The organism is Chryseobacterium balustinum (genome assembly GCF_900168205.1).
Lineage (GTDB): Bacteria > Bacteroidota > Bacteroidia > Flavobacteriales > Weeksellaceae > Chryseobacterium > Chryseobacterium balustinum.
This window is the reverse complement of the sequence record NZ_FUZE01000027.1, coordinates 1-45641: the sequence shown is the minus strand read 5'-3', so window position 1 is coordinate 45641 and position 45641 is coordinate 1. Positions and strand designations below refer to the sequence as shown.

The window sequence follows — 45641 nt, the reverse complement described above, 5'->3', positions numbered from 1 at the left end:
TTGCTTATGAGTTCCAGATTTTAGTTCTTTTTTTTTGCAACTCTAAATTGCTAATTTTCTGGAAACTCTTTTTCTAAATAAGTTTAAACAAGTTCGTTATAATAAAATAAAAGTAATCCTTCAATTTGTATAAAATGTCTTTTATTATCATTATTTAGATATGGCTTTATAATATTATAAAATTCATTTTGAGCCTCTAACAATGTAAGGTTTTTAGAAATTAGGTTTTTGTAGTATGAATTGTGAATAAACTTTATAAAAATTAAATAAATGTAAAAAACAGGCATTACGTAGCTATTTTGATAAAATGATCTTAATGTCATCCTTGTAGTTGCCATTATTTTTTCTAATTCTCTTAAATTACATTTTTGCAATAATAGTTTTGAGGTAGAAACAAAACTATCTTTATCATATTTAAATTCATATTGTTGTAATCTTTCATTAGAATTAAAAAAAGAATTATAATCAAAATAGTCAAATAAATAATTAAAAAACTCTCCACTTTTTGGTTCAGGAATAGAATATTCAATATCAATAAATCGTCTCAGATACTCTGAAGAATCTATTTTATCAGAATTGTAGACACCACAAATGGCATTTCCTAATTGTTCCTTATCAATTGATAGTACAAAAACAATATTTTTTACAGAAAAAAAATGTTTTACTTGCTCTAAAAGAGAAACTGAATAGTTTGGTCTACATCTGTCAAGCTCATCTATAATAAATATTAACGGTTTTCCAACAGAATTTTTAGAAACAAATTGTGACAATTCATTTCTAAAATCTGTAATTGATTTTTTTCTGTCAGCATATTCTTTTATCTCGTCCTCAAAAATTTCAGTTCCTGTTTTTACACTATCTGTTAGAGTATCTACTAAAATTTCTGAATCAAGATATTTATTTAAAATAGCTTTAACTAATGCTGGTGCAATATTTTTTGATAGCTTAGCAGCAGTACTAATAACTTTTTTAAAATTTTGATTATCTGTGGGTCTTAGCATTTTTAATTCTCCAATTAATGCCGTTAATGGACTGTTATCAAAATCATTTTCCCAAGCATTAAAGTAAATTGTTTCGTACCCAGAATTTTTTAAACTTTGTTCCCACATTTTGACAAAAGTAGTTTTTCCAGTTCCCCATTTATTATTTATAGCCATTACAAAACCTTCCGAGTAATTTTCTATAATACTTGTTAAAACAGCTGCATATTTACTTCTGTCTAATTTACAGTTTTCAAAAGGATTTTCTTCGTTTATTTCTAACTCTAAATGTTTCAAAGACATAGTTTTTATTTTAAATTTAATATTCAAATATAATTAACCTATATTCATAAACAATAAGGTTTTCCGTAGTCCTAAGAATAAACACTCATAAATTTAAAATATTCCGTATTTATACAAAATATCATCCAACCAGCATAAATTCCCCTTCTCTGAAGGGTTGGATTAATTTTCAAAGAAAATTAATCCAGGTAGTTAAATAAAGCAAAAATTAAAACGAGAACCTTTTACTGATTCTCGTTTTAATTTTTGCTTTAAAATAGTTTTCGATACAAATTCTTTCAGAATTTTACTCAAACTGACGTAGTTGATCATTAATCTTCCAGGTAAATATCATTATTTGCTTTTTTTGATTTCAGTAGCATAAAAGCTAATCCCAACCCAAGTCCTGCAACCAAAGCAATTTTGGTTTTCTTTCCGGGAACGGGAAGAATGGTTTCGCCATAAATCCGATGAGGTTCTGAAGATGGTTCAAGTACATTTCCGGAATCGGGTGGTGCGTTTTTTAGCTTCATCATTAATCGCATTCCTGCAGAAGCGGTATTGATAATCACTTTTGGAAACATTTCGTAAAGATTCACTAAGGCTCTTGATTTAAAGTCTGGGAAAAGATCTTTCTGTGGCTCTTTGGCTAACTGTACGATTTTATCAGCCGTATCTCTTGGGTCTGATGCAAACGGTGGAATTTTAAAATCAAGTCCTGAAAACTTTGCCGAATGCATATTTCCCGTTGATCTCTGGATTTGCGGATACAGATTGGCAATATGAATATCGGGATAATCTGAAATTTCACCATGGAGACATTCCATCATTCCACGGATTCCGAATTTTGTTGCCGAATAAACAGCACTGTAAGGAGCGGGCATAAATCCGCCAATTGAAACATTATTGATCAAAATACCTTCATTCTGTTCCTTGAAAAGCGGTAAAACAGAATATGCTCCATGCATATATCCGAAAAGATTGGTTTTAATAACCTGCTCGTGAAGCTCCATCGGTATTTCTTCGAATTTCCCGCTTGCCATTACGCCAGCATTATTGACCCAGATATCAATTCTTCCAAATTCCTGTAGAGCAGCTTTTAAAAGATTGTCTACCTCTTCAGCTTTCGATACATCGGTGGAAACGGCAATAGCATTTACTCCTAAATCTTTGCAGATATTTAATGTTTCGTCTAAAGCTTCCTGACCTCTTGCTGCGATAACGATATTACAACCTTCAAAAGCAAACGCTTCAACGGCAGCTCTTCCGACTCCGCTGGTTCCTCCCGTGACTACGACAGTTTTGCCTCGAAGGCTTCTTTTTTCTAAACTGTTTTGTGATTTCATATTGAGATATTTTTTATATTGAGATAAAGTGTTACCAGTTACCTATCTATTTTTACACCAAATAGGAATTTCTGAGATATTAATTTTGAATCAACTTATAAAAACAAAAAACACTGACTTAATTGTCCGTGTTATTTTTGAAATAATATTTAAATCGAATGTTTTATCTGTATAAATCGAGTTCAAGGAAATTATTTACTTTCTTAATTTGTTCTTTATAACTGATTTCTGATTTTCTTAAAATTTCTTCCGGTGTAATAGTCTCCCCGTTAAGCGACATTGATATGATGGCAGCACCGCTTGAAGAGCCATGCATCTGACGTAAATCTTTCACAGGATCTTCTTTATATTCTTTCCAGAGTTTTCTGAATTTTTCTTCGTTTATAGGGATATCTTTGGGTTTAAAAATAACTGTGCTTTCATTTTCTTTTTGCACTGCATTTACCTTTTTGGTTGCAATCAACTTAAATGAATGATCGCCTTTTGTATCTTCAATCTTAACAATAAGTCCCGGAAGCCCAGAAAATATATGAGGACCGTCCTGCAAAGGTATTTCCGGAGCAAACCAAACGATCCATTTTCTTCCTCTCCAATCTGCCGTAGCTTTTTGAACATCGTAACCTAAAACTTTATCTTTTTCATTTGTAATTTTCCAGATGATTTTCTGATCCGTTGTTATCAATAGTCCTGTAGAACCGATAGATTTCTTTAGGGTCGTTTTGTAATCAGGATACGTTTTATGAACTTCGAAGCCTACTTTTCCTCTTTTTAAATGTGTGAAATCAAAATGATCTTTGCCACTCATTACTGCACTTGCAACAGTTGCCGCAGTGGTAGAATCAAAAACTGCTCTTACCTGACTGTAAAATTTTGATCCTTTAGGTGAAGTCTGCAATATCATATTTTCAGTATCAGATTTATCTCGGTTTAAAGAATCCATTTTGAAAGTATATTCATAAATGAACTGATTAGATTGTGCAAAACAGAAGCCTGTAATCAGTAATAGCAGAATAGATAATTTTGTTTTCATATTTGTGAAGATTATTGAAAGGTGATGCTTTCTTCTTTGGTATTATACAGGATTATATTTTTATTGCTTCCTCCTGTTTTTGATAGCGTTTTAGCATACAGTATTTTAAAATCTTTTGGATTGTAAATGGTAACCATATTGTTTTTCTCGTCTATCGTTACTTTTTCGGCATTTGCCAAAGAAATGTTTTTTGTTTTTAGCATTACATTTCCGTTTAGAATAATTGTGCGTTCTTGAGTATTTTTTTTGATGTTATCTCCTTTATAGGTCATTGTAAGTTCAGATTGTACTTCCTGCGCAAAAGTATTTTGAGAAAATAAAAGGAGTGTAAAAATTCCTGAGATTGTAAAAAGTCTTTTCATATATATTCAATTTTATGAAAACGAAAATACACTTAATTCTCAATGCTGTGGAAAATTTAATATTTATTTATGATTTCTAAGAGATTTTTAACTAAAACATTGACAGTAAAAAGCTTCACTCGAAAACTGACAAGAAATATACAAGACCGGAATTAAAAATAAAAGCAAAAAAGGGACATTAATCATAGCAATAGAATATTGTTTCTTATAAATCCTAATAATAGAATCTGTAATAAAACCCACCAGCAGAATAATCAAAACAAATACAACCAGAAATGCAATCCCTAAACCTACATCAGTACGGTGTTCTCGTTGTCGATTGGCTTCGAAAGCCATTTCAGAATAGAAATATAATAAAAGTAGGGGAACGGCTACTGCCAAAATTCTGATGATAATGTGTTTGGTTATTTTCATAGATTGAAATTAATTATTTGTTTGTCACTTTCATATTCTTTTTTAAACTTTGTGAAGAAAGGTTATTTTCAAAACTGAACGGAACTGATTTTAAAGTCTTTCCTTTTTCAGGAATTAAAACATTAAAATGCAAATGCTCTCCGGAAGCAAAACCGGTCATTCCACTCAAACCAATCGGTTGATTTCTTTTTACAGCATCACCAACTTTCACAAAGCTTCCGTCTTTTTTTAGATGTACATATTGGGTGAATAATCCGCTTTGAGGATGATAAATAGTAATATAGTTGGCAAAATCCCTCCATTTTCTATCGTTCCCGCCATATTCATAATCTTTAATAACCCCTACAACAAAGCCATCATCTGCACTTGTAATGGTATCGCCAGTTTTCATTTCAAAATCTACAGCATATCTTGAATAATCATCATTATGACTGAAGCTTCCTTTATTAGATTGCATAATTTGATACGTTTTACCTTTAGGAAAGGGGAGTGCAAGATTATTTTGTTTTATTATTTTACGATCATCACCAAATGCCTGATTGATCTTAAGTTCTAATTTTTTGAGATCGATATCTTTAGCGAATATCTTAATCTCAGCAAAAGAATTTTCATAGGCTATTACTTTCAAGGTATCATCAATTAAATTTTTATTTTTTAAATAATCAGAAAAAATTTTAATTCTTAAAGGACAAGCTAATGGATTCTCGATTTTAAGGGAAAGTGTATCGTTTCGATAATCTTGTTTATAACTATTTCTAAACTGATTCAATTTCACTTTCGGAATTTCCTGTGCATCACAAAAGGAAAAACAAAAAAGCAAGCTAAAAAATATGGATTGGTAAAATTTCATGCGATTGTATTTTTATCAAAAATAAACATTTTTATCACAAATATTTGAAAACTAAACTTTTCGCATCTTAGTTTTGGCTACAACAATCTTTGATTCGGTCACATCAGTCTTTTCATCATTTTCCAACTTTGCAGTGTAGAAATTAATCAATTAAAACAATCAAAAAATGGACACAAAAAAAGTATGGTTTGTAACCGGAGCATCAAAAGGTTTAGGATTAACCTTAGTAAAAAGATTACTGAATGAAGGATATTCTGTAGCCGCAACTTCAAGAAATATTGCTGAACTTAAAACTGCAGTCAATTCTGAAAGTGAATCTTTCCTTCCTTTAGAAATGGATTTAATTAATGAAAACAATGTTGCTGAAGCCATTCAGAAAACCGTTGAGTATTTTGGAAAAATTAATGTAATTGTCAACAACGCAGGATACGGCCAGTTGGGAACTTTAGAAGAATTATCTGATGAAGAAAGCCGCAAAAATTTCGACACCAATGTTTTTGGCTCACTGAATGTTATCAGAAAAGCAATGCCTTATTTGAGAGCTCAGAAAAGCGGACGTATCATTAATATCGCTTCAATTGCCGGACTTACAGGAGATTTTGCAGGTTGGGGAATTTACTGTTCTACCAAATTTGCAGTAGTGGGTTTCACTGAAGCTTTGGCGGCAGAAATAAAAGAGTTTGGTCTTCATGCAACCGTTGTTTATCCCGGATACTTCCGAACTAATTTCCTTACAGGCGGTTCATTAAGAACTCCTGAAAATGAAATTGAAGAATACACTGCAGCAAGACAACTTCAAACGGTTCACGAAAAAGAAATCAACGGAAATCAGCCTGGAGATCCTGAAAAAGCAGCAACTGTTTTGATAGAACTTGCTTCAATGGAAAATCCGCCGGTACATTTAATGTTGGGTTCAGATGCATTTCAGTTTGCAGGAAATAAACTGACTGCACTTCAACAGGAAATTTCAGAATTTAAAAACCTGAGTATATCAACAGATTACTAAATTTGTAGAGGCAGTAGTTTTCTGCTGCCTCATTTTTCAATTATGAATAAAAGAAAATTATATACCATCGATACGATATCTGAACTGCATAAAATTTCAGGATTATCGCAACCGGAACATCCTCTAATCAGCTTGGTTGATTACAGTCTGGTGAATTATCAGATCGACGAACCAAAAATTAACTGGATTCAGGATTTATATTTTATCGGTTTGAAACGTGACCTTCATGGAAAAATGACTTACGGACAAGGAAAATATGATTACGATGGCGGATTGGTATCTTTTATTGCTCCGAGACAACTCGTCGGTTTAGACATCAGTCGTCAAGAGAAGAAACCTTCCGGTTATATTCTAGCTTTTCATCCCGATTTTTTGTGGAATACTGATTTGGCAAAAAAGATTCACAATTATGATTTTTTCGGATATAAAGTAAATGAAGCCTTATTTCTTTCGGAAAAAGAAGAACAGATCCTGATTGGAATTTTTCAAAGTATAAAACAAGAATATCAGTCTGGAATTGATCAGTTTACACAGAATATCATCATTTCCCAGATTGAAGTTTTGCTCAATTATTGTGAACCTTTTTATCAGCGGCAGTTTATCACCAGAAAGAAAACCAACCATCAGATTTTAGATAAGCTTGAAATCTTTCTTGAAGGATACTTTACAAGTGAAAATATCATCAATAACGGGCTTCCGAGTGCGCAATTGATCGCTGAACAGCTGAATATTTCGACCAATTATTTAAGCAGCTTACTCAAATCTCTTACCGGACAGACAACACAGCAGCACATCCACGGAAAACTGATTGAAAAAGCCAAAGAAAAACTGTCAACAACCGAGCTTTCTGTAAGTGAAATTGCTTACGAATTAGGGTTCGAACATTCACAGTCTTTCAGTAAACTATTTAAAGCTAAAACGGAGGTTTCACCTTTAGAATTCAGAAAATCATTTAATTAAAATTTTAAACTTAAAATTTATTCGGCTACAACAAACTACTTTTTGGATACATCGATTATCAGATGAAAACTGAACTTTGCATCATAAATAATAGTCAAAAAATGAAAGTATTTGTTACAGGCGCTACAGGTTTCGTAGGAACTGCTGTAGTACAAGAATTATTAGCAGCTGGTCATCAGGTTTTAGGGTTAGCGAGATCTGAAGAATCAGCAAAAAAATTAACTGAAGCGGGCGCAGAGGTGCATCGTGGAGATTTAACTGATTTTGAAAGTCTAAAATCGGGAGTTTCCGTTTCGGATGCAGTGATCCATTTAGGATTTGTCCATGATTTTACCCGTTTTGAAGAAATGTGCGCTTTAGATAAAGAAGTGATCGAAACTATTGGTGATACTTTAGTGGGAACCGATCGTCCTTTTATCATTACTTCAGGTACAGCTCTTTTTTCAAAAGATGGAATTACCACAGAAAATGATCTTTCAGCAGACAATCCGCATCCAAGAATTGCAACAGAAAATGCAGCAGATGCTGTAGCTGCAAAAGGTGTAAAAGTTGCCGTTGTAAGATTATCTCCGTCTGTTCATGGGAAAGGAGATGTAATCGGATTTGTTCCGTTATTGATTAAAATTGCGAAAGAAAAAGGAGTTTCGGCTGTTATTAATGATGGAAATAATCTTTGGCCGGCTGTTCACAGGTTAGACGCTGCAAAATTATACCGTTTGGCTTTGGAAAAACCATTTGAAAAAGGAACAAGATATCACGCTGTCGCAGAACAGGGAATTCCTTTGAAAACAATTGCCACACAAATTGCAGATCGATTGAATATTCCAATTGTTTCTCTTAATCCTGAAGAAGCAGCAGAACATTTTTCATGGTTTACGCATTTTGCTAAATTAGATAACAAAACATCAAGCGAAGAAACAAAAAGATCGTTAGGCTGGAATCCTGAACATCCAACGTTACTGGAAGATTTGCAGGGTTCTGTTTATTTTACTGAACATCAATAATTTGTATCTTTATTATTCTTGAAATTTGATTTAAATTCTAAAAAACTTACAATCATGTCTGATAATCAACCGATAAGATTAAAAACCATTTCCGAATTTCATACATTGCGAGGTTTACCAAAGCCAAAACATCCACTAATTAGTGTGATTAATTTTGAAGATATGGCAGAAACGTTAGTAATTGGTAGACAAAATTTAATGTTTGATTTTTATATGGTTTCTGTAAAAAGAGATATGACTCACAAATACAGATATGGGCAACAGGATTATGATTTTGATGAAGGCGTAATGTTTTGTATGGCGCCACATCAAATTTTAAGTGTAATAAGAGAAGAACAAGGTAAAAATCCTTCCGGATGGATGCTGATGATTCATCCGGATTTTCTTTGGAATACACCCATGGCTTCTGCGATCAAAAAATATGAGTTTTTTGATTATTCTGTAAATGAAGCTTTATTTTTATCTGAAGATGAAGAAATAAAAATTCAGCAGATTATCGAGAATATCAAGCAGGAATATCAGACAAATATTGATAAATTCAGCCAAAATATTATAATTTCCCAACTCGAAACACTTCTCAAGTATTCTGAGCGTTTTTATCAGCGTCAGTTTATTACACGCCACAAAGCGCATCATCAGTTTTTAGAAAAACTGGAAAATCTTCTTAATGATTATTTTGAAAGTGATGATATAAAAGAACAAGGATTGCCAAGTGTTCAGTTTCTCTCAGAAAAGCTGAATATGTCGCCTCAATATATGCGTAGTCTGCTGAAATCATTAACCGGACAAACGACCCAACAGATCATTCACGAAAAACTGATAGAAAAAGCCAAAGAAAAATTGTCAACAACCGATCTTACTGTAAGTGAAATTGCTTACGAATTAGGCTTTGAACATTCACAATCTTTTAATAAATTATTTAAATCCAAAACTGATATTTCGCCTTTAGAATTTAGGAAATCTTTTAATTAAATTTTAGCGGGAAGACTTTACGAGCTCACTCTCAAAAATAATATCTTTAATTAATTTTTCAGTATAATAAAACAAATCGCTGTTATCATTCATCTGATTTTCAAGAACAATAATATGTAAATCTGCTTTGGGAATATAAATATTCAGCGAAGAAAAACCGTCGCCTAATCCTGTGTGACCAAGATATTGTATTCCATTGGTTTCAGCAATTCTGATATTGTAACCATAACCCATTTTCTCTTTTCCAAAAACATCGTGCTGTGATTTTGCAGATTCTGAGACCATCAATCGATAAGATGCAGCACTTAAAATTTTACCTTTATGAAGTTGGTTATTCCAAATTACTAAATCATGTGCAGTAGAAATAACTCCGTCTGCGGGTAAATTTTCGTCATTGATCATCGAATTTTCTACTTTCGAAAATTTATTTTCTTTATTGATGTAGCCAAAAACCAGATGTCGTTTATCCGATGCTGAATAACAGAACGTATCATTCATTTTAAGTTGTTTAAACAATTTCGCAGCTAATTTTCGGTATGTTTTTTTGGATACATTTTCAACGATTTTTCCTAAAAGTATATTCGAAAGATTTCCATATTTAAAATCAGTTCCAGGCTTAAAAACCAATGGTTTTTCAACATCCACGATTCCATGAGTATGATTCAGAAGCTGATGAACCGTTACAGAATCTGCCCAAGTTTGTTTCAAAAAAGGTAAATATTTTTTGATAGGAGTGTGAAGATCAATTTTTCCTTTTTCCACTTCTTTTAAAACTAAAACAGATGTTATTTGTTTTGTATTTGACATGATTTCAAACTGGTCATTCATTTCCATCGGAGTTTTATTTTCAATTTCTGAAAATCCGAAAGCTTTAGAATAAACCGTTTTCCCATTTTTATTAATCAGAATGACTCCGTTAAAATGTACAGGTGTCTCAATCTGTATAATACTGTCAATTTTATTTTGCCAGTTTTTATGAGTTTGTGAAAAAATATTGACGGTGAAAGAAAAAATAAGAAATGCAGAAATTATCTTTTTTGAAATCATTATTCTGTGAATTTTTTAGAATTTCAAATATACATTTTTGAATGTTTTTATTGCTATTAAAATCTTTTACATTTACTATTTTTTTAATACGCACCTATTAGAAATAATCTGTTAATCACTATCTTTACTTAAGTTTTCTCATTAAAGGAGATTTTCAAACTTAAATTTTCATGCTCAATTCTACTCAATCAGGCATTTCCAAAACTGTAATTTGGTCAATGTCAATTATTTCAGGCCTTGTCGTTGCCAATAATTATTATAACCAACCGTTGTTGGGACTTATTGCAAAAGATTTTTCGGTAAGTGAAAGTGCGGCAGGAAAAATCTCTGTACTTACACAGCTCGGTTACGCTTTTGGTTTACTGCTAATTGTTCCTTTAGGCGACAAATTTCTAAGGAAAAAATTAATTTTAATCGATCTAGTTTTAGTTTTCGCTGCACTTTTGTGGATGACATTTGCCACAGAATTGTGGATGCTGTACGCTGCAAGTTTATTGATTGGAACGACTTCGGTAATTCCTCAATTATTTGTTCCCATCGCTGCCGAATTATCTTTAGAAAAAGACAAAGCAGCCAATATCGGATTGGTTGTTTCGGGATTGTTATTAGGAATTTTACTTTCCCGTTTTGTAGGTGGAATCGTAGGTGAACTTTGGGGCTGGAGATCTATGTTTGGAATTGCTGCAGGTTTAATGCTTTTAGTCTGGGTTTTTGTGTATAAAATGCTTCCGGAATTACAGCTAAATTTCAGAGGAACTTATTTTGAACTCATGAATTCTGTACTGCAATTGGCAAAAACGCAACCCGTTTTGCAGTTGGCATCTTTTCGTGGAGCAATGGCATTCGGATCGATGTGCGCCTTGTTCACAACCTTGGTCTTTCACATGGAAAGACCGCCTTTTGAAGTAGGAGCTTCTGTTGTGGGAAGTTTTGGTTTGGCAGGAGCTGTAGGAGCTTTGGCAGCGGCAAAAGTGGGAAGTTTACAAAATAGAATGAGTATCAACCGTATTATTTTATATGCTCTTTTAATCCTGATCGGAAGTTGGGGATTCACTTATTTTGCAGGAAATACATATTGGGGATTGATTATCGGGGTAATTCTTATTGATCTCGGGGTGCAGTCGAGTCATATTATGAATCAAACCAATTATTTTTCACTGAAAACCAATGCCGTAAATCGTTTAAATACTGTTTATATGGTTTCTTATTTTATTGGTGGTTCACTTGGAACTTTTTTCGCTTCTTTGGCATGGCAATATGCACAATGGGAAGGCGTTTGTTTTGTCGGAATTACAATGGGATTGCTGGCTTTGATTGCACATATTTTATTTGCCGGAAAAAAAATTAATACTGAAAAATAATTGATACATTTAAATAAAAATAATAAAATGAAAATAGAAATCTGGTCGGATGTGATGTGTCCGTTTTGTTATATTGGAAAGAAAAATTTTGAACAGGCTTTAGAAACTTTACCTTTCAAAGATGAAGTAAAAATAGAGTGGAAGAGCTTTCAGCTAGACCCGACTTTAGAGCATTCTGAAACAAAAACAACGGCAGAATATTTCAGAGAGAAAAAAGGTTTCCCGGAAGAACAGGCAAAACAAATGACTAATCAGGTGATACAGATGGGAAAAGCTTCAGGAATAGATTTCAATTTCGAAAAAGCTTTGATTACCAATACGTTTACGGCTCATAAACTTCTTCATTTAGCTAAAAAATATAACAAATCTTCAGAAATGGAGGAGGAGTTGTTTAAAGCTCATTTTCTGGATGGGAAAAATGTGGGCGACATTGATACGCTTGTTTCTTTGGCCGTCTCTTTGGGCATTGACGCTGAAGAAACAAAAAAATTATTACAGTCTGAAGAATTTGATTACGAAATCAATCAGGACATTTTGGAAGCCAGAAACAATGGAATTTCAGGCGTTCCATTTTTTATTCTGAATGGCAAATATGGCGTGTCGGGCGCACAACCTGCAGAAGTTTTAAAAAATGCCCTGACACAAACTTACGAAGAAACGGTTGTTCCTTTTAAAGATAATACGCAAAACAATCTTTCTTGTGATGCAGATGGTTGTTCAATTTAACATAATATAACTTCATGATTACATTAAATAAAGAATTGAGCTATCCGATTTCCGAAACTCTTTTTGTTTTTGCCTTAGATTACGAAGCAGGAAAAGTATTTGATCACACCCGAAAATTAATTACCGGAATAGGAAAAGTAAATGCAGCCATTGCATTAACAAAAGCTATTCACGAAAAAAAACCAAAACTGATTATCAATATGGGATCAGCAGGAGGATACGGCTTTAAAAAAGGAGACGTAATTTGTTGTACAAAATTTATCCAGAGAGATATGGACGCCCAAGGTTTGGGTTTTAAGAAATTTGAGACTCCACTTTCAGGTATTCCTATAATTTTGGAAAACGGACTGAAAATGGATCATCTGAAAGAAGGAATTTGTGGAAGTGGTGACAGTTTTGAGATGAATCACATCAATACAGAATACAATGTTATCGATATGGAAGCTTATCCTTTAGCGTTGATTGCGATGCAGGAAAATATTCCATTTCTATGTTTAAAATATATTTCTGATGATGCCGGAAGCGATGCAGCAGATGATTGGTCGGTTCAGGTACATCTTGCTTCAGAAGCATTTAAGCAAATATTATTTACAGAAGTATAAAATTTAAACCAATCTAAAATTAAAATATGAAAGCAATTATCTTAGAAAATCCGGGTGAACCAAAAAATTTAAAGTTAACTGAAATTGAAAAACCACAAATTAAAGAAGGGGAAGTTTTAGTTGAAGTAAAATCGATAAGTATCAATCCAATAGACGTAAAAACCCGTTCAGGCAAAGGAGCTTTTCAAAAATTAAAAGATGAAAATCCATTAATTTTAGGTTGGGATATTTCAGGAATTGTAGTTGAAACCAATTCTTCGAAGTTTAAAATGAATGACGAAGTTTTTGGAATGATTAATTTTCCCGGACATGGAAAAGCGTATGCTCAGTTTGCCACTGCTTCTGAAAATCATATTTTTTTTAAACCAAAAAACATCAATTTTGAAGAAGCTGCAGCAACAAGTTTAGCAGCGTTAACCGCCTTACAGGCAATTGAAAAAGCTGAACTAAAAGAAGGTCAAAACGTTTTAATTCATGCAGCATCAGGTGGAGTGGGGCATTTTGCCGTTCAGATTGCAAAATATTTGGGAGCCTCTGTAACCGGAACTTCATCTGCCAAAAACAAAGAATTTGTTTTGAGTTTAAGAGCAGATCAACATATTGATTATAAAAATTATGATTGGGAAAATTCCGAAGAAAAGTTTGATTTTATTTTAGATACTATCGGTGGTGAAAATATTGATCATTCTGTGAAAGTTCTGAAAAAAGGAGGAACTATTATCAGTATTCCAAGTGGTTTAAATGAAAAAGTTGAAGAAAAAGCTGCTTCTGTAGATGCAAAAGGATTTACAATGATGGTTCAATCTAATGGAAATGATATGCAAAAACTCGCTGAACTTTTAGAAAAAGGATTTTTAAAGCCTCATATTTATAAAACATATCACTTTAATGAAATGTCTGATGCTCATGAAGAATTGGAAAAGGGGAGAACGGTAGGGAAAATTGTAGTGAATTTTTAGAAATAAAAGAATAAATCGATCAACACAAATGAATTATGGAAAATATTTCTGAAATAATATCGCATTTTAATTTTACCCAAACCAGAAAATCTAAACAGTATTTAGCGTCATTTTTCAATCAAAAAAGCTTTAACAAAAACCAGACTTTATACACTCAGCAAAAGCTGAAGATGTTTTTAGAAAACTTCCAGCTTATCAATGATTATAAGAGTAGTGAAAATATCGTTTCATCGATTCAAAAGTTTTTAGGTGAGGTTAACACCGACAATTATAATCTGTTGACAAAAATTATGTACAGAGAGTTTTTCAACCAAACCAATAATAATATCACTTTGTTTATTGAGTTTTTTTATCGTTTTGGGGTTGTGTTAAAAAACTTTCAGAAATCCAATCTTTGTAAAGATTATTCTGATGAAATTGAAAAAAACATTCAATTTATCGATTCTTTATCTGTAAATGAATATCACCATAAAGTCTTAGATTTCAAACAAAGAAAAAATATCTTAACCACAATAGAAGCTGAAGTTAAAAAAGGAAACTTTATATCATTTTGGAACTTTTTCTATATGTTTGATGTTTATTCAAGCATTGCAAAAGGAATAAAACAAAACAATTTAAAATTTCCTCACTTTAATTCTGATGCCAGTTTTACGATTGAGCATTTTTATCATTTAGACTTAAAAAATGCGGTTAAAAATACTATTGAAGTAAAAGAGAAGAATATAATTATATTTACAGGAGCCAACATGTCCGGAAAATCAACCGCCATGAAATCGATCAGTATCATTGTTTTGTTGGCTCATTTAGGAGTTGCTGTTCCGGCTGAGAATTGTAATATTCCCTTTTATGAAAGTATATTTTTACATTTTTCTGTAAACGATAATCTCAAAGAAGGATACAGCCATTTTATGCAGGAAATTGTAAATCTTAAAAATGTACTTCAGGAGCTGAAAACAAAAAACTGCTTTGTTGTTTTTGACGAAATTTTTAATGGAACCAATATTAATGATGCCGCAAAAATAACGGTTGATACCATTAACGGATTATCTCAATAAAAACTCAATGTTTGTTTTTTCAACTCATTTAAATTTGATAGAAAATTATTTGATGAATAATAAAAATATTTTGTTGCTAAATCTTGAATCTTTTCTCACAGGTAATGAGTTAACATTTACGTACAAACTAAAAGAAGGCTGGTCTAAACTCGAAATCGGAAAAATACTTTTCGATCAATATGGCTTAAATGATTTACTAAGACAACATTAATTAAAAATCTACATATGAAAAACTATATATTTTTAGCATTTGCAATACTTTTCGAATCTGTTGCAACATCTTTTTTAAAAGCATCCGAAGGATTTACAAAACCTTTGCAAACTGTAATTTTTGTTGTAGCCATGTCAGCTTCATTTTATTTACTGACTCATGCGATTAAAGTTATTCCAATCGGGATTGCTTATGCAATTTGGTCAGCTGTCGGAATTGTTTTAATTTCTTTAGTAGGATATTTTGTTTACAAACAAACTCTTGACCTTCCTGCAATTCTGGGAATTCTTTTAATTATAATTGGAGTAGTAATTATCAATGTATTCTCAAAATCAGCGTCCCATTAGTTATAAGAGGGATTTTGAGGATTTTAGCAGTTTGTAAAAAAATATACAATTTAACATAATATAAATTATAGGACTTTTATAATTATAACAAACAGAGTCTATTTATCTAATCATTTCACAACAATATATAAATACGAGATTAAAAGGCTTAATTGTTGATTACAATTCTAAAAATATTTGATGATTCTTTTTGCTGAATTTCTTTGATAATGAAATGAATAATAAAATACCTCATGTAACTTAAATTAAACCTAATGCAATCCGGAAAATATTTTTTAAACGATTCTCAGCGATTAGAAATTTTATATGAAATTTCAAATTAGTATCCGAATTTTTTATGTTTAAATTAGCAATTATAAAATTTAACATAATATTGAAATTATGAAAAAATATATTGTACTCGGTTCGTTGTCAGTTTTGGCAATGAGCTGTAATAAAAAAAATGAAAAAGTAAAACCTGTTGTTACTACAGATTCACTTGAAAATCCTGCAGAACCTGTTGTTGATACTTTAGGTGCAAAAACCTTCTGTTATTTGGGAGTTACAGGGAAAGACAGCGTTTTTGTAAGCCTTGACGATAATTTGGGTACACTTTCAGGAAAAATGGCCTATAAAAACAGTGAAAAAGATAGTTCAAAAGGTGAATTATTTGGATTTAAATCTGGTGATACTCTAAAACTGACTTACGAATTTGCTTCTGAAGGAACAACCAGCAAAAGAGATATATTTTTTATTCAGAAAGGCAATATCTTAACAGAAGGAATTGGAGATCAAAAAGATGAAAACGGAACAATGCGTTATGCAGATGAAAAGAAAATAGCTTATAAAGACGGACAAAAACTGGAAACAGCTGATTGTAAAGTCGTCACAAAAGCTTTAAATTAAATTATAATTAAACCAAATTTTATGCAAAATTTTAATGTGAAACCATTTACGAAAAATGAGTTTATTGAAGAATTAAGGAAAAAATTTCCTCAATATAAAATTCAAACCAGTTTGGGTGCGCTGCAAGTTCGGAAAAGTGGTTTTACGCTGACAGGAAATGTAAAAATCGATACAAATCCCGATACCGGAAAAATTACAACAACGACTCAGCTCGACTCTATGCCTTTTTTAATTATTATGTTGCCAATTGGTCTTTATGTTTGGACAAAAAAACAGAAAATTAAAGACTTTGAAAACGAAGTTATAGAAGGTATAAAAGCGATGATGAACTGATTATTTAAAATATAAATGCAACTCTTTTGAGTTGCATTTATTAATTATAATTCACTATTAAAAGTTTTAATAAATTCTTCAACAGGTTCATTTTGAGTATTCCAAGAAGTTATCAAACGAATTGCTGATAAATTTTCATCTACTTTTTTCCAGATATAAAATTCAAATTTTTCAGATAAAACTTCAATGATTTTATTGCTCAAAATCGGGAAAATCTGGTTGGTAGAAGTATCAGAAAGGAACTGCACTCCCCTTTCAGATAAAACCTTTTTAATCTTCATCGCCTGTTGGTTTGCGTTTCTGGCTAAATCAAAATACAAATCATCTTTCATCAGCTCCAAAAACTGAATTCCCAAAAGTCTTCCTTTCGCCAACAACGCTCCTTTTTGCTTGATATTAAAGGCGAAATCAGGACGCAAATCATTTTCAGTAATTATTATTACTTCCCCTAATAAGGCTCCATTTTTGGTACCTCCTAGATAGAAAACATCCGTTAATTCAGCAATGTCTTTTAGTTCTAAATCGTTAATTTCTGAAGTTAAAGCGTGCCCCAATCGAGCTCCATCCATAAATAGATACAGGTTGTTTTTCTTACAGAAAGCCGAAAGATCTTCCAGTTCTTTTTTTGTATAAATTGTCCCAAGTTCAGTAGAATTTGAAATATAAACCAACTTCGGCATTACCTGATGCGGAATATTCTGATGGCTTTCCAAAACAGGAATAATATCTTCCGGACAAAGTTTTCCGTCTTCCTTTTCTATACTTAAAATTTTGTGTCCCGTTGCTTCAATTGCTCCTGTTTCGTTATTTAAGATATGTCCGGTTGATGCAGAAATTACACATTGATAAGGTCTTAAAATTGAAGAAATTACAATGAGATTGGCCTGGGTTCCTCCAGAAACAAAGTAAACTTCAGCCTCATCATTTTCAATTTTAGCTTTAATTAAATCTTTAGCTTTTTTAGAATAATCATCTTCACCATAGCCTGCCTGTTGATCAAGATTGTTTCGAAGGAGCGATTCTAAAATCTGCGGATGACAACCTTCGGAATAATCGTTTTTAAAAGAAAATTTCATAGTGTAAAATTAAAAAATCTTAAAATAACAAGCCCCACATTTAAAAAATATTTTGTTAGTTTTGTAATGAAAATCATCTAACATTTTGAAAACAACATTAACAGAAGAAAATTATCTGAAAGCCTTGTTTCATGTAGTTGACCATGAAGGAAAAGTCACGATTAACGAACTGAGCAAATTTCTTAACGTGAAAATGCCAAGCGTTAACAATATGATGAAGAAATTTGCCGACAAAAACTGGGTCATTTACGAAACTTACAAACCACTCAGAGTTACCGAAAAAGGCAGGCGTGAAGCTGCTTTGGTTGTAAGAAAACATCGTCTCACCGAAATGTTTCTGGTTAAAAAAATGAATTTTGGATGGGAAAATGTACACGAGATTGCCGAACAATTGGAACATGTACATTCTCAGGTTTTCTTTGATAAAATGGATGAAATTTTAGATTATCCGAAATTTGATCCTCATGGCGAACCCATTCCTGATAAAGATGGAAATATCATCGCTCAGGATCTGCAGCAATTAAGTAATTGTAAAATTGGTGAAACCGTTATTTTCACTTCTGTTACTTTATCTGATGACGCCTTTTTGAATTATCTTACCGAAAGAAAACTTCTTTTAAATACTAAAATTAAAATCTTAAAAATTGAAGATTTCGACAAGTCAATTACTATAGAAATTTCAGGAAAAACAGAAGTTCTCAGTAAGAAGGCAACCGAAAAGATTCTGGTGAAACATTAGTTCCCGGTTTCTTTTACCTCGCGTAATTTCTTCGGCTTTTTACTTAACAAAAATACGGTAGAAATAATAAGCAGACTCCCTACCCAATCGATTGTAGAAAAAGAAACATTCAGCCAAAGTACCGCCAAAACCGTTGCAGAAAGCGGTTCCATCGAAGCTAAAAGGCTTGTTTTTTGTCCGCCAATAATTTGCACCGCTGTAAGATAGGCGTAAAATGCGATTAAAGTTCCGAAAATTACGATGAATGCAGTATACCAATAGGTCTGAAAATCCCAGATTCCTTCGATGCTGAAGGGAGATTTCACAAAGCTGAAGACAAAACCACCACACATCATCCCCCATCCGATAACTACGGAAGATTTATATTTTGAAAGTAATTTTACGGGCTGTAAAGTATAAATTGCCAAAGCAACTGCTGAAGCTAAGCCAAAAAACAGAGCCGTTCCTGAAATATTTAAACTATTGACATTTCCATGAGTTACTAATAAGAATGTTCCGGCAACCGCCAAAATAATCGCTAAAAACTCAATCATCAAAGGGATTTTTTTGTTTTTGAAAGCTAAATAGATAGCAATCACAACAGGACCTGCATATTGCAAAACCGTTGCTGTCGCTGCATTGGAATGTTTGATTGCTGCAAAATAAGTGTACTGCACGGCAAGCATTCCGGTAATACTGAAAACAATAAGCTGAACTGCATCTTTCTTGTTTTTCCAAATAGAAAATACATCAGTCTTATCAATGAATTTTGCAAACAAGAGTAAACATATTCCGGAAATTAACATCCTTATGGTAATCAGCCATTCAATATTAATTCCTCTCTGTTGAAAAAGAAATTGTGCAAAAGTACCGGAAACTCCCCAAAGTAATGCTGCACCTACAGCTAATAGAAAACCTTTAAAAACATTCATTGCCAATTGATTTATTTTGCAAAATTGCATCAAATAACAATTGCTTTTTAATGAAATTTCAATAGTTTTTTGCAATTTTGTTTCATATCTAATTCTAAATATCAATATTTTGAAATCACTCGATCGATTTGACACTGCCATTTTAAAAATTCTTCAGAAAGATAATTTAACTCCACAAAGAGATATTGGCGAAAAAATTGGGCTTTCTGCAGCGGCTGTTCAGCGCAGAATTAAAAGAATGCGCGAATCAGGAATTATAAAAGCTGATGTTTCGGTGATTGATATTAATAAAATCCATCACTGTATCACATTGATTGTAGAAATTTTTATGGAAAGCGAAAAGATTGAATTGCTCGATTACGCAAAATCGGTTTTCACATCAACTCCTGAAGTGCAACAATGTTATTTTGTAACCGGAACTTCGAATTTTATATTAATCATCCTGGTTCCTTCAATGAAAGATTATGAAGTTTTAACGAGAAAAATTTTCTACAGCAATAAAAATATCAATCATTTCCGAACAATGGTCAATATGGATATTTTGAAGTCTAATCTTGAATTGCCAAATGAAATATTGGAACAATTGGAATAAAATTGGGAAAATTTAAAAATAAAAAAAGCGGATTGAAAAAATCCGCTTTAAAAATATAATTTAATAATTATTTCAAATATTTAGTAATTTCCTCATCTGTAGGTTTTACTTTGCTTACAAAACTATCGATAAGCTTACCGTTTTCGTCAATTAAAAACTTCGTAAAGTTCCATTTCACTTCGGTATCTTTTACTCCATTCAATTGCTTTTCAGTAAGGAATTTAAAAATTGGAGCAGTATCGTCTCCTTTCACAGAAACTTTAGCAGCTAGAGGAAAAGTAACTGCATAATTTTTCTGACAAAATGCACCGATTTCAACATTCGTTCCTGGTTCTTGTCCACCAAAATTATTTGCAGGGAAACCAACAACTACCAATTTATCGCCGAATTCTTTAGAAAGTTTTTCCAAATCTGCATATTGAGGTGTAAATCCGCATTCCGAAGCAGTATTTACAACAAGGATTTTCTTTCCTTTAAAATCTGCAAAATTGATTGTTTTGCCTTCTTCAAGAGCATCTACTTTGTAATCGTATATTGTTTGTGACATAGCCTGTTTGGTTTTTACTTTAGAAACTTCGCTTTTTTTCTGAGCGCAGCTGTTAGAAAACGCTATAAAAGAAATAAGCACTATAAAAAACTTTTTCATTTTGAGATATTTATTTTAAAATTTAAAACTGTTTGCAGGAAATACTTTGTTGATTTCCACTTTATTGAGAAGCATCACATAATCGCCATCTTTTTTGGCGCTCGATGATTCTAACCTAAATGGCATCATCAAATTCCCTACCTTTTTATAATCTGAATACGTTAAAGTTTCATCTTTTTTTATTTCTTTTAAAAGCATGAACGATTTTGTATCGAAATAATAGTAATTTTTGTTCACATTTTTCGTCAGTTCTACTTTATGGCAATAGATCTCTCCTACTTTTTCTTTGCCTAAATATTTTGCTTCAAAGCCTTTATTTTCCCAATCGATAAAGTCATTATCAAAACTTTCCGGAACATATTCTTTATACTCCTGAATTTTATTGGTTGCATAGTTTATCGCATACCCTTTAGTTCCGTCATACCCTTCAATAGCAGTTTCTTTGTTACCGATTGTAATCACAGTTTTGGTTAAATTGGGTCTTTGCTGATATATTTTAATAGGATATTCGTCTTTAATTCCTAAAATTACTTTTCCTTGAAGTAATACTGAATTTAAAAGTTTCCAATTGGTTAATCCTCCCGATAATTCTATATTTTTATCTATAATTTCTTTAGCAGTCTGAGCGAAAGATAATTGCGAAATAATCAGGACGAAAACGATGAGTAATTTCTTCATTAAATCAATTTATAAAATCAAATATAAGCCTTTCTTGTCTAATGTAACAATGTACCAGTTTAACAGTGTAACAAAATATCACAAATTTGTAATGTATTGTTTCAGTAAAAAAACTTTTACCTTTATACTTTTGCCTTGGCTCTTACAATAATTTTCTAGCTTTTTCTAAATCTTCCGGTGTATCGATTCCTACTCCGATGAAATTGGTTTCTATTAATTTGATTTTCATTCCATATTCCAGATAACGGATGCACTCTATTTTTTCTGAAATCTCTAAAGGTTTCATTTCTAATTTTGAAAACTGAAGCAACGCATGTTTCCTGAAAGCATAAACTCCGATGTGCTTGAAATAATCGACATCATAAGAAATTTCTCTATGAAAAGGAATCACAGAACGACTGAAATACAACGCAAAACCGTTGTTGTCAGTAATTACTTTTACGTTATTCGGGTTTTCTATTTCTTCTTTTTCGTGAAGTTTTATTTTTAATGAAGCCAAAGAAATTTCCTGGTTTTCATCTTCTTGAAAAACTTCTATTAACTGCTTTAAAGGTTCTAGCTTTAAAAACGGTTCGTCGCCCTGAACGTTGATCACAATATCACAGTCGATATTTTGTACTGCTTCTGCAATTCGGTCGCTTCCTGTTTCATGTTCTCCTGTCATTACAGCTTTTCCGCCATGATCTTGAATTTCATTAAAGATCAACTCAGAATCTGTAGCTACAAAAACTTCATCGAAAAGTCCGGTTTCTACAACGTTTTGGTAGGTTGTTGTAATGACTGTTCTTTCACCCAAGATCTGCATCAGTTTTGCGGGAAAACGGCTGGCTTCATAACGCGCAGGAATAACAGCGATAATTTTCATTTTATTTAAATATAAATTTTAAAAAGTTGATTTTTAGCTTAAATAATTAACTAAAAAGATGATTCCGTAAATCCACGAGATGTACAGAAATGAGTAAAAAAATCCAAATGCAAAACTTTTCAGCAAATCGCCTTTACATTTTCTTGAATTTTTAAATACCAATCGTAAAGCTCGGAAAAAAATCCAATATAACATCGCCGCAAAAAATAAAATTGCGGACCAAAAGAAGAATCCTAAAAAATATAATAAGAAAGCAAAGACAATTGAAATTAAAAACCATAAAATAATTGAGGCAATAGCGCCACCAATTCCGTCTCCTACAGCAGGAGGATCAAACCCGGAAACATCTGATAAAGAAATATTATCTGAATATTTTTTAACTCTTTCTTTATGTAAAATATGTCCGACGTTATCTTTGAGTTTCAAACCAAAATATAATCCTGAACTGATAAAAATAAAAAATGCTCCGGCTAAAATAGATGTTGAAACAATAGAATTTTGAAATAAAGACCGATGAGAATCTGTTCCAGAAAGCCAAACACTCAAAATGACCAAAACGATAATCGCTAAAGTGAAATAACTTAGCCATTTTGTTTCAAGAAAAGTTTTTTTTGGAAATTTCATCGATAAATTCTAAATAATTCTAAATATTTTTTCAGTTGTACAACAGCGAATTGCTTTGCAGCCCGACTTGAGCGGAGCTCTTTTTGCCGCAACGAAGTGAAGGCAAAAAAGCGGGAGCGGAAGGCGGAAAAAGCTGCCCAAATTAATCTATCTAAAAACGTGACTAAAAATAAAATTGCCGAAGTACAAACCTCCGGCAATTTATGTGATTTTTCTTAAAACTCAAATTCTCCAATCAGAATTTTGCTGTCACTTTCCTTTTTATTTTCTTTCTGACTTTGAAAAACGGCAATCTTTCTTTCTTGTCTTCCGTCTGAATAATAAAGATAAACTTCTGCCATCACCGTTGTTGGTCCCGAAAGAATATTCTGTCTTTCCCCAAAGAAATTGGTCTTGATTTTATATTTTCCCTTGACTGCTTTTTTCAGCAAAAACTGTTCTGGTCCGAAACCTTGCGTAAAATCGTTACTTATTCTTCCGCCAATTGCAGTAGATTTATGCTGATAAGAGCAATCTTCACCTTTCGCTTTCGGATCGGTTACCCAAAGATCTATATCTGTATTGTCTTTATTCCAATTGATCACGACACGAATATCTACAGGCAAATCTGCTTTCAGACGATCATCGATTTTACTTCCGTCGACATTTTTATTTTGTTTTAAAATATTGTTGATTTCCATAATCAGAATTTCTTCAATTCCGTTATCACGCATTGAAATTTCATCTGTAAATTCCTGATACAGCAAAGATTTATAAATATTTAAAGCTTCTTGTGGTTTTTTGTTATCGACCAAAGCTAATGCATAATCTCTGTGACTTTGTGCGTCAAAAGGTCGCCATTCAAGGATCTTCTGCGTGATCCAAAGTTCTTTATCGTAATGACCTCTTTGTTTTAACAGATAATAAATGGTTTTGTACAACTCTTCATTTTCAAGGTCTAGCTCAGCTAATGTGCTTAAAACTTTTAGAGAAAGTACTTTATCGCCTTTTTTAAACAGCAATTTAGAAATGTCAAAATAATAAGAAACCTGCTTTTCATGTTTTGAACGGTTTTCTAAATATTTCTGATAAATCACTTCTACAGACTGCAAATTCTGAAAATCTTTCATGTATTCTTCTGTACTTTCTACATCGACTAAAGTGATTTTTCCTTTTGGCTTTGCAGCTATAATATCTACCATTTCATCTGAACTTGAAACTTCCATTGCCTTTGCAGAAGAATTATATCCTACAACTACAGCTTCTTCTATCTGAACATTTCTTTGTGCTTGAGGAACTGGTGTTGATTGATTAGAAATTCTTGGATATTCCTTTTTTTCTATAGGTTTAAAATCTGTATTCCACCAGGTTTTTAGTTCTCTTGTTTTATCGAAAGCTTTAGATAAAAGATTCTTTCTCTGTTCTAAAACTCTTCCTTTGTTTTGAGAAACAATTTTCTGATAATCAGCTAATAATTCCTGTGGCGGAGTAATTTTATAGCGTACGTAATCATTAATATCATCCAAGACAATCAAACTTGTGTTTTTACTTACAACCCCGAATTGTTCACTGATATTTTTAATTTCCTGACGGTTTTGAGTGGAATTTAATTCTAATTCATTAATTTTTCTCTGTGCCCAAAACTGAGCAATCTGCCAATTTTCTAACTGCTGTGCTTTTGAAAAATCGACAAGTATTTCAAATTTTTCATTTCCAACTGAAAAAACAGCGGTTAATTTCCCCGCATTTCCAGATGTAATTCCAAAAATATTGACAGGATCGTTGATTACCGAACCTATATTTGGAAATAATTCCTGCATATTGGGATTTTCTTTAAATCCTAAAAAACGAACCGGTAATTTTTTGTATGTTTTTAAAGCTGCTTGTGTATCTAATTCATTTAAATTAATAAAATTTCCACCTGATTGATTTGCTAATAATTTAAGCAGATTAAAATCTGAAGTTGGTGTGCTTGCAATACTGTTTAAAGGCTTTTTAAACTTCATCGTTAAATCTCCAAAATTGGAAATTCCATCTGAAAACAAAAGATATTCTTCTATTCCATTGATTTCTTTTAAAGCTCCGAAATCTGTTCCGCCATCATATTTTAAATTTAAAATCTTATTTTTCAGTTCGCTCCAGTTTCCCTGAGAAATATTGAATTCTTCAGCTTTTTCAAAAGTATTGTTCAACAAAGAAAAAGAAACAGAAACATTCTTATTATCAGAAAAATAGGCATTCAAAAAATCAAGTTCTTTATCTCGGTTTCTTTTGGATCCGCTGAAAGAATTATCCCAAATAATCGCAATTTTTTGAGACTTCGGTTTTTCTTTTACCGGAAAATCTAATCCTACATTTGCAGCGAAATAAAATTTGTCTCCCGAAGCTTTTTGCAAAACAACATTGGATGAAGTTTGATTTTTAGGAATCGTAACTTTTAAACTTTCATTAGGTGTAAAATCAGATTTAGCGATTTCTGCAATCCATTGATTTCCCTGTTTCTGAAAAGCAAAATTTCCATCAGGATTTTCTAAAATCTTCGGAACAGTTGCTGTTTCGCTTATCCAAACTCTAAGATTGAATTTCGGAATTGTCGTTGCATTCGCAAAGCTTAAAAAATACTGATAATCTGATGCAATATTCTTTAACTCCTGATGATAAGTGATCTGAATTGTTCGGCTACCATTTTGTGGAATAGGATAGATTCTCGTTCTGAAATTATTTCCTTCTACTTTTTCAATAATTCCGGGATCTACATTTCTTCTTTCAATACTTTCGAAAACTTCTTTAGCTCTTTCTTTAGGAACGGGAACTGCATTTCTGAGTTTTCCGTTGATATCCAAAGCATAACCGCTCACAGAAACACCTTCCGGAAGAGGAAAAGTAAGTTTTCCTTCCAAAATTCTATTGCTTGGATTATAGAAAGTATACGTTGCCGTTGTCGTTGCAAGATTTCCTAAAATTTTGGTGTCAATTTTAGCTTCTTGTAGAATAACAGGATGTTTTTTCTGATTTTCAACTTCCAATGTTGGAATTTGCGCAATTGCAACACTGAAAAGCAAAGTTGCAATTAAACTATTTATTTTTTTCATCTGATATTTTGGTTTTTGTTATCATAAATTGGTTTAAATTAATTACGGAAAATCTGATGATAATGTTGCTCATTCAAATTTTCAATCCGATAAAGGTAGCGCTCCTACGGAGCGCAATCTTCGTGTTATACATTTTTGCTACACAGGTGTTGCTCCTCTGGAGCAATGGAGATAGTAAATAACAACTTAAAAAAAATCATCATATCACCATTTAAATTAAATTGTTAAAGGTGGCGCTCCTACGGAGTGCGGTCTTCATATTGTATATTTTTCTACACAGGTTTTGCTCTTCCAGAGCAACGGAGGTAGTAAATAATCTGGTGCAATAAGTGTCTTAAATATGCAGTAATTTCATGAACACTCAATAATTGTTTTTCTATTTTTTTGTTATTCATAACAGCAAATAAATATTTTGATATTATGATTATTCTGTACTTGGTTTTGCTTCACCCGCTATAACAGGATATACAGAGTAAATTTTCTTGGCAATAATTCCAAAATTGTAACCCTGAACTTTTTCAACGCCGCTAAAATTTACAGCGATAAGGACTCCGCAGTTATTAAAAATAGGAGCTCCGCTCGCGCCATGTGTTGAAGTGACGGTATATTGAATTTTTGTTCCATCAGATTCTTTACTGATTTGTCCGTTATACAATTGTACTTTAATTCCAGAAATTGTTTGTGCTAAGTCTTCTCCTAAAGGATAGCCAATCATCACTGCTTTTTCCCCGGGACGTAAACTTTGATCATCAGTTACTGCATTGTCGAGATTGATGATATTTACTACCGTATTTGGAGTTTCTTTTGTGGTTAATTGTAAAACTCCTAAGTCTACAGATTGATCTTCCGAAATTTTTTCAATGGTACAAGGCAACCATACTTCAGCAGAATTATGTAAAGCGACAGAAATATCTACTGTTTTCATATACACTTCGATTTCGTCTTCTGAAACATAATCTTTCTGAGGAATTGATGCTGCAATATCATCAGAAGTTGTAGCAGAATCTACAGCGACATCATTTGAATTTACAAACTCTTCACCTCCTCCCTCTTCACTATCTCCTTCATGATATCCGCCTTCTTCATTATATTCTGAAGATGCATTTTCCCAATTGGATGCAATAAAAGTTTCGTAGCCATCTTTTGGAATATCTGCAGTAAGAATAGAAGCAATTTTTCTTCGGATATTTGAAGCATCAGTCGATATTTTCTCGCTGTTTTCAGAAGAATTCCAGGGTTGTAAAACATGGCTATTAGAAATCATATTCCCTTTTTTATCGACAAAAAATGCGGTTCCAAAAAGTGTTTCCTCAGAAGCTTCAGGAATATTGAGCTGAACTTCTTTTCCTTTAATTCTTGCAACAAAAGCATATCTGTGCTTCACCATTACCACAGCATCTTTATAAGCATCGTAAATTTTGGTATCGGTATCTAAGCAGACATTTTCAACGATAGGTTCAACCTGATGATTTTTGTAGTATTGATATCCAAAATAAGAAGCTCCGCCTAAAAGAATGATTCCTCCTAAACTGAAAAATGCAATTTTATAACCGTTCTTTTTCTTTTTTTCGGTTACGGGCAAGCTTTCTTTAGATTTTTCTTCTGTAGGTTTTTCCTGAATCTCATTTGTAGAATTTTCAGTAATTATATTTTCTGATTCAGAATTTTGTTGCTCTGAAAAATCATCAGAAGGCGAATTATTGTCTTGCTGTGGCTGATTTCGATCCAACTCTTCTTGATTGGATTCTTTTTTTTCATTATCCATTTGTGTTACAGTTATTAAGTATTTATAATAAAAAAGTTGATTCTTAAAATTAAGAATCAACTTGATATAAATTTAGAAAAAATTTTTAAACTATTTTAAATTATTTAAAGCATTCTCCAATTTAGGCATCATCAGTTCAATTTCTTTGATATCTAAACCTCCTACAGAAGCTCTGAACCATGGTTCAGATTTAGCCTCGCCAAATGCAGAGAAAGGTACTAAAGCAACTCCAGCTTCATTGATTAAATAAAATACCAAATCTGAAGAATTTTCAATCACTGTTCCGTCAGGTTTTGTCTTTCCAATATAATCTAGCTTAATCGTCAAATAAAGTGCTCCCATCGGTTCAATACTTTCAACGGCTAAACCTTTGGTTTTTAAATCCTGAATTCCGTTGTGAAGAACTTTTAGGCTTGCTTCCAGTTTTCCTTTAAAATCATTGATGAATGCATTGACCTTATCAGCATTCTGGAAATATTTTGCAGTTGCTTCCTGCTCCGGTTTTGGTGCCCAAGCTCCAACGTGAGTCAATAAAGCTTTCATTTTATCAATAATATGAGCCGGACCAAATCCCCAACCTACACGAACTCCTGTTGCTGCAAGACATTTAGAAATACCTTCAATATAAATTGTAAATTCTTTCATTTCAGGAAAAAGAGAAACCGGATCAACGTGTTTCGCACCGAAAGTAAGATTAGAATAAATCTGATCGTACATTAAATATAATGGCTTTTGGTCTGCTCCTCTTTTCGCATTCTCTTCAAGAATCATTTCACAGATTTCTTTTAGCTGAGCTTCTGTGAACATTGTTCCTGTAGGATTTAACGGCGAACAAAGTGCCAAAAGAACAGCTCCGCTTAAGTGAGGTCTTAAATCATCAGCAGTTGGTAAGAAATTGTTTTCAGGGGTTGTTTTAACTTCAACAGCATCTGCAGAAGTAAGATAAGCGTAATGATTGTTGTTCCAAGACGGTGTAGGGTAAATTACTTTATCTCCTTCGTCAACGATTGTTTTATACACTGCATAAATCAAAGGTCTTGAACCTGCTGTAATCAGAATATCGTTTGCTGAATAATCAAGATTCCATCTTGTTTTAAGATCTTTAGAAACTTCATTTCTTAAAGATAACAATCCGTTTGCCGGTGGATAATTGGTTAAATTATTCTGATATGCTTTCTGAATTTCTTCTTTTAATTCTGCAGGGATAGGATAAAGATTAGAATTCAAATCTCCAATCGTAAGATTGGCAATCTCTGCTCCTTTCGCCTTTAAATCATTTACTTCATTACCAATTTTTACAATTTCAGAACCAATAAGGTTCGCTGCTAATTTTGAAACTTTCACTTTTATTTACTTTTAATATATTAGATTTTTAGGTGTTAGGAATTAGGTTATAGTATTATAAATTAATTAGATACTTGTTATGTTATTAATGCTTGATTTTAACGCAAAGTTCGCAAAGTTTTTTTAACAACTAACTGTTTTTAAGTTCGCAAAGGCGTTTCACTCAGCAAAGAACACAAAGGTTTTCAATAAATGACTAAAATTAATGATAATCAAAATCAGTAAAACTTTTATCTAAAACCTAATTCCTGCAACCTTATTTTAATTCAACTGAAGGTCTTTTCTTACTTCTTCTATTTTTGCTTCCAAAACTTTCAACGTTTCTTCAAAATCTTCTTTTGAAGTTATGCTCTCTTTTACAGAAACATAAAATTTAATTTTCGGTTCTGTTCCTGAAGGTCTTACGCAAACTTTTGTACCGTCTTGCGTGTAATAAATCAAAACATTAGATTTTGGAATATCATCCATCACATGTTTTTCATTTTCAGAAACTACGAAGTTGGTTTGCTCTTTAAAATCTTTCACTTCTTCAACTAGTGAACCAGCCAATGATTTTGGAGGATTTTCACGGAAATTCTTCATCATATTCTGAATTTCTTCCGCTCCGTCTCTTCCTTTTTTAACGACATTAATTAAACCTTCATAATACATTCCGGTTTCCTGATAAATCTCAATCAGGTATTCGTACATCGTTTTTCCGTTGGCTTTACACCACGCTGCAATTTCGCATGCTAAAATGATACTTCCACAAGAATCTTTATCACGTACGAAATCTCCCGTCATGAAACCAAAACTTTCTTCACCACCACAAACAAATTTTTCCTGACCTTCAAAATCGCGGATCATTTTTCCGATCCATTTGAAACCTGTTAATCCAACTTTGCAATCAACACCGAATTTTTCAGCAATATCAAAGAAAATATCTGAAGTTACAATGGTTGAACCGATAAATTCTTTTCCGGTAATTCTACCTTGATTTTTCCACTGATCTAAAATATAATACGTTAAAATCGTATTACATTGGTTTCCGTTCAGCAATTGAACTTCACCTTCCAGATTTCTAACGGCAATTCCCAGTCTGTCTCCATCAGGATCGGTTCCGATTACGATATCCGCATTGGTTATTTTAGCTAAATCCATTGCCATTTCCAAAGCTGCAGGTTCTTCCGGGTTTGGAGAGTCTACAGTCGGAAAATTTCCACTAGGAATCATTTGTTCTTTAACAAGATCTACTTTTTTGAAACCTGCTTTTTCCAAAGCTTGTGGAACTGTTGTATACGTTGTGCCGTGAATAGACGTGAAAACAATATTTAAATTTCCTTTTCCAACATCTTGATAGGTTGAATTTTTGATACAGGCATCGATGTAAACATCATCCTGCTCTTCTCCGATCCATTCGATTAAATCATCATTTCCTTCAAATTTAATTTCTTCAAATTTTACAGAATATACTTCATTGATAATTGCTTCATCATGTGGCGGAACGATTTGCGCACCGTCATTCCAGTAAACTTTGTAGCCGTTGTATTCTGGTGGATTGTGAGAAGCCGTCAAAACGATTCCTCCGTTACATTTTTTATCACGAACGGTGAAAGACAATTCTGGAGTTGGTCTGTGATTTTTAAACAAAAGAACTTTAATTCCGTTTGCCGTTAAAACATCAGCCACCAGTTTTCCGAATTCTTTTGAATTATTTCTTACATCATAAGCAATCGCAACGCTGATTTCTTCACCTTGAAACTGCTGCAACATATAATTCGCAAGTCCTTGTGTTGCTTGACCTAACGTATATTTATTTAAACGATTCGTTCCAACACCCATAATCCCTCTCATTCCTCCAGTTCCGAACTCTAATTCTCTGTAAAAAGAATCTTCCAAATCAGGAGAATTGCTGTCGATTAATTTTTGAACAGTATCTTTAGTTTCCTGATCAAATGTATCTGAAAGCCATAACTTAGCTTTATTAATGGTTGATATTTCTGACATTATTTATATTTTTTTATTATTGTCCAACAGGTTTATTACCAACATAAGCCGGTATTAAAACAGCAGCTCCAACTATTCCTACAACCAGAGGAATAGTTTTTCCTGTACTTGGCTTTAGAATTTTATCAATATTATTTTTCTCAATTTGAACTTCTGAATTTTCTTGTTTTCCGATAATTGCATTCTCGGTTTGATTTAGAAACTCAAACTGTCTTATTTTTTTACCGTCTTTTGTTTCAATAATATATTTTGAATTATTCTTTAAAACCGTATAATCATAATCGTTTTTTGAACTTACTTTTGTGGATACACAGGAAATTAAAAAAATGTTTAAAATTGAAATTATCGCTATTTTTTTCATCATTTATTAAAATTATTGACTTTCACCAAAAATTGTTTTTTCTTTTTTATATGTTTTTCTATTACAGTTTTTTATTCTCTACTCTCGTAGTTTTATCAACTTTAAAAGCTCTGATCGGATCATTATAATACACAAATTTCGCTGTATTTTTCACCGTTCCTTTCAGCGTATCTTTTACATTGACTTCTGCATAGTTTCCGTTTTGAGAATCTACATTCAGATTGACAATTTTCCAGTAAGGAGCAATTAAGCTTGCTGTATCTGAGATTTTTATTACCGCATCTTTAGTTTCACCTAAAAAATTGGCGCGGCTTCTATTCTGCATATCAATTTCCGCTCTTCTTGTGTTCAATGAACCCATAAAAGTAGCGTAATTTTTTAAATTTAATTTGAAATTATCGGTCTTAATTTCACTCGAAATATTCATTTCCACAGAATCAGAAATTGAAATTTTTTCCAAATTATATTTTGAATAAATCGTAATATTATAAAAATCAACGCCTTTTGTTTTTCGACTTTCTTTGATGGAAAGGGTTTTATCATCCACATCAATGTTTAGATTTCCGGCTATATTCGGGTAGGTTTCTACTTCTACAAAATTTTTCGGACCTCTTGCATAAAATACCCGAAATTTCCCTTCAAGGTCAAGGTTTACGAATTCTTCAACATCAATTTCTTTCTTCTCTAAATTTCCTTTTGGAGAAATCTTACCACAGGAAAATATAGCCAGTAAACTTACTCCTACAACTATTTTTTTCATTATTTACTTTTTTTATAAAGCCATGTTAATTTTTTACCATCAGTGTTTCTTAAAAGCAAATATTTTTTGTCAACAACAGAATAATTAAACTTTATTGGCTCAGGCAGATTAGAATATTGCATAACCAAAGTGTTATTTTTTAAAGCATAAGTACCCTCACTCTTATTTTTGTTTCCCAACGATAAAAAAGACAAATCATCTTTAAATTCCAATGTACCAGTACCATACTCTTCGTTGATGTTATTCAACATTTTAGCATCAACTTCGTATCTTTCGCCTTCATTAATGCTGATAAATTCCCATTGCGAAGTTATCGGCTCTGTCTGTTTCACTTCTGAACATGATAGAAACAAGGTACATAGAATTAATAGATAAAATTTCATACAGCTTATATCACTTCGTCAATATTATAATTCTTATGTTCTCTGTTGGTTCTGATGATCATTTCTCCCAAGAATCCTGCAATGAAAAGCAAAGTTCCCATCAACATCATGGTTAATGCAATAAAAAACCAAGGATTATTGGTAATTAAATGTCCGTAAATTCCTCTTGCTACATCAATCAGTTTCGAAATTCCCAACCAAAAAGCTGAAAGAAAACCTACAATAAACATAATGGTTCCTACTGCTCCGAAAAAGTGCATTGGTCTACCGCCAAAACGACTTACAAACCAAAGGGTTACCAAATCTAAAAATCCTCGCACGAATCTTTCAGTTCCAAATTTTGAGGTTCCATAAGGTCTTGCCTGATGCGGAACTTCTTTTTCTGTAATTCTTCTGAAACCTGCATTAGCAGCTAAAACGGGAATATAACGGTGCATATCTCCATAAACATCGATAGATTTTACAACCTGTTTTTTATAAGCTTTCAGACCACAGTTGAAGTCGTGCAAATAAACTCCTGAAACTTTTCTTGCCGCAGCGTTGAAGAGTTTTGAAGGAATATTTTTGGTCATTACATTATCAAAACGTTTCTTCTTCCAACCCGAAACAATGTCATAATTGTCTTCAATCACCATTCTGTAAAGCTCAGGAATTTCTTCCGGGAAATCTTGTAAATCGGCATCCATAGTGATAACAACATCACCGTGTGCTCTTTCAAAAGCAGCATGTAAAGCCTGAGATTTTCCGTAATTTCTGGAAAATTTTATTCCGTGGATTTGTGGATGCTGCACTTTTAAATTCTCAATAATGCTCCACGACAAATCTGTACTTCCGTCATCGATAAACCAAACTTCATAAGATAAGTTACTGGTTTTGCAAACGTTGTCGATTCTTGTAAACAACTCTTCGAGAGACTCCTCTTCGTTGAGTAACGGAATTACTATAGATAAATTCATTTAATTTTAATAAAAATTATTCTTGATTAATTACTTCCTGATGGTTTGTTTTTTTTCTGAAAAACGCTCCAAAAAAGACAGACAAAATTACGTAAAATATAAGAATTGCTGCAAAATATCCTGAAAAATGACTCGCCGTAAGCATATCTTTATCTTTTATCGTCGCAGGATCAAACCTTTGAAGACCTTCCTGATATTTTTGCTCCAGCTCATCAATGTCTTTTTGATGCTTCAGAATCTTTTTTGCTGACTGATATTCTTTATCTAATTCAGATTTTTGGCGGTGTACATATTGGTAATTTAATAGTTTTTTCGCATCCGTATCGATGAAATTTAAGAAAGAAAAGATACTTACGATAGATAAAATTCCACCTACAAACATTGGCACAAACGCTCTTTTAAAAGCTTCTTTAAAATCCATTTGATGGTTATTCCAATGAGATTTTACAGACCAAAAAGCAAATAAAACATAGACAATTGGCAAAACAAAAGCATTGACTTTCAGTGTAGTATCAAAATATTCAATACCTGAAAAAAATGTGTAGACTACAAAAAAGATTGCCATTGTAACGGCATACAATAAAATTCCTAGGGTAAGTGGACTTTTCGTCATAATTCTAATTTTTAGAAAATTTCTTAAAAAATATCGCTCTAAATTTCAGCGTTTTAGCCTTAATAAAGGGATTTTTAAAGATTTTTTCTGTAATAATATTTTTAATTTTAAAATAAGTTCCTATCTTTGCAACGGCAAGTCCTAAACAACCAGCTCCTGAGAATCCTCCAGGGTGGGAACGCAGCAAAGGTAATTGGTTGAGCGGTGTGATTTAGGTAGCTTGCCATTTTTTTATTTTATAAATTAAGAGATTAAGATGATTTTATTTAAATTACTTAATCTCTTAATTTTTTTTTGCTATATCTCGAAGCTTTCTCCGAGTTTAGGTAAAACCAATTCAACATTCTTATCAGCAAAATGCTTCGTTGCACTATCATGATTAATTTCAATTGCTGGGAAAGTATCAAAATGACATCCGATTACTTTTGGAGTTTTCAATAATTCTGACGCTGCAAAAGCTGCTTTTCTTGCACACATCGTATAATGACCGCCAATTGGAAGAATTGAAAGATCTAAATCCCCGTACAATGCCGGAAACAACTGCATATCTGCCATTACTCCTGTATCGCCAGCCAAATACACGTTTTTACCTTCAGGAAGTCTGAAAATATATCCTACAGGCACACCACCGTAGCTTCCATCAGGAAATGAACTTGTATGATGAGCCGGAACCATAGAAATTTTAAGATCATCAATTTTTGCAGATCCTCCTAAATTCACATCATCTTTATTTTTTGCATTTTTAAAGTAAGCACAGATTTCCGGCTGACCGATAATAGTGGCTTCAGGATAATGCTGCAAAACTTCTCCTACATCTGCGATATGATCTCCGTGAGCGTGAGTGATTAAAATACAATCGATTTTCTGAGCTGAAATATCAAATCCAGATTCAGCTTTTTTATAGTTGTAAAAAGGATCACAAAGAATTTTTTTGTCTTTGTACGTGAACAAAAAACAGTTTTGTCCTAAGTATTGTATTTTCATTTTAATTTATTTTTGTTAAATATTTAAACACAAATGGCTCAAATATTTTCACAAGTTTCCACTAATTTTAATAGTGTTATTCGTGAAAAAAATCAGTGTTATTTGTGTTTGTTCAAATTATTTCGAAGGAAATTTATCCTCTATCAATCTCAAATTAACTCCATGTTCTAAGTATGCTTTACAACCATCTAAAACCGTTGTAAAACCTCCTGTATTGTCATTGATTACAGATAAAAGATCTTCTCCTGTCTCAGAATATCCGTAGCTTTTAATAATAACTAAAGTTCCTTTTTCCATTTCCTTAAACTCGTAATCTACATTGTTGGAAAACAATCCCCACTCTGTTTTTATCAATTGATTTGGAATAATCTGGAGAACTTTTACTTCAGATTTTGCACCGTACATTTCCCATTCCCACGTAATTGTTTTACCTTCTTCCAGCTTGCCAGTTGATTTTGTAAACCAAAAATTGGTAGTAATTTCAGGGTCGATAAATGCGTCAAAAACCTCTTGAATTGTTTTTCTGATTAACATCTGAGCCTGAACAAATATTTTAGATTCCATAACAGAAAATTTTAGCTAAAATAATTAAGACCTACAGCCGTTAAAACAGCCATCATTAAAGTAAGAATTCCTACCTGTTTTAAAAACGGATCGAGTTCTTTTGGCTCTTTTACTGCCATGATGCTTCTTCTCAGTTTCGCAACCGGAAACACTAAAATCATTACCATAAACACGTAATATTTCTGTAATTGAATGAAGTTATTCACTCCTAAAAATATAAGAATCAAAATCAAAGGAAGCTGCAATAAAATCATTTCATAAATCATTGCATTTCTAAAACCTATTCTCAAAGCAAGGCTGTTTTTCCCTGATAATCTGTCGCTTTCAATGTCACGCATATTGTTCAGATTCAAAACTGCCATACTCATCATTCCGATTGCTGTTCCCGGTAAAAGAATATCCCAAGAAAAAGTTTTTGTAAACAGAAAATAACTTCCGCAAACCGAAACCAAACCAAAGAATATAAAAACGAAAACATCGCCCAATCCCATATATCCGTAAGGTTTTTTACCTACCGTATACCCGATTGCTGCCAAAATACTTGCGACTCCCAATCCGATGAAAATATAAAATTCATTCATAAACTCAGGAATAAAAGCCAAATATAAAAGGGCAATTGTCGCTACGAAAGATAAAATAGAGAACAAAATCACTGCATTTTTCATCTGTTGTGCAGTAATTCTTCCCGATGCAACTGCTCTAGCTTCTGCTTCACCAATTCTTTTGGCATCAGTTCCTTTTACACCGTCTCCGTAATCATTCGCATAGTTTGATAAAACCTGATACAGCAAAGTTACCAAAAGTGCTAATGCAAAGATTTTCCAATCCCAAATCCCTCCATCTTCATTAAGTCTCCATTTTGCAATGAAAGAACCCATGATAATTCCGCTTAACGAAAGCGGTAACGTTCTCAGCCTTGCGGCTTTTATCCAATCGGTCATAATTATAATTGATAAGAGATAATTGATCAATGATATATCTTTTATCGTTAATCAATTATCATTTATTATTTTGTATTTCTATTTTATAAATGCAGTAATTCAGCAGTTTTTTAAGCTTCGTAAAGTTTAAAGCAACCATTTTAAAGCGTCCTGCAGAGGTATAAAAAGTAATACTTCCTAAGTTTGTTTTTCTTTGCCAAAAATACTGAGAAATTTTCACAGTTTGAAGCTTTTCCACCTCAAAAGTTCGGTTATCGACGTCCCAAATTCCTGATTTTAATCTTATAAATCTTTCGCTGTAAAACAATTTTAAATTTCTGAAAGAAATCAGAATAAATAATTCGGCTAAAACAATGTAAACAATCACTAAAAACCAATAATTTACGAATAACTCTTTTTCAATAAAGAAAACGAGAAGCAAAGGCATAACAATCCATTGAAAAGTATGGACGATAATTAATCTGAAATTTGGTTTTAACTCATTTTCAAAAACAGGATTTTCATTCCAAATTGTTGAAATCAGTTTTGCTTTTTCAGTATTATTAATTCCGGGAACGGCTGCAACTTTTTTTTCATCTTCCTCATTTTTTCCAATCTGAAGAAATTTCACAAAAGAAATGTTCATTTTCTTCTGAATCCAGTTCTGTGTTTCAGTAATCACCTGAACTTTTGATTTGTTGACAATTGAATTTCGGGTATTGAACAATCCGTACTCAAAAGAAAAACTCTGGTTATTTTCGCTGATTTTAAAGTTGAAAAATTTAATCAATGTACGAACCGTATTAATCAGAATTCCTACAATAATGACAACCACAACAATTCCAAGAATAACAGGAATGGAAAATGCCAAAAACTGTGATTCTAGAGTATCGTAATCTAATTGCGTATCAAATTCAACTTTTTTAAGCAAATTAGTCAGCTCAGAAAATCCATAAATCAGTAAACTGACCAGTGCAAAAAAGCTTTGAATATAGTTCGCAGTAATTCCGTATTTTAAAATACTGAGCGTTGAAATCTTGATTGAACGAAGCTTTTCAACTTCTTGATTTTCGGTAATTTCAATATCCCCTATTAAAGTATTTTCGAGTTTTGTTTCTGTTAAAAGATATTTCTTAAGGTCAACTGCGTTCTGTTTCGTCAATGCTGAAATTTTGACTTCTTTTTCAGAGCTTCCAGGAGTATCGATTTCGAGTTTGTAGATATTAAAAAACCGATGAACAAAAGGCTGTGAAATATTAACTTCCTGAATATTTTCCTTTTTAATTTTAGTTACCGATGTATTGATGATTCCTTCATGAATGACAAATTCTTCGTTTTCTTCATCAATATAATATTTAAAATGATAGTATTGTAAAACCGCAGAAACGATAAGAATTAAGAGCCCGGCAATAATCGCAAGAACAATAATCCAAGATTCTATCTTATCTTTTCTGACAAAAAAAAGGATGACAAAAACCCATAAGTTTTTAATCACCATGCCGATATTGTAGAGAAAAAGCAATACAATACCCGTTTTCGACTGTCTTTGAGGCTGAAAAAAAGAATTAAACTCCTCCTCCATCTTCTGTTTTTTCTTTCGAAATTGTTCCTCTGATGTGATGATTAATTCCTTCAGCAATATCTTCAGGAAGCCCATTTACAGTAATATCTCCACCACTTACTCCAGCCGTAAAAACCGAAACTGATTTTAAGCCCAATATTTTAGAAAACCAACCCTGCTCTACTTTGATGTGCTGAATTCGGTTGAACGGAACAATAATCACGCTTCGTTTCAACCAACCATATTGGTACACCAAATCTTTTTCACGAACTGCGTATTTTCTGAATTTAAAACCAATCAGAGTATTCAGAAAAAGAAAAACAATCATCAGAAAAATTCCGATAACAATCGTCCAAACTTGGATAAGACTCAAATTGAAATAAAAAAAATAAAAAGCCACAGCAACTGCTCCGATTAGAAAAACAGAGAATAAACCCAAATTAAATAAAATAATCTTGAGGTATTTTGGTGAGACCTCTGTCAATTTTAAATCATCGAAATCAGGAATTTCGAAATCTAAAATCTGTGGGTTTTGAAAATTTTGCTCCATTAAGTTTAGATCTTGAAACTCGGTCTAGTTCTACAAGTCATTTTCTATTTAAATTAAAGATTCTCCATTTAAATCTGTTGTAAGAACCTCACTCATATAGTCGAAAAAAAAACGCATTGATAGAAAAGTAGCAATGACTTCTTTTTGAAAGTTGTCAGAGAAAACCTCTTTATCAGAGAATTTTCTCATCACAACATATTGTTTTTTTTTGATTAGATCAATAGCTGGATGATTTTTATCAAAACCTTTGGGAGCAATTTTTGCCCCCTCTTCACCTTGTATTTCGCCAAAGTATTTTACAAAAGTTTCATCCGATATAATCTTGCTAATTTCTGTATCATTCGTCTCAAACTCCTTTCGGATTCTAAGCAAATCGGCGGAATTTGGACTCCAAAAACCACCTCCGACAAAACTATTATTTGGTTCTAAATGGATATAGTAACCACCTCTAAGCATTGGTTTCTTACGAGATAATCCTGCACCAAAATTGTTTTTATAAGGTGTCTTATCTTTGGAAAAACGTACATCTTTATGGATTCTGAAAATATGAATTTTGCTTAAACTGTCATACTCTTGAAGCTCGGAATAAATCTGATTAAAAAAAATCTTATTATCCTTTACAATCAAATCATATTCTGCTTTATGCTCAGAAAACCACACACGATTATTGTTTTTCTCTAACTGTTTTAGAAATTCAAATCCTTTTTTCAATGCGACAAGATATTACTATTTACGATATCCACTGGTCTTTCCCAAAGTCTGGTTTTCTCTTTTCAAGGAAAGCATTTCTACCTTCTTTTGCTTCTTCAGTCATGTACGCCAAACGAGTTGCTTCACCAGCAAAAACTTGCTGACCAACCATTCCATCGTCGGTTAAGTTCATTGCAAACTTCAACATTCTAATTGACATTGGAGATTTAGCCAAAATTTCCTGCGCCCATTCGTAAGCAGTATCTTCAAGCTCGTCGTGAGGAATTACAGCATTCACCATTCCCATATCAAAAGCTTCCTGCGCATTATAATTTCTTCCTAAAAAGAAGATCTCACGTGCTTTTTTCTGTCCAACCATTTTAGCTAAATAAGCAGAACCGTAACCACCGTCAAAGCTCGTTACATCAGCATCAGTTTGTTTGAAAATTGCGTGTTCTTTACTTGCTAAAGTTAAATCACAAACTACATGAAGCGAGTGACCACCACCAACTGCCCAACCCGGAACAACTGCAATTACCGCTTTTGGCATAAAACGGATCAGTCTTTGAACTTCCAGAATATTCAAACGGTGTCTTCCGTCTTCGCCTACATAACCTTGCTGACCTCTTGCTTTTTGGTCGCCTCCGCTGCAGAACGCCCAAACTCCGTCTTTAGAACTTGGTCCCTCTCCTGAAAGCAAAACAACCCCAATTGACGGATCTTCTGATGCATCATAAAAAGCATCATACAATTCTGAAGTTGTTTTTGGTCTGAAAGCATTACGGATTTCAGGTCTGTTGAAGGCAATTCTTGCCACCCCGTTGCTTTTTTTATAAGTAATATCTTCGTATTCCTTTACGGTTTTCCACTCGATCATTTTGTAAAAATTTTCCCCAAATATACGGAATTAGGGAGAGATTTTTATGATACTGATCTTGAAATATGGGTAATGAGTAATTGGTAATAGGATTCTAAATTAAAGGAATTATTTTTTAGCCATAAAGTTTTTTTATTTCGTAAAAATGTAAGTAAGTTTATTTTCTGATTAGATTCCTGCGGAATGACAAAGCGAGAATAAGTATTTTTCTGTCATTCAGAATGAAGTGAAGCGGAATGAAGAATCTCAACAGCTTTCATTTTTTATATTCAGAAGTCTGAGTAATTTAAATTCTAATATGTAAATTTGAATAAAGATTCTTAAAATGAGTACCTCCGAACTACAAATGAAACTTGATTTAATTAACAGAATATCAATATTGAATGATACCAGAATTATCAAAGAAATTAAAGAACTACTAGATTTTGAACTGGATGAAAAAGTGTATGAACTAAATCAATCCCAAAAAGACAGAATTGAAGAAGCTCGTAATGAATATAAAAATGCTCAAACATTAACTGAAGAGGATGCTAATAATGAAATTGATCAATGGCTCAAAGAAAAATAGTCTGGACTAAAAAAGCCAATATTGAACGTAAAGAAATTTTAGAATATTGGATTTATAAAAACAAATCAGCAAGATTCAGTAAGAAATTGAATTTGCTTTTTGTTGAATCTTTAAAGCAAATCTGCATTTATTCAAATATTGGTAGAAAAACAAGTGATGAAAAGACAAAAGTTATCATTGTTAGAAACTATTTGATTTTTTATGAGTTCAACGAGAAAGAAATTATTGTACAATCTGTTTGGGATGGCAGGCGTGACACAAAATAAAAGCCGACTCTCACGAATCGGCTTTTACATTTTTACAACTTATCCAAAATCTTCTTGGGAAGAACTTTCGTCAGTTGTTTTTTATATTCTTTATCAGCAAAAACCACTTTCCAGTTTTTCTTATCTTTTGAAACAGCAACCATTTTCATGGGTGCATTAATGATATAAGCGCCTTCTTTAGCCAAATACTCCACGGTTCCTTGACCATATTTTTTGGTAAGCATTTCTGAAATAGCCTTTTTCATTTCTTCATTCATCGAGCTTACATCGGCTTTCAGTTTTAAATAATAGCTTGTAATTGAAAAATTTTCGCCTTCAACTAACTCAGGTTTTCCTACCGAAATAAATTTCATATCCAAAACATCAATTTTCACAAAAGGATTATTGTAGGTCATGTTCAGCATTTGTGTAAACTGTTCCTTATTGACAATCGTGAAGAATTTTGGATAAATAGCATCAACAGTCTGGTCTAGTTTTTTATATTTAATCGTATTGGCAAAATAAACCATCGATTTTCTGATTGCCTGATCGTCTGTATTTACCTTTGTTTGTGCGAAAGAAAACAGAGAAATAAGGATGAACAGCGCTGTAATTAATTTAGTTTTCATGAAATGATTTTATTTAAGCATTATAAAAGCCGCCTCTTTCGAGACGGCTTTCAAATATATTTAAAAATTTCCGATTAAGGAACTTTTACCAATTCTACATCGAAGATCAACCATGCATTTGGTGGAATAACTCCTCCTGCACCTCTTTCTCCGTAACCCATTGCTGGTGGAATCAATAAAGTAGCCGTTTCACCTTCTTTTAATAATAAAATTCCTTCATCCCATCCTTTAATTACTCTACCAGTTCCTACAGGGAATTCAAGAGGCTCATTTCTTTTGAATGAAGAATCAAATTCAGTTCCATTAGTCAGTTTACCTGCATAATGCACCTGAACGTTATCTCCAGCTTTAGCAGCTTTTCCTTCAGTTTTTTTAGTAATTTTATAGTAAAGACCAGATTCTGTAACCTGCATTCCAGCTTTTAAATCTTCCAAAGCTTTCTTTGCATCAGCCTCAGCTTTTTCAGCCATTGCTTTGTTGTTGGCAGCAATTTTACCTTTTCCTTCTGTAAAAGTTTTTGCAGCATCATACCCTTTGTACTCATCTCCTTTGCTGAAAATGCTTACTTTTTCAAGAACGATATCAGTTTTTGGTTTATCCTGAGCTCCTTTTTCTACATTAGCAATTGCATCGATTACATCGTCTCCTTTTACAACTTCACCAAAAATAGTGTGCTTCCCATCTAACCAAGGTGTAGCAATTTCAGTGATGAAGAATTGAGAACCGTTGGTATTTGGTCCTGAATTCGCCATAGAAAGAATACCTTTTCCTGTATGTTTAAGGTCGTTTTTCTCGTCTTCAAATTTGTATCCAGGATCTCCCATTCCTGTCCCTTGAGGATCACCTCCCTGAATCATGAAATCTTTGATCACTCTGTGGAAGATTGTTCCATCGTAAAAAGGAACTCCTTTTGCTTTCGATTTGTTGTCGATTTTACCTTCTGCAAGACCAACAAAGTTAGCCACAGTTACCGGTGATTTTTTGTCTTCAAATTTTACAATAAGGTTACCTTTTGTAGTTTGAATATTAGCGTAAAGTCCGTCTTTAAGCCCTTCGTAAGTTTCTTTGTCTACGTTCATCTTTTTATAAATTGGAGTACAGCTTAAAAGCGAAACGCTTGCCGCTGCTAAGATTATATTTTTGTTTAAGAATTTCATTTTACAGTACTTTTAATTTTATAATTAAAGGAATATCGTTATCAATTTTATTTTCGTCACCGTAGGTTCCGTAAGCTAATGATGATGGAACGAGAAGCGTTACTTCTTCGCCATTCTGCATGTATCGAAGTGCATTTTCAACTGCTTTAAGCTCATCAAAATGTCCGAATCTTGCGTCATTTCTGCTTATGGATTTATCATAAATTTTAGTCTGATCAAAATCATAAAGATCGTACGAATACGAAATGGTAGATTCATCAGGTCTTCTTTCTCGCTTATCAAAACCTTCGACAGTCGTCCAATAATTTAGCTGCGTGGGAAAGAATTTAATGTTTTGACTTGTAATCCAATCCTGAATTTGCTGCCTTTCAACTGTATTGAGGTTTTTCATTCGGTTTTTGGAAACATCCAAATCATTTTGGCTCAAAACACCGCCAACCGGTGGGTGCACCGGGTTATTTCTTTTACAGCTCAATAAGCTTAAAATAGATATAAAAAGTATTTTTTTCATAAAAACTTTTGCGAAAATAAGCATTTCGGGAATCAATTACAAAACTTGGTGAATTTATATTTAGAAACTACTGAAATTTCATTAGAAGACTAAGATCATTAACGATAGTTTTAATTTAACATTAGAACCAATTATTATTTCACATTATAATTTTCAACAAAAAAAGTCAGGAAAAAATTCCTGACTTTGTATTGATATTTAATTTTAAAATTAAACAGTTTCTAATGCATGGTCAACTAAAACTCTCCATCCGAAAGGATCTTCAGAAAGATTATTTTGTAGATTTACTAAGTCATTTTTAAGGATTACTGCAAAACTTTCTTCGTCTGAAAGTCTTGGCAATTCTAGCTTATCACCATTGTATCCTAAAGCTTGGAAAACTGTAGTAACAACCGCTGTCCCTACTCCCCAAACTTCTTTCAAAGTTCCGTTTTTCTGAGCTTCTACAACATCTTTTACTTTAATAGGCTCTACTTTCACATCAAATCCTCTTTTCTTCGCCAATTGAATGAAGCTATCTCTCGTAACACCATCTAAGATTTTCTCTGAAGTTGGAGGTGTAAAGATAGTATCGTTAATTCTTACGAAAACATTCATTGTTCCACTTTCTTCGAAATATTCGTGAGTAGCATCGTCAGTCCAGATAATCTGGTCATAACCTTCTTCCATTGCCAATTGAGTTGGGTAGAAAGAAGCTGCATAGTTACCTGCCGCTTTAGCAGAACCTACACCACCACTTGCTGCTCTAGAATAGTGATCAGAAATTTTCACAGATACAGGCTCAGTGTAATACATTTTTGCAGGTGTTGCCACGATTGCAAACATATATTTATTAGACACTCTCGCTTTTAAAGCTTCTTCAGTAGCAAAAATTAATGGTCTAATATATAAAGAATTACCTTCTCCTTGAGGAACCCATTCTCTGTCGATATCAATCAAAGCTTTCAAGCCTTCTAAAAAGATTTCCTCCGTAACCGAAGGCATTGCCAAACGATTTGCAGATTTATTGATACGCTCAAAATTCTTTTCTGGCCTGAAAAGGAAAACTTGTCCGTCTTTATCTTTGTAAGCTTTCATACCTTCAAAGCAAGCCTGTCCATAATTCACTCCCATCATCGCAGGTGTAAACAATAAAGGCCCGTAAGGAACCAATTTTACCTCGCCCCATTTTCCATCTTCGTACTCACAAATGATCATGTGATCACTGAAAGTACCTCCAAAAGAAAAATTATTGGGATCGAAAGTAGAAATTCTAGAGTTTTCTGTTTTTTGAATTATCATTTCTTAAAATTTTTATGATGTTCTACAAATTTAACATAATTTTCCAAATATAAAAATTTTAGATTAAATTTGAAAAAAATTACTTTGGAAAGAGAAATAAAGACCACCAACGACGGAAGTAAAACACTGTTTATCAGTGAATTAAATGAAAACTATCATTCTCACCATGGGGCTCTTCAAGAAGCCGAACATGTATTTATTAAAAATGGATTAAATTTAATAAATGATTACGAAATTAACATTTTAGAACTCGGTTTTGGAACAGGTTTGAATGTTTTGGTAACAATTAATGAATATTTAAAAACTGACAAAAATCATGTCATCAACTATTTTACCCTTGAAAAATATCCAATAAACGAGTCTGAAATTGAAAACTTAGCCTACTTTGAGCTTTTTGATAACATTGAATTAAAAAATATTTATCAAAAAATTCATCAATCTGAATGGGAAAAATCCATAGAAATCATTCCAGGTTTTCATTTACATAAGATTCAATGTGATTTTTTTGACCTTAAAAATATTGATTTACCGAAAATTAACCTTGTCTATTACGATTGTTTCGGAGCAAGAGTACAGCCAGATCTTTGGGAAATGCCTTTATTTGAAATGGTTTCCGACAAAATGAACGTAAACGGACTATTAACAACCTATTCTTCTAAAGGAAGTGTAAGAAGGGTTTTGCAAGACCTTAATTTTAAAGTTGAAAAAAAACAAGGTCCTCCCGGAAAAAGAGAAATGATTAATGCGATAAAGCTATAATTTATAAATGATGAATGATGAATGATGAATGATGAATGATGAATGATAAGTTATTGAATATAGAAAGTCTTTAATTTTAAACTTGTTTAAAATTTTTATTTAACCACAAAAGAGGCAAAAGATTTAGATACTTTTATCTAAAGTTGATGAGTACAAAGAAAAAAGCACACAAAAATCTTTAAAAATCTTTGATTTTTTATTCTTTTGAGAACTTTGATTATTAATAATAGCTTTATAATTATC

General features: G+C 32.6%; 51 protein-coding genes and 1 other RNA gene. 19 read left to right on the top strand and 33 right to left on the bottom strand.

Annotated features, from left to right (window positions below; genetic code table 11):
• Positions 1-83: 83 nt before the first annotated feature.
• The 6 genes from B5X64_RS20040 to B5X64_RS20015 form a co-directional block, all read right to left on the bottom strand.
• Positions 84-1310 carry a KAP family P-loop NTPase fold protein gene (locus B5X64_RS20040; RefSeq protein ID WP_228419041.1) on the bottom strand — a complete coding sequence of 409 codons (1227 nt, stop codon included), beginning with the start codon at positions 1308-1310 and terminating at the stop codon, positions 84-86.
• Positions 1311-1594: 284 nt separating this feature from the next.
• Positions 1595-2608 (bottom strand): SDR family NAD(P)-dependent oxidoreductase, encoded by a 1014-nt coding sequence (locus tag B5X64_RS20035; RefSeq protein ID WP_079466904.1) that lies wholly within the window; start codon positions 2606-2608, stop codon positions 1595-1597.
• 163 nt (positions 2609-2771) lie between these two features.
• Positions 2772-3638 carry a GLPGLI family protein gene (locus B5X64_RS20030; protein WP_079466903.1) on the bottom strand — a complete coding sequence of 289 codons (867 nt, stop codon included), beginning with the start codon at positions 3636-3638 and terminating at the stop codon, positions 2772-2774.
• Between the two features lie 11 nt (positions 3639-3649).
• Entirely contained in the window at positions 3650-4000 is a 351-nt protein-coding gene (locus B5X64_RS20025; RefSeq protein WP_079466902.1) for a hypothetical protein, read from the bottom strand.
• A gap of 87 nt (positions 4001-4087) precedes the next feature.
• On the bottom strand, positions 4088-4414 hold the full coding sequence (locus B5X64_RS20020; protein ID WP_079466901.1) for a hypothetical protein: 327 nt from the start codon (positions 4412-4414) through the stop codon (positions 4088-4090).
• Between the two features lie 13 nt (positions 4415-4427).
• Positions 4428-5264 (bottom strand): M23 family metallopeptidase, encoded by an 837-nt coding sequence (locus tag B5X64_RS20015; RefSeq protein ID WP_079466900.1) that lies wholly within the window; start codon positions 5262-5264, stop codon positions 4428-4430.
• A gap of 166 nt (positions 5265-5430) precedes the next feature.
• Here B5X64_RS20015 and B5X64_RS20010 point away from each other — a divergent pair, with 166 nt between their 5' ends.
• The 4 genes from B5X64_RS20010 (at position 5431) to B5X64_RS19995 (ending at position 9206) form a co-directional block, all read left to right on the top strand.
• Entirely contained in the window at positions 5431-6270 is an 840-nt protein-coding gene (locus B5X64_RS20010) for an SDR family NAD(P)-dependent oxidoreductase (RefSeq protein ID WP_079466899.1), read from the top strand.
• A gap of 42 nt (positions 6271-6312) precedes the next feature.
• Positions 6313-7230 (top strand): helix-turn-helix domain-containing protein, encoded by a 918-nt coding sequence (locus B5X64_RS20005; RefSeq protein WP_079466898.1) that lies wholly within the window; start codon positions 6313-6315, stop codon positions 7228-7230.
• Between the two features lie 101 nt (positions 7231-7331).
• The gene (locus tag B5X64_RS20000; RefSeq protein ID WP_079466897.1) at positions 7332-8234 is read left to right on the top strand and encodes an SDR family oxidoreductase; all 903 of its coding nucleotides are present in this window, start codon (positions 7332-7334) and stop codon (positions 8232-8234) included.
• A gap of 54 nt (positions 8235-8288) precedes the next feature.
• Entirely contained in the window at positions 8289-9206 is a 918-nt protein-coding gene (locus tag B5X64_RS19995; RefSeq protein WP_079466912.1) for a helix-turn-helix domain-containing protein, read from the top strand.
• Positions 9207-9209: 3 nt separating this feature from the next.
• Here B5X64_RS19995 and B5X64_RS19990 read toward each other — a convergent pair whose 3' ends face one another.
• Positions 9210-10253: a serine hydrolase domain-containing protein gene (locus tag B5X64_RS19990; protein ID WP_079466896.1), complete on the bottom strand. Its 1044-nt coding sequence runs from the start codon at positions 10251-10253 to the stop codon at positions 9210-9212.
• 218 nt (positions 10254-10471) lie between these two features.
• Here B5X64_RS19990 and B5X64_RS19985 point away from each other — a divergent pair, with 218 nt between their 5' ends.
• From B5X64_RS19985 to B5X64_RS19950, 9 genes are all read left to right on the top strand, one after another.
• Complete coding sequence (locus B5X64_RS19985; RefSeq protein WP_228419039.1) at positions 10472-11614, top strand: MFS transporter; 1143 nt, start codon at positions 10472-10474, stop codon at positions 11612-11614.
• Positions 11615-11641: 27 nt separating this feature from the next.
• A complete protein-coding gene (locus tag B5X64_RS19980) occupies positions 11642-12340 on the top strand; it encodes a DsbA family oxidoreductase (protein WP_079466911.1) in 699 nt (232 codons plus the stop codon).
• A 14-nt stretch (positions 12341-12354) separates the two neighbouring features.
• Complete coding sequence (locus B5X64_RS19975) at positions 12355-12942, top strand: 5'-methylthioadenosine/S-adenosylhomocysteine nucleosidase family protein (protein ID WP_079466894.1); 588 nt, start codon at positions 12355-12357, stop codon at positions 12940-12942.
• A 26-nt stretch (positions 12943-12968) separates the two neighbouring features.
• On the top strand, positions 12969-13901 hold the full coding sequence (locus tag B5X64_RS19970; protein WP_079466893.1) for an NADP-dependent oxidoreductase: 933 nt from the start codon (positions 12969-12971) through the stop codon (positions 13899-13901).
• 35 nt (positions 13902-13936) lie between these two features.
• On the top strand, positions 13937-14956 hold the full coding sequence (locus tag B5X64_RS19965) for a MutS-related protein (RefSeq protein ID WP_079466892.1): 1020 nt from the start codon (positions 13937-13939) through the stop codon (positions 14954-14956).
• Positions 14957-14963: 7 nt separating this feature from the next.
• Positions 14964-15167, top strand: coding sequence for a hypothetical protein (locus B5X64_RS22685; RefSeq protein WP_139377617.1), 204 nt, complete (start codon positions 14964-14966; stop codon positions 15165-15167).
• 14 nt (positions 15168-15181) lie between these two features.
• The gene (locus tag B5X64_RS19960; protein WP_079466891.1) at positions 15182-15514 is read left to right on the top strand and encodes a DMT family transporter; all 333 of its coding nucleotides are present in this window, start codon (positions 15182-15184) and stop codon (positions 15512-15514) included.
• A 381-nt stretch (positions 15515-15895) separates the two neighbouring features.
• A complete protein-coding gene (locus B5X64_RS19955; RefSeq protein WP_079466890.1) occupies positions 15896-16399 on the top strand; it encodes a hypothetical protein in 504 nt (167 codons plus the stop codon).
• A gap of 21 nt (positions 16400-16420) precedes the next feature.
• Positions 16421-16732: a hypothetical protein gene (locus tag B5X64_RS19950; protein WP_079466889.1), complete on the top strand. Its 312-nt coding sequence runs from the start codon at positions 16421-16423 to the stop codon at positions 16730-16732.
• Positions 16733-16776: 44 nt separating this feature from the next.
• On the opposite strand, the gene B5X64_RS19945 is transcribed toward B5X64_RS19950, so the two are convergent.
• Entirely contained in the window at positions 16777-17808 is a 1032-nt protein-coding gene (locus B5X64_RS19945; protein WP_079466888.1) for a threonine aldolase family protein, read from the bottom strand.
• Positions 17809-17893: 85 nt separating this feature from the next.
• Here B5X64_RS19945 and B5X64_RS19940 point away from each other — a divergent pair, with 85 nt between their 5' ends.
• Positions 17894-18547 carry a metal-dependent transcriptional regulator gene (locus B5X64_RS19940; protein ID WP_079466887.1) on the top strand — a complete coding sequence of 218 codons (654 nt, stop codon included), beginning with the start codon at positions 17894-17896 and terminating at the stop codon, positions 18545-18547.
• Here B5X64_RS19940 and B5X64_RS19935 read toward each other — a convergent pair.
• A complete protein-coding gene (locus B5X64_RS19935) occupies positions 18544-19458 on the bottom strand; it encodes a DMT family transporter (protein ID WP_079466910.1) in 915 nt (304 codons plus the stop codon). The genes B5X64_RS19940 and B5X64_RS19935 overlap by 4 nt on opposite strands.
• Before the next feature lie 109 nt (positions 19459-19567).
• On the opposite strand from B5X64_RS19935, the gene B5X64_RS19930 reads away from it, so the two are divergent.
• A complete protein-coding gene (locus B5X64_RS19930; RefSeq protein WP_079466909.1) occupies positions 19568-20050 on the top strand; it encodes an Lrp/AsnC family transcriptional regulator in 483 nt (160 codons plus the stop codon).
• 67 nt (positions 20051-20117) lie between these two features.
• Here the strand turns inward: B5X64_RS19930 and B5X64_RS19925 are convergent, their stop codons facing one another.
• The 13 genes from B5X64_RS19925 to B5X64_RS19865 all read right to left on the bottom strand — a co-directional run bounded on the left by B5X64_RS19925 (position 20118) and on the right by B5X64_RS19865 (position 34102).
• Positions 20118-20696, bottom strand: coding sequence for a glutathione peroxidase (locus tag B5X64_RS19925; RefSeq protein WP_079466886.1), 579 nt, complete (start codon positions 20694-20696; stop codon positions 20118-20120).
• 15 nt (positions 20697-20711) lie between these two features.
• Positions 20712-21374, bottom strand: coding sequence for a histidine kinase (locus B5X64_RS19920; RefSeq protein ID WP_079466885.1), 663 nt, complete (start codon positions 21372-21374; stop codon positions 20712-20714).
• Positions 21375-21516: 142 nt separating this feature from the next.
• Complete coding sequence (gene kdsB, locus B5X64_RS19915; RefSeq protein ID WP_079466884.1) at positions 21517-22239, bottom strand: 3-deoxy-manno-octulosonate cytidylyltransferase; 723 nt, start codon at positions 22237-22239, stop codon at positions 21517-21519.
• Positions 22240-22272: 33 nt separating this feature from the next.
• Positions 22273-22863: a hypothetical protein gene (locus B5X64_RS19910; RefSeq protein ID WP_079466883.1), complete on the bottom strand. Its 591-nt coding sequence runs from the start codon at positions 22861-22863 to the stop codon at positions 22273-22275.
• 215 nt (positions 22864-23078) lie between these two features.
• Positions 23079-25934, bottom strand: a complete 2856-nt coding sequence (locus tag B5X64_RS19905) for a VIT domain-containing protein (protein ID WP_079466882.1) — start codon at positions 25932-25934, stop codon at positions 23079-23081.
• Positions 25935-26358: 424 nt separating this feature from the next.
• Positions 26359-27699: a S1 family peptidase gene (locus B5X64_RS19900; protein ID WP_079466881.1), complete on the bottom strand. Its 1341-nt coding sequence runs from the start codon at positions 27697-27699 to the stop codon at positions 26359-26361.
• A gap of 90 nt (positions 27700-27789) precedes the next feature.
• Positions 27790-29043, bottom strand: coding sequence for a pyridoxal phosphate-dependent aminotransferase (locus tag B5X64_RS19895; protein WP_079466880.1), 1254 nt, complete (start codon positions 29041-29043; stop codon positions 27790-27792).
• 261 nt (positions 29044-29304) lie between these two features.
• Positions 29305-31020: a phospho-sugar mutase gene (locus tag B5X64_RS19890; protein WP_079466908.1), complete on the bottom strand. Its 1716-nt coding sequence runs from the start codon at positions 31018-31020 to the stop codon at positions 29305-29307.
• A gap of 25 nt (positions 31021-31045) precedes the next feature.
• Positions 31046-31393 carry a hypothetical protein gene (locus tag B5X64_RS19885; RefSeq protein WP_076558624.1) on the bottom strand — a complete coding sequence of 116 codons (348 nt, stop codon included), beginning with the start codon at positions 31391-31393 and terminating at the stop codon, positions 31046-31048.
• Between the two features lie 58 nt (positions 31394-31451).
• A complete protein-coding gene (locus B5X64_RS19880) occupies positions 31452-32150 on the bottom strand; it encodes a GIN domain-containing protein (protein ID WP_079466879.1) in 699 nt (232 codons plus the stop codon).
• Positions 32150-32482 (bottom strand): hypothetical protein, encoded by a 333-nt coding sequence (locus tag B5X64_RS19875; protein WP_066677624.1) that lies wholly within the window; start codon positions 32480-32482, stop codon positions 32150-32152. Before B5X64_RS19875 ends, B5X64_RS19880 begins: the two co-directional genes overlap by 1 nt.
• A gap of 56 nt (positions 32483-32538) precedes the next feature.
• Entirely contained in the window at positions 32539-33489 is a 951-nt protein-coding gene (locus B5X64_RS19870) for a glycosyltransferase family 2 protein (RefSeq protein WP_066677620.1), read from the bottom strand.
• A gap of 16 nt (positions 33490-33505) precedes the next feature.
• A complete protein-coding gene (locus tag B5X64_RS19865) occupies positions 33506-34102 on the bottom strand; it encodes a DUF4199 domain-containing protein (protein ID WP_079466878.1) in 597 nt (198 codons plus the stop codon).
• 132 nt (positions 34103-34234) lie between these two features.
• Here B5X64_RS19865 and ffs point away from each other — a divergent pair.
• An RNA gene (gene ffs / locus B5X64_RS19860) (signal recognition particle sRNA small type) lies at positions 34235-34331 on the top strand.
• Between the two features lie 68 nt (positions 34332-34399).
• On the opposite strand, the gene B5X64_RS19855 is transcribed toward ffs, so the two are convergent.
• From B5X64_RS19855 to B5X64_RS19825, 7 genes are all read right to left on the bottom strand, one after another.
• On the bottom strand, positions 34400-35086 hold the full coding sequence (locus B5X64_RS19855; protein ID WP_079466877.1) for a metal-dependent hydrolase: 687 nt from the start codon (positions 35084-35086) through the stop codon (positions 34400-34402).
• A gap of 117 nt (positions 35087-35203) precedes the next feature.
• Positions 35204-35650: an SRPBCC family protein gene (locus tag B5X64_RS19850; protein WP_079466876.1), complete on the bottom strand. Its 447-nt coding sequence runs from the start codon at positions 35648-35650 to the stop codon at positions 35204-35206.
• Positions 35651-35661: 11 nt separating this feature from the next.
• A complete protein-coding gene (gene menA / locus B5X64_RS19845; RefSeq protein ID WP_079466875.1) occupies positions 35662-36591 on the bottom strand; it encodes a 1,4-dihydroxy-2-naphthoate octaprenyltransferase in 930 nt (309 codons plus the stop codon).
• Between the two features lie 58 nt (positions 36592-36649).
• The gene (locus tag B5X64_RS19840; protein WP_164463411.1) at positions 36650-38152 is read right to left on the bottom strand and encodes a PH domain-containing protein; all 1503 of its coding nucleotides are present in this window, start codon (positions 38150-38152) and stop codon (positions 36650-36652) included.
• Positions 38136-38681, bottom strand: coding sequence for a PH domain-containing protein (locus B5X64_RS19835; protein WP_079466873.1), 546 nt, complete (start codon positions 38679-38681; stop codon positions 38136-38138). The genes B5X64_RS19840 and B5X64_RS19835 overlap by 17 nt, the downstream gene beginning before the upstream one ends.
• A gap of 48 nt (positions 38682-38729) precedes the next feature.
• Entirely contained in the window at positions 38730-39392 is a 663-nt protein-coding gene (locus tag B5X64_RS19830) for a DUF2461 domain-containing protein (protein WP_079466872.1), read from the bottom strand.
• Positions 39393-39411: 19 nt separating this feature from the next.
• On the bottom strand, positions 39412-40248 hold the full coding sequence (locus B5X64_RS19825) for a 1,4-dihydroxy-2-naphthoyl-CoA synthase (RefSeq protein ID WP_079466871.1): 837 nt from the start codon (positions 40246-40248) through the stop codon (positions 39412-39414).
• 325 nt (positions 40249-40573) lie between these two features.
• On the opposite strand from B5X64_RS19825, the gene B5X64_RS19820 reads away from it, so the two are divergent.
• Positions 40574-40816, top strand: a complete 243-nt coding sequence (locus tag B5X64_RS19820; protein ID WP_079466870.1) for a hypothetical protein — start codon at positions 40574-40576, stop codon at positions 40814-40816.
• Positions 40798-41082, top strand: coding sequence for a type II toxin-antitoxin system RelE/ParE family toxin (locus tag B5X64_RS19815; protein ID WP_079466869.1), 285 nt, complete (start codon positions 40798-40800; stop codon positions 41080-41082). The genes B5X64_RS19820 and B5X64_RS19815 overlap by 19 nt, the downstream gene beginning before the upstream one ends.
• A 32-nt stretch (positions 41083-41114) precedes the next feature.
• Here the strand turns inward: B5X64_RS19815 and B5X64_RS19810 are convergent, their stop codons facing one another.
• The 4 genes from B5X64_RS19810 to B5X64_RS19795 form a co-directional block, all read right to left on the bottom strand.
• Positions 41115-41690: a hypothetical protein gene (locus B5X64_RS19810; RefSeq protein WP_079466868.1), complete on the bottom strand. Its 576-nt coding sequence runs from the start codon at positions 41688-41690 to the stop codon at positions 41115-41117.
• Positions 41691-41764: 74 nt separating this feature from the next.
• A complete protein-coding gene (locus B5X64_RS19805; RefSeq protein WP_111944963.1) occupies positions 41765-42769 on the bottom strand; it encodes a peptidylprolyl isomerase in 1005 nt (334 codons plus the stop codon).
• A gap of 79 nt (positions 42770-42848) precedes the next feature.
• Positions 42849-43358 carry an FKBP-type peptidyl-prolyl cis-trans isomerase gene (locus B5X64_RS19800; RefSeq protein WP_079466907.1) on the bottom strand — a complete coding sequence of 170 codons (510 nt, stop codon included), beginning with the start codon at positions 43356-43358 and terminating at the stop codon, positions 42849-42851.
• A gap of 210 nt (positions 43359-43568) precedes the next feature.
• Complete coding sequence (locus tag B5X64_RS19795) at positions 43569-44639, bottom strand: branched-chain amino acid aminotransferase (protein ID WP_079466866.1); 1071 nt, start codon at positions 44637-44639, stop codon at positions 43569-43571.
• An 84-nt stretch (positions 44640-44723) separates the two neighbouring features.
• Here B5X64_RS19795 and mnmC2 point away from each other — a divergent pair, with 84 nt between their 5' ends.
• Positions 44724-45398: a tRNA (5-methylaminomethyl-2-thiouridine)(34)-methyltransferase MnmC2 gene (mnmC2, locus tag B5X64_RS19790; RefSeq protein ID WP_079466906.1), complete on the top strand. Its 675-nt coding sequence runs from the start codon at positions 44724-44726 to the stop codon at positions 45396-45398.
• Positions 45399-45641: the final 243 nt, after the last annotated feature.

What these genes read in the sequence shown, in the direction of transcription:
- B5X64_RS19965 (WP_079466892.1), top strand. Translation starts at nt 13,937, where the DNA reads ATGGAAAATATTTCTGAAATAATATCGCATTTTAATTTTACCCAAACC.
- B5X64_RS19815 (WP_079466869.1), top strand. Translation starts at nt 40,798, where the DNA reads ATGGCTCAAAGAAAAATAGTCTGGACTAAAAAAGCCAATATTGAACGT.
- B5X64_RS19975 (WP_079466894.1), top strand. Translation starts at nt 12,355, where the DNA reads ATGATTACATTAAATAAAGAATTGAGCTATCCGATTTCCGAAACTCTT.
- B5X64_RS20010 (WP_079466899.1), top strand. Translation starts at nt 5,431, where the DNA reads ATGGACACAAAAAAAGTATGGTTTGTAACCGGAGCATCAAAAGGTTTA.
- B5X64_RS19810 (WP_079466868.1), bottom strand. Translation starts at nt 41,690, where the DNA reads ATGAAAACTAAATTAATTACAGCGCTGTTCATCCTTATTTCTCTGTTT.
- B5X64_RS19825 (WP_079466871.1), bottom strand. Translation starts at nt 40,248, where the DNA reads ATGATCGAGTGGAAAACCGTAAAGGAATACGAAGATATTACTTATAAA.
- B5X64_RS19800 (WP_079466907.1), bottom strand. Translation starts at nt 43,358, where the DNA reads ATGAAAAAAATACTTTTTATATCTATTTTAAGCTTATTGAGCTGTAAA.
- B5X64_RS19985 (WP_228419039.1), top strand. Translation starts at nt 10,472, where the DNA reads ATGTCAATTATTTCAGGCCTTGTCGTTGCCAATAATTATTATAACCAA.
- B5X64_RS19905 (WP_079466882.1), bottom strand. Translation starts at nt 25,934, where the DNA reads ATGAAAAAAATAAATAGTTTAATTGCAACTTTGCTTTTCAGTGTTGCA.
- B5X64_RS20025 (WP_079466902.1), bottom strand. Translation starts at nt 4,000, where the DNA reads ATGAAAAGACTTTTTACAATCTCAGGAATTTTTACACTCCTTTTATTT.
- B5X64_RS20020 (WP_079466901.1), bottom strand. Translation starts at nt 4,414, where the DNA reads ATGAAAATAACCAAACACATTATCATCAGAATTTTGGCAGTAGCCGTT.
- B5X64_RS19805 (WP_111944963.1), bottom strand. Translation starts at nt 42,769, where the DNA reads ATGAACGTAGACAAAGAAACTTACGAAGGGCTTAAAGACGGACTTTAC.
- B5X64_RS19935 (WP_079466910.1), bottom strand. Translation starts at nt 19,458, where the DNA reads ATGAATGTTTTTAAAGGTTTTCTATTAGCTGTAGGTGCAGCATTACTT.
- B5X64_RS19960 (WP_079466891.1), top strand. Translation starts at nt 15,182, where the DNA reads ATGAAAAACTATATATTTTTAGCATTTGCAATACTTTTCGAATCTGTT.
- B5X64_RS19980 (WP_079466911.1), top strand. Translation starts at nt 11,642, where the DNA reads ATGAAAATAGAAATCTGGTCGGATGTGATGTGTCCGTTTTGTTATATT.
- B5X64_RS19855 (WP_079466877.1), bottom strand. Translation starts at nt 35,086, where the DNA reads ATGAAAATACAATACTTAGGACAAAACTGTTTTTTGTTCACGTACAAA.
- B5X64_RS19990 (WP_079466896.1), bottom strand. Translation starts at nt 10,253, where the DNA reads ATGATTTCAAAAAAGATAATTTCTGCATTTCTTATTTTTTCTTTCACC.
- B5X64_RS19970 (WP_079466893.1), top strand. Translation starts at nt 12,969, where the DNA reads ATGAAAGCAATTATCTTAGAAAATCCGGGTGAACCAAAAAATTTAAAG.
- B5X64_RS20030 (WP_079466903.1), bottom strand. Translation starts at nt 3,638, where the DNA reads ATGAAAACAAAATTATCTATTCTGCTATTACTGATTACAGGCTTCTGT.
- B5X64_RS22685 (WP_139377617.1), top strand. Translation starts at nt 14,964, where the DNA reads ATGTTTGTTTTTTCAACTCATTTAAATTTGATAGAAAATTATTTGATG.
- kdsB (WP_079466884.1), bottom strand. Translation starts at nt 22,239, where the DNA reads ATGAAAATTATCGCTGTTATTCCTGCGCGTTATGAAGCCAGCCGTTTT.
- B5X64_RS19955 (WP_079466890.1), top strand. Translation starts at nt 15,896, where the DNA reads ATGAAAAAATATATTGTACTCGGTTCGTTGTCAGTTTTGGCAATGAGC.
- B5X64_RS19925 (WP_079466886.1), bottom strand. Translation starts at nt 20,696, where the DNA reads ATGAAAAAGTTTTTTATAGTGCTTATTTCTTTTATAGCGTTTTCTAAC.
- B5X64_RS19945 (WP_079466888.1), bottom strand. Translation starts at nt 17,808, where the DNA reads ATGAAATTTTCTTTTAAAAACGATTATTCCGAAGGTTGTCATCCGCAG.
- B5X64_RS20035 (WP_079466904.1), bottom strand. Translation starts at nt 2,608, where the DNA reads ATGAAATCACAAAACAGTTTAGAAAAAAGAAGCCTTCGAGGCAAAACT.
- B5X64_RS19840 (WP_164463411.1), bottom strand. Translation starts at nt 38,152, where the DNA reads ATGGAGGAGGAGTTTAATTCTTTTTTTCAGCCTCAAAGACAGTCGAAA.
- B5X64_RS20005 (WP_079466898.1), top strand. Translation starts at nt 6,313, where the DNA reads ATGAATAAAAGAAAATTATATACCATCGATACGATATCTGAACTGCAT.
- B5X64_RS19850 (WP_079466876.1), bottom strand. Translation starts at nt 35,650, where the DNA reads ATGGAATCTAAAATATTTGTTCAGGCTCAGATGTTAATCAGAAAAACA.
- menA (WP_079466875.1), bottom strand. Translation starts at nt 36,591, where the DNA reads ATGACCGATTGGATAAAAGCCGCAAGGCTGAGAACGTTACCGCTTTCG.
- B5X64_RS19885 (WP_076558624.1), bottom strand. Translation starts at nt 31,393, where the DNA reads ATGATGAAAAAAATAGCGATAATTTCAATTTTAAACATTTTTTTAATT.
- B5X64_RS20015 (WP_079466900.1), bottom strand. Translation starts at nt 5,264, where the DNA reads ATGAAATTTTACCAATCCATATTTTTTAGCTTGCTTTTTTGTTTTTCC.
- B5X64_RS19835 (WP_079466873.1), bottom strand. Translation starts at nt 38,681, where the DNA reads ATGGAGCAAAATTTTCAAAACCCACAGATTTTAGATTTCGAAATTCCT.
- B5X64_RS19920 (WP_079466885.1), bottom strand. Translation starts at nt 21,374, where the DNA reads ATGAAGAAATTACTCATCGTTTTCGTCCTGATTATTTCGCAATTATCT.
- B5X64_RS19950 (WP_079466889.1), top strand. Translation starts at nt 16,421, where the DNA reads ATGCAAAATTTTAATGTGAAACCATTTACGAAAAATGAGTTTATTGAA.
- B5X64_RS19820 (WP_079466870.1), top strand. Translation starts at nt 40,574, where the DNA reads ATGAGTACCTCCGAACTACAAATGAAACTTGATTTAATTAACAGAATA.
- B5X64_RS19900 (WP_079466881.1), bottom strand. Translation starts at nt 27,699, where the DNA reads ATGGATAATGAAAAAAAAGAATCCAATCAAGAAGAGTTGGATCGAAAT.
- B5X64_RS19880 (WP_079466879.1), bottom strand. Translation starts at nt 32,150, where the DNA reads ATGAAAAAAATAGTTGTAGGAGTAAGTTTACTGGCTATATTTTCCTGT.
- B5X64_RS19910 (WP_079466883.1), bottom strand. Translation starts at nt 22,863, where the DNA reads ATGAAATTTCCAAAAAAAACTTTTCTTGAAACAAAATGGCTAAGTTAT.
- B5X64_RS19865 (WP_079466878.1), bottom strand. Translation starts at nt 34,102, where the DNA reads ATGACGAAAAGTCCACTTACCCTAGGAATTTTATTGTATGCCGTTACA.
- B5X64_RS19795 (WP_079466866.1), bottom strand. Translation starts at nt 44,639, where the DNA reads ATGATAATTCAAAAAACAGAAAACTCTAGAATTTCTACTTTCGATCCC.
- B5X64_RS19870 (WP_066677620.1), bottom strand. Translation starts at nt 33,489, where the DNA reads ATGAATTTATCTATAGTAATTCCGTTACTCAACGAAGAGGAGTCTCTC.
- B5X64_RS19995 (WP_079466912.1), top strand. Translation starts at nt 8,289, where the DNA reads ATGTCTGATAATCAACCGATAAGATTAAAAACCATTTCCGAATTTCAT.
- B5X64_RS20000 (WP_079466897.1), top strand. Translation starts at nt 7,332, where the DNA reads ATGAAAGTATTTGTTACAGGCGCTACAGGTTTCGTAGGAACTGCTGTA.